The following is a 56,871-nucleotide window of genomic DNA, read 5'->3' as shown; positions in this document are numbered from 1 at the left end:
GGAGATTGCGTATCCGGAGGTAAAATCAGGAGTGACTGGAAAGAGCTTGCTCTTGCTGAAGTTGAAGGGGAAGTCACGGATGGGCTAAGGCCTACTTCATTGTGGTAGGTTTGTGGGAGAAACCGGCGCTGAGCCGACTTTGGCGACATCGATTGTCGCTGCAACGCAGCTTCGAGGAAGCGGACATTGATCGACCAGACAGCATCTGCTCTGTCACAAAAACCGCACCACTGGATCCTTCACAAAGCCTTCGATTGGATGGTTCTTGGCAAGTGCTCTCTTCGTGCCCATGTTTGTAAGGCCGCTCTACATACGAAAAAGGCCAACCGATGACCATTCAGCCCAGCAACATCTCCTCGGGTTATGCCCTTGAGGTCGTCGACTTGCCCGGTGAGGTGCGCGCGATGCGCGGTGACACCCTGCTCGCAAAAAGCCGAAACGCTAGAGTGGCGTTTGAGACGCGCCTCGCTCCGGTCGTCTATTTCCCACCCGAAGACGTCGTGGCAACGTTAGGAGAGTTAACCGACCTCAAGACTTTTTGCCCGTTCAAGGGGACAGCGCGCTACCGCGACCTCGTCCTCCCTGGCGGCCCCGTGCCCAACGCGGTATGGACCTACGCCAATGCGCTGCCCGAGAGCGCGCGCATCGAAGGCCATCTTGCTTTCATGCCAGGTGTTGCCGACCAAATTCGAATTGAAGCAGGGCCTATTGAGAGGCCGAAGTATGCGTCTGCGTCCGGACCCATGATCGATTGGCTCCTGAGAGAAGCAGGCTTCATCCCGACCCCTGAGGCACTCACCAAAGCACTCGGTGAGAAGCTGCGCGAACACGGCGTACAGGTTACACGGATCAGTATTATGATCTGGTCTCTCCACCCCCTTATCGCTGGCAAGAACTATGTCTGGGACCATGCCAAAGCGGATGTGTCCACTTTTGCCCCGTCTTATGAAATCCACGACCACCCAGCCTTTGTGAACTCGCCGCTCCGCCACGTTTCTGACGGACTTGGGGGTGTACGCCAGCGGCTCGGCTCCGACTATGCCGAAAACAGCTTTCCGATCATGGAAGACCTGCGCGACCAAGGCGCAACCGATTACGTCGCAATGCCGCTGCCGTTTTCGGACGGGCGCGTCAACGTACTGACCGTCACTGGCGATCACCCCGACGGCTTTTCTACTGCCAATCTCGGTCTCATCTTTGAATGTATCTTTGTTATCTCACGCTTTTTCGAAGTCTTCACGCAACGCGAAAACGCACAATCACTACTGGAAACATATGTTGGTAAACGCGCCGGGGCGCGCGTGTTGGGAGGTGAGATCCGGCGCGGTGACGGTGATGAGATAGATGCAGCTATTATGTTCTGCGACTTGCGTCATTCCACGCGCTTGGAGGAAGAGCTGTCCAGAGGCACTTATCTGGAGCTGCTCAACCACTTCTTTGAAACCACTTCGAGCGTGGTGCATGAACATGGCGGGGAAGTGCTTAAGTTTATCGGTGATGCGATTTTGGCAGTGTTTCCCGCCGGAGAGGACGCAAAGGCAGCCTGTGCCACGGCACTGGCTTCGGCCCGCGAAACAGTGGAGGAACTACGCAGCCATCCGAATTGCGAAGGTTCGGTCGGTGTCGCATTTGGCCGTGTTACATACGGTAACGTCGGCTCGAAAGAACGGCTCGATTTCACCGTCATCGGCCAGGCCGCCAACATCGCCGCGCGACTCTGCGACCAAGGCAGACACTCAGGCCACGCTATTGTGGTGACGGACGAAGTGCTGGGCGACGATCAAGATGCAGACGACCTTGGAGGCTTGGTTCTGCGAAATGTCGGTGCACCCGTCCGCTGCCATGGAATTGGCATAAACCACACTCAGACCTAAAAAATCATCTAATTTTCTGAATGAGTGGTTCCCGCGGAAACCTGCGATTTTTGGCTACGCCAACACTTTCGGCCCGGAGCCGCCATTGGCAACCGGTGCAGCAAAGGACCGCAAGCGGCAGTATCTGCGTAATAGCAGAAAGCTCGCGAGCCGACAGTCGCCCATTATGGGGCTATGCGGAAGCCACCATTACAGTACCAGTCAGAGCCAGAGAGCGCTTCGTAGAGCGCTGAACGCCAAGAGTTTCGACTGGCGGCAATGCGGGATCTGTGCTGCCGGGCAAGATGCGCTTGCACGGCGTCTCCCCCGCCTTCCGCAAACAGCTCTTCGAGCATCTCCGCAATGTCAACGATCTCGTCTGCAGCGGCATCACTGTAGAGGCCCGCAAGTCCAAGTCCTTCAAATTGAGTATTGATGCGCGAGAGCTGATCGGGGGTCAGTTCATCTGGTGCGTCGACATAGAATTCTGCGACGGCAGGCGTCGAATGGACCAACTCGGCCTTTAACCAGTTCGCATGATCCACATTATCAAAATACGGGTGAAGGTAGAGGTCTCCTGGACCTGTCGGCACCGCCTCGGATTTCAGCCTGTTGCACCGGTCGCAACACCCGACAAGATTTGTGGGCTTCACTGCAAATGCCGGATATTGTGTCTTGGGCAATAAATGGTCCAAAGTTTCGACCGGACCATAACAGCAGAACGGGCATCTATTGTTTGTCGGAAGGATCATTAGGGCATCGTAAACGGGGCGCGCCGGAACACCTTTCCTCACCATGCGAGTGGTGTAGTTTTTCTTGAGATCGAGCCCCGCAACGTCACCGACACCCGCTTCGTGGGCAATGATTAGATGCAGTTCTTCAACTTCAGCGAGGGCGTCGTAGTGAGCGGATCGGTCCAAGATCTCCTGTCTGATGCCGTTCATGCGGCCTCGCAAACCGGGGTTTCTAATGACGCCTATGCATTGATCAAAAGTCACGCCCGTATCGATATCGGGCCGTTCTACGCGCCACATCAGCCATCATCCTCAGGCGCACGCCGGTGTAACATCGCACGGATAAGCGCTTGCCCCTGAGCACCGATTTCGTCGTCGAAACGGTCCATAACGGCGTCGAAAGTTTCTTCCTGCCCAACGATGTCGCGGATCATGCGGTGAAAGCCTGAGCGATCCACCTCGAGCCCGAATATCTCGCGGGTTAGTATGCTAACCGTCTCGGCAAACGTTTGAATTTCCGGGCGTTCCGCATTCGACGAGAGACCATGCCTTAATATTTTCCAAACGCAGGTGGAGGGGACTTCCTGGACTACGACCGGGGAATGGGTCGCAATGATCGCTACACCGTTCCGATTTGTCAGCAGATCGGACAGTCCTCGGACAAATGCCGAAAGAAGGGGCGGGTGGAGATGAGCTTCGGGCTCGTCCATCAAAACCAGAGTGCGTTCCTCAACTAATTCGACAAGTCTGGTGATGGTGAGCAGCACAATCTTGTGCCCCGAGCTAAGCTTCCGGTATAGCGCCCGAGCCTCGTCAAGAAACTCTTCCTCGTCCGTGATGTCTGCAAGGTTGGCGACCTCAATCTCGCCAAAGAGGCTGTCGGTCTCAAGTGTCTCGAGTGCACGCTTCCACCGGGATCTCCGAATTCCACGCGAGCAAATTAGGGCGCTATTGGCAAAATCTACGCTTAGTCGCGCGATATCTTGAGTAATAATCTTCCTGTCTTGCTTGCGGCCAACCAGTTTCTTCAAACCGACATTAGTGTAACCGATGATTGCTTTCTTTTTGTCAGGCGTATCGCCGATGGTAAGAAAATCATCGAACGCACTGAAAGTTACACTGACCAAGTTAGCGAACGTTTCACTGCTGTCGCCTAAAAGGTCAAAATCTGACTCCTCGAATGAGAAACCGCCGTCACGTCGTCTTGTCGATGTAGGGTCTACAAGCGCACGTGTCATCCCATTGAGAATGCGCGTCTTACCGACGCCGTTTCGTCCGATCAACACATGGATGTTTGTTGGTGGCGAAGCGTAGGGTACGACTTCAAAGCTCAGTTCGATAGGATCTGTCAGTGATTTCGGGGTTTTGGCCGCGCGGTAGGAGAAATTGAAGGGCGTGAGCTCCACGCCCTCCTTGATGACGGCGCGGTATTGGATCTCCGTTTTGCGCGCCCCGGAAGATCGCATGAGCGATTCTGTCATCACGTCTTCTTGGATTGCACGCGCATAGAGTTCTTCGTCATAAGCGGTATCGCGAAGTGCGCGAAAGATCTCAACACGCTCACCTTCAGGTAGGCCCATCAAAGCCTTATAGTAATCAATGTCTTGGCCCAGCGAAAAGAACTCGTCAGACAACGCTTCGAACTGCTCTGGAAGGTCTGGGCGCCGTTGTTTATTACCCCAGTCGAATTGACCAATTTTGACCGACCCTATTTCGTGCTTTTGCCCAGCTCGGTCGAAATAGGTGAAATAGTACATCGTGTTGTAGGTGAACCAGTCGTCCCACTGGTCTGTCCAAAGGTAGCCAACCTCCATGCCTTCTTTGGGCGAATGGTCTGACTTGGTTGGGACAACGATGAATTTCATAGCGCTAAATTTCCTCGGAAGCGCACGCGTTTACAGGCGCTCTTGATGCAGGGTTGCAAGCATTTTGACGTTAGCGTCGGAAAAATAGACCTTTCGTTTCTTTCTCAAGCTACGCAGGATAATCACACAACACGACCTAAAGAGCATTGTCGGCGCATCGATCGAAAAAGGCCCACAAAAAACGTCCTCCGAGTTTCAATTAGCCCGGGGCACCTGAGCACGGGCTCACGGTCATCTGGGGGGCTAAGAAAGTCAATAGTTGCACAGATCTACGCCGGAGCAGCGTCAAACGTGGCGCTGGGCTTCCGACGCGAGTTCTCAATAGCTGATCTTTGCGCATATCGGTCGTTTGCGCATCTCGCAGCGAACGACCGCTCCCCGCCCTTCATGTATCTCGTTCCGGCCGCTTGATCGCGGTAGTTTCAGCTTCCCCGCTGAACTGACTGGACTTCGCTGGCCACCAGAGCGGTACTGTCCGCACGCCATGACCCATTCGCAGGCGCCGCCCGCTTAGCCCGGGCTCTGCTCAGTAGCAGCGGAATTTCTCCGCTGATCATCTGAGGAGACAGATATGACCACATCAAGAACCCAACCTGGCGCCACCACCCGCACGACCAAGAAGGCGCAGCTGATCAAGCTGCTGGGAACCAAATCCGGCGCTGACATCAAGACACTGAGTGACAAGCTGGGCTGGCAGCAGCACACGACGCGGGCAGCCATGAGCGGGCTGCGCAAAGCCGGCTACGAGGTGGCAGGGGAAAGGCCTGCCAAAGGTGGTATGTCAAAGTTCCGCATCTTGTCTGCGCCAGCTGAGCAAAACGACACAGCAGCAGCGGTGTCAGCAGATGGGGCGTGATCCCAACCCAGAACGTCCCGCCACACTGGAACACTGGGAGGTGGTCTTTGGATCGCCTCCGCCAGCATACCTGTCGGTGCCCTTCATGCAAAAGGCGATCCACTATGAACAGCAGTGCAAGGCGCAGGGCGGGCTACCCGCGACAACGCGTCGGGTGCTGCGACAGATTGCGAAGGGGGAAGCTGTCGCCAAGATAGCCCCGGCAAAGCTGAGCGCAGGTGCGCATCTCGTACGCGATTGGAATGGCCGAACGTATCAGGTGCATGTGACAGAGAGTGGGTTTGAGATGGATGGCAAAACATGGTCGTCGCTCTCGGCCATTGCCAAACACATCACAGGTGCCACATGGTCCGGCCCACGCTTCTTCGGCCTGAACAGCAAAGCAAAGCGGGCATGAAGAAGCTGCGCTGTGCCATCTACACCCGCAAGTCATCTGAGGATGGCCTGGAGCAAGAGTTCAACTCATTGGATGCGCAGCGCGAAGCCTGTACGGCCTATATCGCCAGTCAGAAGCACGAAGGCTGGGTGCTGCTGCCTGAGCACTATGACGACGGCGGGTTGTCAGGCGGATCGCTCGAACGGCCGGCGCTCCAGCAGTTGCTGCAGGACATTGCGGACGGACGTGTCGATCAGATCGTTGTTTACAAGATAGATCGTTTGACCCGCTCCCTTGCTGACTTCTCCAAGATCGTCGATACCCTGGATGCGGCCCAAGCCTCATTTGTCTCCGTTACCCAATCGTTCAACACCGCAACCAGCATGGGACGGCTGACACTGAACATGTTGCTCTCATTTGCACAGTTCGAGCGGGAAGTGACGGCTGAACGCATCCGCGACAAGATCGCAGCCTCCAAGCGCAAGGGTCTTTGGATGGGAGGCAGCGTGCCCATGGGATACGATCCAGCCGGGCGGACGCTGACCATCAATGCGCCAGAAGCAGCCATCATTGAACAACTCTACGATCTCTACGAAGAGCATGGCACGGTTCGTGAGGTGAAAGCACAGGCTGAACAGCTGCACCTGCGCACGCGTCGACGTGAAACGAGCGCTGGCAAGCAAACCGGGGGCGGCCTGTTTGATCGGGGGCATATCCATCACATCCTCACCAACCCGATCTATGCGGGCAAGATCCGGCACCGCAATGAGGTGCACGCGGGACAGCATGAGGCGATCATTGATCCAGACCGCTGGGACCGCATCCAGGAGGCCCTGCAGAATGGCGCGACGAAGGGCAGGGCGCGCAGGGCCACACAGCAGCAATCCCTGCTCTGCGGAAAACTCTTTGATGAAACGGGAGATCGGCTCACGCCATCGCATTCGAAAACCAAGGCAGGGGCGCGGTTGCGGTACTACGTGTCTCACCGGCTCATCAAAAACAGCGGTGAAGCCAATAAGGATGGCTGGCGGTTGCCAGCGCAAGAGCTGGAGACAAAGGTTGCACATCTCCTGCAACAGCACCTCAACAATCCGATGTTCATCAGCAACGTGGTTCAGGGTGCTTCGGCTGCAGCAGTTGCAACGGCCAGAACTAAGATCAAAGCGATCAGCACAATTCAGGACATCAAGCCAATCCTAGAGCTCCTGGAGCGCATTGATCTGGCCCCCGGCGAACTTTGCATCCGGATAAATGCGGAAGAGCTCAGTAAGTTGTCTGAGCAAGCGCAAGAGGAACTCACCGAAAATGACCTGACCCTCACAACGCCGTTCCAGCTGCGCAAACGTGGTGTTGAGACAAAGCTGATCTTTGCGGAAGATCCCCCGGAGCGTGATGACACCCTGATCAAGAACATCGCGACAGCACATCACTGGTTTGAGCTGATCAGAGCAGGCCAGACGTTGTCAGAGATCGCCAAGGCATACGGCACCTCATCCCGCCGGGTGCAACAGATCATCGAACTGGCCTTTCTCGCGCCCGACATCACGAACAGGGTTCTTGAAGGCACCCAGCCTCTCGGATTTACATCCGATTGGTGCAAGCGACACTCTCTGCCAAGCGACTGGCAAGAGCAGCGCGCCCTCATCGCGACTCTCTGACATCGCACGACCGGACACTGCTACCGCGCAAATGCGATCTGCAGACTCATGGGGATATTGGAGCGGTTGCGCGGCGCACTGACAGTCTGGGCAGAGATACCACCGTCATAACCCACGGATAACGCGCGGCTATCTCAAAGAACACCTGCACCGTCTGTGCTGTAAGGAGTGTGTGGCTGGGATGGTAGGAAACCTTGCCCCTCGATACCTTTCATCGACTTAGCCACAGACCGCCGCAAAGTGGGGCAGTTTTGGGGGCATTCCGTAGCGAGAGCGAAGCGAGGGGGCAGTTTAGGCGACACAGGGCAGTAGTGCGTCGTGAGCCAGGGCGTGGCGTAGGCATTCTGGTGGTGTTGTCCGTTATGGTAGCAGACAGTACAGTGACGGCTGTCAGGGGCTTGTGAGGGCCTCTCACTGGCCCCCATACGTGCAGGACACCACTATCAACCTGCAGGGGCACCCGCTCTCATCCCACGCATATCGCACATCGAGCCGACATCGGGAATCTTCTGTCAGGCGGCAAACACTAGGGGTTTATTTATTTTCCTGTGTTTCCATGAATATCTGGCGGAACTTCAAAGGGTTAGATATCCCTAAAACGGGAGTTTGCGGGCTTCCTGCTCCAGAAACAACAATTGATCCAAAATTCAAGAGACGGCCAAGTATACTTTGATCAACCTGAACGCTCTCAACTTTCTGGAGGTTAATCTCGATAGTTGATCGACGAATGAACCCAAACTTTGCGATGATACGCCTATTGGTTATGGCTAGCTCAGTTGAGAAGTATTTTATGGCTGCAGAAGCCCAAAAAAGAAGTCCTATGCCGTAAAACGGGAGCAATACCAGTCCGGCAACAAGCAAATGCGAAAGTGACCAACTACTTATATAAGCTTTGTAAACTACTTGCTCATCTTTGATCAGCGAACTTTCAACATAACTCGACATTTTAGTTTTCCTCGGAATACCAACCTTTGGTTCCTTTAGCTACCGACCACCGCAAGGGCAAGAAGGAGTCAATACTGTATGAAACGTCTTCGTGCTGACCAACGGGGGCGACTTTATCTGGCGGACCCGAAGGATCAGGTCGAAGGCAGGCTTGCCATAGCGGGTGTGTCTGATTGTGGCACATTGCCTATCTTGGAGCGCCTTCGCCCACTCTGAGCGAGAACTAAACCGAGCAATCCCAGGCATCTATACAAAGTAAACCTTCACAGGAGATGTATAGATGTTCACTACCTTCCCGCTGCTTGTCGCAGTAGGGGTCGGCTCTCGGCTGGCCCTCTCTCTGGCGCTGAGACGGCGCTACGGCCTCTCGCTGGAAGTCCCACAGGTCCTGGCTGTCGGACTGATCGTGCTGGCTGCCCTGCCTGCCTGGCTTACCCCGGTGTCCTTGCCTGTGCCTCTCGGGTTGGTTCTCGGGGCTGTCCTGCCTGACCTTCTGCTGCGGAGGGCCTGAGCATGGATGACCCCTTCAACCTGCACGAAGACGACGTCGTGGTCATCAAGGCCTTCGACGAGTGGCCCGAGCACCTGTTCCAGGTCTGGGAGGTCTATGATGACTGCATCACAGGCTACTCCCTCTCAGGCCCCCTCGAGGGGGTCTACGGCGAACCCGCCTTCGACCTGATCCTTCGGGTCCACAGCCGCGCTGACGGCTGACCTCACACCAATCCAACACAATCAAACCTACATGAAAGGAGAGGACCTATGTCTTCTGCTCCCATTCGCTATGCCTACCTCAAGGGTCAGACATGGCTCTATCGTCGGAACTACCCCAAGGAAGTGGCTGCTGTCCTCGGGCAGCAAGCCCTGAAACAGTCGCTGAAGACCAGTGACGCCAAGGTGGCCCGGAAACGGGCGGCTGAGGTCAACGTGCGGTATGATGACACCGTGCAGCAGGTCCTGTCAGGGGCCGCCTCTCTGCCACAGAGTGCCACAGGAGAGACCTCTGGATGGGCGACCCCATCGGAAGTTGCTCTTGCACGCCTCCGGGCCACTCTGGAGCACGCTGAGCCGGCCCGGTATCTGGAGGAGCTTCAGACAGTACCAACTGTCCAGGAGGCGGCCAGACAGTACCTTCTGCTGCGCCAGCGTGAACTGCGCCCCGGGGGCTTCAAGTCGGTGCGCTACTCGGTCGAGTTGTTCGCCTCGAAGTATGGGGGCCTGACCCTTCCGGAGGTGACCCGGGATCACGGGCGGGAATTCCTGTCTCTGATCGCCCAACTGAGCCCCTACCTTGGCAAGTCCAGGAAGACCCGGGGTCTCTCCCTTGATGCCTCTGTCGCATGGTCCCGCTCGGCAGACAGCCGCAGGATCACGGGGCGGACCCAGCGTCGTATCTGGTCACAGGTGAAGCACTGGCTGGACTGGTGTGTCTACGAGGGAGAGCTGGAGACCAACCCCTTCGACTCCGTCAGGTTCGAAGCCAAGGTCCGGTACCACCCCTACGCTGTCCCGACTGACGACGAGGTCAGGGCGCTCCTGGAGCAGGAGGATCCCCACATCGGTCACGTTCTGCGTCTCTGTCTGCTGTCAGGGATGCGATCAGGGGAGGCCGTCGGGCTCATGAGGGAGGACCTTGTCGACAAGGGCAACCTTGGGTGGTTCTTCCACGTCAGGCCCAATGCCCTGCGTCTGTTGAAGACTGAGGCAGCGGAGCGGCAGGTGCCGGTGCATACTGAGCTGTATACCCTGCTGGATCAGCTGCCCAAGTCAGGCCCTCTGTTCCCTGATCTCACCGTCAATGAGGTCACGAAGCAGTTCGCCCGGTTGCGCAAGCGGCTGGACATGGAGCGGCCCGGGCTGGTGTTCCACAGCACCCGGAAGTGGTTCATCACCCAGTGTGAGCGGACAGGTGTCCTTGAGCACTTCACAGCGTCTCTGGTCGGGCACAAGTCAGCCCGGTCGGAGAACGGGATCACCTACAGCATCTACTCGGCTGGCATCAGCGATGAGCAGAAGCGGGCGATCATCGACCAGATCAGGTTGCCGTCGTCATGATGGTTCCTCCTGACATTGAAGCCTTCGAGGAACGTGCTGCCATTGCAGAGTTCGATGGGGGTCTGACCCGGGCAGAGGCTGAGGACGTGGCCGCTCAGGATCAGGGCTTCATCAGTGCCCAGTACTACTGGCAGTGGCTCGCTGACTACGTCGTCAACAAGGGCTATCCCCGATGACAAGTTTCCCGGCTGGCATTGCGCTGGCCGGGAAACCTTCAATTGATCCAATGGCAGTTGAGCGGACCTTCCCGCCGTTCGCGGAAACCAGTGCGGCGGTGGCTACCTGCGCATCACCGGCATTGAGCTCAGGCGGGCAATGTCTGGTCTGCGAAGTGTCTTGACCTCTCCTATCGCCACCGAGGGTCCTTGCAATTGTTGCTATCGCAAAAGGTAGAGGGCACTCGTTCTTCTCCCCAGATACGTTTTCCGGCTCGCTTCGGGCTTTCGCGAAACTGTTGGTTTCGATCAGAAAAGTACTGATCTATGGCAGCACGTGTATCCTCCACTGACGGGTAGTCAGAATTGTGGATAATAGATCGGGCCATTCCGCTAAAGACGGACTCAATGACATTCAGAAACTGTGCGCCAGCAGGAAGCGGTGCAATCTCGACGCGAGGGAGATTGGCACCGACTGCGGTCTCGTTGTGCTCTTTGATTCTTTGCTTCAGTTTCTTCGAGACATGCCACGACGCGGCGTCCCAAGACAGGAAAAGTGTTCGTCGATCCGCGTACCTGTCAATCAGCAGCTCCAACATCCGGATCATTTCTTTCGTGTTCTTTTTCTTGCTATAGAAATGCGTAACCTGATTTGCGCTCAACTCTAGAGCGGCAGTGACAATCAGGCATCCTTTTGATTTTTGCCATTGTGGCACAACCCGCTGTGGCCCTGGAGGACCGAGCATTAAACCCTGTTTCATTTTCACAGCTAGCGGGCCAAACTCATCAATTGAAAAAAAGGCTTCATCCGATGCGAGGTTCGCCAGAATCTTCTGAACCATAGAGAGTTTTTTGCGATACTCGGGGTCAGTTGATGTAAGGACAATCCTCGCCTTGCGCCATTTCCAACCAGCGCCCCGGATGATTTGGCGGAGGACTTGATGTGAGACTGGAAACCCTTGTCGAGAAAGAACGGTCCGAAGGTCGCGCATGATCCAAGATGTTCGGTTGATGGCGTGGTCTCGTGGCGGCTGATGCAGCACGCGAAAAACCGCAGCCTTCAGTTCTTCGTTCTCTGCCATGCGGGTACCTCTCTTCATTGGGGCAAAGAGTTGTTCGACACCTCCATCGAGGTACGCCCTCAGGTAGCGGCGGCACGTGTTTCTACTGATACCTAGACACAAACTGATCCGTCTGATCGAAAAGCCTTGTTCATGCGCAAGAACCGATATGGCCCGGTTGCGCTGCCGACTACTTGGATCGTGGACCTTTCGCATCAAATGATCGATGACGTCTTTCTGCCCACCCGGAGTCCTTTCCAGACGGTCTCCGCGGAGTCGATCGATCCAATCTGCTACTTCGTTAGCGCGCTCCATCCGGCGGTCCCGATGTAGGTGCAGAGTCACATTCGCCGATCCACTCTGTACGTGCGGATCAATCCGATACATCCGGGGCGACTTCTTGATTGTCAGGCTATCAATTGTCCCCTTGCTACCAGTCGGCCTAATCACGAAACTTACTTGGGGAATTTGCACGGCTCGGCAATGTCTACGGACACAGTCGTAACTCCCACCGTATCCATGATGATCTCGAATGTTCCGATAGATCGAGGCCATACTTCTGCGTTCGCACTGCGGAAGGGTTTCATTTTCTGCGAGCATTGAGTAGATCAATTGCTCATATTCGGTAGTCGCGCTCTCCCGTGGCCTACGTGAAAACCGGACAGGCAGATCGTGTCGCAGTACCTTTCGGACAGTATTGCGGCTCAATCCCTCAGATTTGGCCACTCCTCTGATCGATTTTCCTTCGACAAGAACCCGACGCCGAATTTGCGCCCATTGGATTGGATCGGTAAGCATGAATGGACCTCCTATTCAGCCCCAACCTTCGTGTGAGGCACTACTTTTTCCTTCTTCGGGTCCCTTTGGGCGATGGACGCTCTATGTGGGCTTGGTCCGAACTGAATACGCATATTTCGGAAGAAGACCGGACATCTGAGTCATTCCGTCGGATGACCGCATTGTCGGCATTCTATCAGTTTGTGCCGAGTGCAGCATTCGGTAGTTTGGGCTCTAAGCCGACCTTAGCTGGTTTCTTAAGGCAGTTGGCAGGGCCGCACTCTAGAGGTTCGGCCAGCTTCCCTAGCAGCTTGCTGCTCTGGTCGGTTTCGCTTCCTTCTTAACCTCTCTTACGTTGGCTCGGAGGAACCACAATCGAATGCCAATGCCTCTTGGGAGAGCCCTGCTGTCCCCCGGCCCCTTTTTAACTTTGCCCAACTCAGCTGCGATTTCTAGCTCTTTAGGTAGAAAGAAATGCAGCCTTTTGATCGGCAAACAAGCAGTCCCTACCCACGCCTCAAAACTACGCGGGCAATGCAGACTGAATCAGATCATAGTTGCAATTGAGAAAACCACATTGCTAATGATCGTAACCGGAGATCAAAATGAAACGCCTTGGAACGTTAGTTCTGGCCTTGTGCCTCGCCCTTTCACTCAGCCTGAATGTCGCGACCGTAGCATTCAGCGCCGTCGCTACCTTGGTTTCGTCGGCCTACAGCGCAGTTACCGGCGCTCGATCCGTGGTCTCGTCGCTCCAGGCCAAAAATGCTGATCTTGATCGGGAGCTCAAAAGAACGAAGACTAAAGTCACCACTCTGTCCTCCGACCTTGATGTTCGAGATAAGAAGATAAATCAGCTCACCAAAAAAGTCTCACTGAAGGATAGGAGAATAACAACCCTTACCGCCAAGGCCCGCAACCCTTCCGTGAGGTATCGAGGAGCCCAAAAGCCGCTTAGCGCAGCCGTGAGCGACACGGTTGGCAGGCTGTCCAAGCGGACCACTATCGCTGCGAGCCGAAACGTGTCCTCTCTGTTCGCCAGCAGTATCCCCTTTGTGGGGGTCGGAGTCGGTGTCGCGGTCACCGGCTACGAGCTGAAGGACGGCTGCGATAACCTGAAGGACCTCCGGGAGCTCGAAGTCGCCCTGAACCCCAGTGCGAAAGAGTCCGACGAGCAGCAGAGAGTCTGCGGCACTATTCCTCCCACCCGGGAGGAGGTGATGGCCAAGGTCCGCTCGGCTCCCGGAGAAGTCTGGGAGGGAGCCAAGCAGTACGTCCCTGAGCTCCCGGAGGTGGACTTCGGGGGAGCGTGGGCGTCTGGGCTGGAGTCTGCCGGAGACGCTCTGGGGCGGGCTGGAGAGACTGCTAGCGATGCTGGCAGGTCTGTCTCTGACGCTGTGCGGGGAGGCTGGAACTGGGTGTGGGGAGAGTAGCGGTTTCGGTGAAGTGGGAGCGGGTGACCCTCGGCTGGCGGGTGCTGGCCGGGGGTGCAGCACTTCGCTTTCTTTTTGCCTGACTAGGTCTCTCCTGCAACCGAAACGAGGGGGGAGCTCTCAGCGAGCAGTATTGGCGGAGGGCTCAAGGGGGCGAGAGGGTGGTGCGGTGGCGAGGAGGCCTCTGGCAACTGGGAAGTCGCCCCGGAAGACACGCTGACGGTCTGAGAGCGGGGGGCGGCAAGGATGTTAATCAACTGGGTACAGTAGGTTGGGCCTGATCAGCGTCACCCGTAACACCCGTTCTGCCCCACTTTCCGCCCCAGTTTCGCTGGCCAGCCGGGGGAGTTGATAGAGATCAGGGGGCGACAAGGTCTCCTACCATCCCAGCCACTTCTTTCTTACATGATGGGTACGGGCCTCTGAGGGGCGTCTCGGGTCAGAAATGCCCCCAAAAATGCCCCCGCTGTTTCGGACCTGAGGTGAGCGGCCGCCAGACAGTTTACCCGCACGGTGGACAGGTCCACCTCCCGGAAGGCGACCCTCGACTGGCTGCGGCTGGTCGGGGGGGAGCCACTTCGCTTTTTTCATCGGAGCGGGGGAGGTCAAGGAGGTGCAGCAGCCGGGGCACTCTGGCGGGCTGTCACCTCTGGGTAATAGGTATAAGTAATGGAGAAGAGGAAGGGAGAGACCACTGCTCCTCCTGCTCCCCCATACCATCGAGGAAGCCAATCCCCCCAGCACATCAGGGAAGTGGAGAGACAGTTCGTCCTACCCGTTCCTCCCAAGCGGCCTTGCGAGCCAGATACCCCTCGCAGCGAACGACTCGCGCGTCCCTCCACTGCTTCAGGTCCTCCCGTTTGTCAGCATCGATTTCATCCAGACCGACACCGACCCTGTCTATAGGCAGTGGTCGCCCCACAACCGCCTCAGAGGCCTCCGCCAACACCCACCGCAGCTCCCCCACTCGCGTGTAGTCAACGATGAAGCTGTCGTGCACCGACAGCACGACCACCTCTTGCTTAGCGAAGTGCCGGTGAACCCGTTCAGCGATCTGGCTATCGACGTTCATCAGCCGAATGCCTTGGTCCGCGAAAACAAGGTCCCGCAGGAAGTGGTATCGCTCCAGGAGCTTGTCCGTCAGAGCCTTGAGGTCTTCATTGGTCAGGGTCTTGCCCATGTGTCCCGTCGGCCACTCGCTCCGGAAAGACCGGTAGGCGGAGGGTCGGTCAGCGGCATTGAGCGCGGTCAGGACAAGCTTCTTGAGCAGCGTCCTCTGGAGGCTTGGTGGCGCCCTCGGTATCGTTCCCTCAGGCAACAGATAGGGATCGTCTGGGAGGTCTGCGCCCTGTTCCGCGGCCAGGAGCTGAAGGTGCAGCCCCTTGAAGTCAACCTCAACCGTCGGGGTGTCGTCAATCAGAATGTCTTTGCGATAGTCGGAGCTGATCTGCTGCCACCAGCCCCCGTAGAAGCGCCCGTTGCAGCCCCAGTCGCCCCGGCTATAGACGCGCCGAATGAAGTGATGATGGTGACTGATCTGCTGGATCACATCCCGTCCGTGGTCCTGACCCGTCACCAGTTGTGGCTGTTCCAAGGTGCTCACGTCGATGAAGTGATTTGCCAGCACAAGGTTGTAGGCACGTAGCTCCCCACGTTGGCGGTTGGTCTCGTCGGTGTCCTCGTAGTCGACCAGCTTGTCCTGCGAGCCCCGGAGGATCACACACTCCTGGGTTCGAACCCGAGTGATGTCGTCCCGCGTCACAGCTGACCTGTCGAAGAGTGCCCGGAGCCTATCTGAGGCCCGAACCCTGGTTACGCGGTTCCCACCAGCTCCTGCTCCGCTGTAGGACCCCTTGGCGATCACAAGGTACTCCGCTTCTACAAGTCGCTTGATGACCTGAATTATGTGCTTGCTGATGCCCAGCGCATTGTACCGGGATCGGGTGTCATAGGCGTTGGCGTTCATCGAGACACCGATGCTCAGCTCCGTGTCTTCTAGCCAAGCCACGTAAATGTCGAGGATCAGGATCTTCAGTTGGGTCCTGAAGGGGGTCTTGGGCTTCGGTCCGGGTCTAGGGCCCTGCATGTCCTTGAAGACTTCATCCCAAAGCTGGTCGACCCAGGCTCCCACCTCTGGATGCTGCGACCAGCGGTGGACATCAATCGGGCGGCTATGGAAAGGGTCGAGGATAGCTGTCATTGGGTTCCCGGGCTCTGCGTCAGGACCTTAGATAGGGGTGCAGGGGGATGAGGATAAGGGGGGATTGGCTTCCTCGATGGTATGGGGGAGCAGGAGGAGCAGTGGTCTCTCCCTTCCTCTTCTCCATTACTTATACCTATTACCCAGAGGTGACAGTCCGCCAGAGTACCCCCGGCTGCTGCACCTCCTTGACCTCACCCGCTCCGATGAAAAAAGCGAAGTGGCTCACCCCCCGACCAGCCGCAGCCAGTCGAGGGGCGCTTTCCGGGAGGTGGACCTGTCCACCGTGCTGGCAAACTGTCTGGCGGCCGCTCACCTCAGGCTGGAAACAGCGGGGGCATTTTCGGGGGCATTTCTGGCCCGAGAGGCCCTAAGAGAACCCGTAACGACGATGAAAAGAAGAGTTGGCTGGGATGGTAGGATTCGAACCTACGGTACACTGTACCAAAAACAGTTGCCTTACCACTTGGCTACATCCCAACGTGAGCCGCTAATTAAGGGGCTAAGCTGCGTAGCGCAAGACCCGTTTTGGCAATTTTCCTATTCCTCGGTGGCATTGTCGGTCAGCAAGTCACGGCGGGAGAGTCCGGCGCGCTCCTGATCGACGATTTGCTCCAGTTCCTTGTCCGCTGTGGCGTCCACGTCCTGTACAGGCGCAGGTGGGGCTGGGGGTGTGGCGGGCTCTGCCTTGGTCTCTGCCGAAAGCCGCGTGATTTCTGCGCCGCCGGTGTCCAGCCTGTAGGTCGGGAACGGTGCGGCCATTCCGGCGGCTTCGAACGCGGCCTGGGTCAGGCGGATGGCCTCTGAACGGGCCAGCACGATGTTGGTTTCGGTCTGGTTGATCCAGGCGGCCATGTTCAGCGTGACCCAGAAATCATCGACCGATTCGACCCAGACCGATACTTCGGGCGTTTTCAGCACAAAGGGCAAGTCGCTGATGGTGTCCAGCGCGATCTGTTGCGCTTGGGCCAGATCAGCCTCGCCAGACACGGACAGGGCGAAAGTAAACCGCCGTTCGGCGTTGCGGGTGAAATTGACGATGCGGCTTTTGAAAACGGTCGCATTGGGAATGCGGATGTGGTTGCCATCAAAGCTCAGCAAAATGGTCGCACGCGACGTCAGGCGAATGACCTTGCCGGTATCGCCGTTGATCTCGACCGTGTCATTGGGCCGAAACGGTTGGCGGATTGACAGCATGACCGATGCGATAAAATTCTCGACCGTGTCACGCACGGCGAAACCGATGGCAAGGCCTACGATCCCCGCCGCCCCCAGAATGCCGGAAAGCAGGGCGGTCGCCCCAAGGATATCAAGGGCAACAACCAGCCCGCCAATGACAAAGACCAGCCGAATGATCTGGCGATAGATATCGGCGATAAAGGCGTTTGGCGACAACCTGTCCCACGGCTGCTGGCGCCGGGCCAGCCAAAAGCCAAAGATGATGATGACAACGAAAACCGCAAGCCCGATCAGGGCCAGCGGCAGGAAGGCGATCATCTGGGTGGCGCGGGTCATGAAACGGTCAACGGCAGGGTTCAGCCGTTCGACCACGTCCGTTGTCTCAAGCACTTCATTCTCAATCGCGACCACGCCTTGAACCCGGCCGACCAGCTCGTTCAGGCGCGTGGCCGATGACATGTCAAGCGTGGTGCCGCGCAGCGTGACGATGCCAGAGGAAACTGTCACGCTTACATCGTCATAGCCGTCAAGTTCCCCAAGGATATCGCGGATGCGATTGGCGATGGCGGCGTCGGCCTGCGCGTTGTCCTCAACGGTGATGGTGCCGGTGGGCTGATCCGCCGTTTGTGCAAGAAGCCCAAGGGGAATCAACAGGTAGACAATCAGAGCAAGCAGGCGCATTCTGGAAAATTCCTTGGTCGATCAATGCGCCAAGCCTAGGCGCGGTGGCGCTGGATGGCAATTCTCTGATCACACAAGTCCAGCGCTGATTTCCGGCCAGTTCACATGCGCCCTTTGCGCCCCCGTGCGTCAGTCCTGACAGTCGATCAGAATCGCGCCCGTCCGGCCCCCTGCCTCGACAGCTTCATGTGCGTCGGCCGTTTCGGCCAGCGGATAGATACGCTCAACCGGGCAGGTCAGCGCATTGTCCGTCAACGCTGCGTGCAACTGAGCAATCCGTGCGTCGCGTTCAGGCTTGGGCAGAAGGTAGATCAGCAAGATGTCGATCGTGACTGCTTTGAACAATAGCGGAAAGAACGGCAGCACAGGCTGCATGTTCTTGGCCGATCCATAGACAGCAAGTCTGCCGTTGGGTGCGATCACTTCGGCGTTCAGATCCACGTTCACACCAAATTCGACCTCGACAATGGTCGGGATCAGCGCACCGTCGTTCGCGTTGAGGATTTGTGCCGCGACGTCGTGCGCGCTGTAATCCAGCACGGCGTCTGCCCCGGCTTCTTTCACGCGCTCCATGTCACGCGGGCTGCAGGTGGCGATGACCTTCGCGCCACCCCACTTGGCAAGCTGCACCGCCAAAAGCCCGACGGTTCCGGCCCCGCCACTGATCAGTACCGTTTGCCCCGCAATGTCGCCGCCGCCAAAGACTGCCTCTGCTGCGGTCAGGCCGGGGATGCCAAGGATCGCTCCGGTCTCAAAGCTTACCCCATCGGGCAGTGGGACGGCCATGTCGGCGGGCAGGGTGATGAATTCAGCAGCGGTGCCATGGGGGCGTTGCCACTGGCCGTTCCAGATCCAGACGCGCTGGCCAATGCGGTCGGGGTTCACGCCGTCGCCCACGGCGTCAATCACGCCCGCGCCATCGCTGTGGGGGATGATCTCGGCAAAGGCGGGTTTGTCCAGACCCGGTCGCCCGGCGCGGGACTTTACGTCAGATGGATTCACGCCGGAAAACCTCAGCTTGACCCGGACTTCGCCCGCTTGCGGTGCGGACGCCTCAAGGTCTTTCCAATGCAGCACGTTCCGGGCTGTGCCAAAGTCTGAATAGGTGATCGCGCGCATATGGGGTTCCTCTTGAATCTGCTCGGTCGTGCCACCCTGAAGGAAAGAAGCCTGCCATTCAATTCCCGCGGACAGATGATGCCTGTATCGAGGGGCTGGCAGATTACGCGTTCGCATCTCACGAAGTTGAGGGGGTGATGTCGGGGCGGCGGGACAAGATCACGTGGGGCTGCGGGTGTCGGGGCATTTCCTGCAAGAGGATGTCAGCCGGGAACTGACACGCCGGATTGACGCGTTTATTGCTGCGGCCCGCTAGGCGGGGTTTTTCGTCTGCAACGGCACGTGGCCTCACAAAACAAGAGCGGGTTTTGCTGTCTCAGTCCCTGTAGGTGGCGGTTGCCCATGGGCAATTCAGGATTCAATACATCGATTCAAGGAATTATAATTAACTAACAAATACTTAACAGGTGTCACTCGCGCACTTCGTTCGCACCGACACCCCATATCCGCGACTTAGGCGCCCATCCCTTGTAGCCACCTGTGCGCAACTCACACCATTCCAGATCGCAGTCGCCCAGCCGTGCTACGACCCCCAGCTCCAATGCGGCGGAAACCGGCGCGTTGGGGTCGGGACGGACGTGCAGCTGCAGCATGTCCTGTTCAACCAGCACCGTGCGCGTGCCAGACAAAAGCGAATAATGCACCCAGCCGCCCATGCCATCGCGGTCCTCGACCCGGCGCCAGTGGCCATGCTCTGCGGTGATCCGTAGCGGCATGTCGCGGCGGCGAAACACCCAATCGATGCGGTGCGACAGGCTGGGACCGCGCCGCACGTTGCCTTCCGAGGCCTTCATGGACACGAACCGGGGGATCGGTAAATTCGTCACCGGACCCACCTCTCCTGCGCGGCTGCCAGAGGGAAGCGCGATCGTTATCATCAACAGTACAGCTAAGGTGCTTTTGAACATCGAACGGAACATGGGTGCTGCCTGCACTGTCACTTGATTTGCTCTTTTTGCGGCAAGGGGTTCTTGTGCCTCCGGCTCGCATGAGACACCATGGGCGCAAGCGAAGACAAGGCCAAGGTCTGGGAGGACGCAAATGTCAAAAGAACGGTTGAGTGTTGTAGTCACGCGACGGTTGCCGGACGCGGTTGAAACACGGCTCTCTGAACTGTTTGATGTAAAGCTGCGGCTGGATGACGTTCCGATGACCCGGACCGAGCTGACGCAGGCGATGAAGACTGCAGATGTGCTGGTGCCGACCGTCACGGATGAGATCGACGCGGCAATGATCGGGCAGGCGGGTGACCAGCTGAAACTGATCGCGAATTACGGCGCGGGGGTCGATCATATCGATGTCGCCACAGCGCGTCAGCGCGGCATTCTGGTCAGCAACACACCCGGCGTGCTGACCGATGATACCGCCGATATGGCCATGGCGCTGATTCTGGCCGTGACCCGACGGATGCCCGAAGGCATGGCCATGATGCAAAAAGGCGACTGGTCCGGCTGGGCGCCGACAGCGCTGCTTGGCGGACGCGTCAGCGGGCGCCGCCTTGGCATTCTGGGCATGGGCCGGATCGGTCAGGCGGTAGCGAAACGCGCGGCAGCCTTCGGCATGCAGGTGCATTATCACAACCGACGCAAGCTTCATGCGGATATCGAAAACGCGCTGGAGGCGACCTATTGGGAGAGCCTTGACCAGATGGTCGCGCGCATGGACGTGATCAGCGTCAACTGCCCACATACCCCTTCTACGTTTCATCTGATGAATGCACGCCGACTGAAACTGATGAAGCCTGACGCGGTGATCGTGAACACCTCACGCGGGGAGGTGATCGACGAGAACGCACTCACCCGGATGCTGCGCGCAGGCGAACTCAAGGGCGCGGGGCTGGATGTCTATGAACACGGCACCCAGGTAAACCCGCGTCTGCGAGAGCTGGATAACGTTGTGCTGTTGCCGCACATGGGGTCGGCGACGCTAGAAGGGCGTCTTGAGATGGGTGAGAAGGTCATCATCAACATCAAGACCTTTGATGACGGGCACCGGCCGCCCGATCAGGTTGTTCCCTCCATGCTTTGAGCGCGTTTCGGGCCGGATAAGATTGAGCGGGCAAAGCCCGCATGCGATTCATTTGTTTGGGGCTCTGCCCCAAGCCCCGCGGTATTTAAGGCCAAAGAGAGAAACAGGGAGAGACGGTATGCGTGGTATTCTGAGTATCTTGTTTGTGGTGATGGCGGGTGCAGGTGCGGCGCAGCAGGCGGCAGATGCCGTCGCCCCCGAAGCACCGGGGGCCGGGGCGTTTGTAGGCCTGCCCACCGAGATCGCGGCGGCTCTTGAGGCAAAAGAAGCCGGTGTGCCGGTGGTGGCCACTGACTGGATGTTGGCAGCAGCGAACCCACATGCGGTCAAGGCGGGCGCCGATGTTTTGGCTGCGGGCGGCACGGCGGCGGATGCGCTGGTTGCGGTGCAGGTGGTGCTGGGTTTGGTAGAGCCACAGTCTTCTGGTTTGGGGGGCGGGGCGTTTCTGGTCTGGTACGATGCGGAAAGCGGTGTTGTGACCACGCTGGACGGGCGCGAAACCGCACCTCTGGCGGCGACACCCACGCTGTTTCAGGACGAAAACGGCGAGCCACTGAAGTTCTTTGATGCGGTGGTCGGGGGACGGTCTGTTGGCACGCCGGGTACGCCCGCGCTTTTGGCAGAGGTCCACGCGCGCTGGGGTAATCAGGATTGGGCGTCGCTCTTGCAGCCGGGCATTGATCTGGCCGAGGCGGGTTTCACCGTGTCGCCACGCTTGGCGGCCTTGGTCGAGGGGGATCAGGAACGGCTGAGTTCGTCTGGTGTGACGGCCTCCTATTTCATGCCGGATGCGGAAGTGATTCAGCCGGGCAATACGCTGAAAAACCCGGCTTATGCCGCGACCTTGCGGGCCTTCGCCGAAGAGGGCGCAGGGGTATTCTATGGCGGTCAGATCGGGCGCGATATCGTTGCCACGGTGCAGGGGGCATCGGGCAATCCCGGTGTGCTCTCAGAAGTGGACATGTCGATTTATCGGGTGAAAGAGCGCCCGGCGGTCTGCGCGCCCTACCGGGGTTACGAAGTATGTGGCATGGGACCGCCGTCTTCGGGGGCCGTGGCGGTAGGGCAAATCCTGATGGGATTGGAACCCTATGATCTGAGCGCCGGGCCACAGGATGCACAGGTGCGGCGGCTGATCGGGGACGCAGGGCGTTTGGCCTTTGCCGACAGAGGGCGGTATCTGGCCGATAGCGACTATGTGCCGGTGCCTGTCGCCGGGTTGCTGGACCCGTCCTACATGTCCGAACGCGCGTCGGCGCTGGACGGAGAGATGGCGCTGGAAGAGGTGTCGGCGGGCAATCCGACGTTTGACCATGCGCTGATATGGGCGGACGATGACAGTATCGAATTTCCCTCGACCTCGCATGTGTCCATTGTGGACGCTGCGGGCAATGTCGCGTCCATGACCACAACGATCGAGAATGCGTTCGGCTCTCGCTTGATGTTGGGTGGGTTCTTGTTGAACAATGAACTGACGGACTTTTCGTTTCGCACGCACCGGGATGGCGTGCCGATCGCCAATCGGTTGGAGCCGGGCAAGAGGCCGCGTTCCTCAATGGCACCGACGATCGTGCTGAAAGACGGCAAGCCGGTGCTGGCGGTGGGCAGCCCCGGTGGCAGCCGGATCATCGGCTATGTGGCCCAGACCATTGTCGGGGTGATCGACTGGGGGCTTGATGTCCAGCAGGCGGTCAGCGTCCCGCATGCGGTGAACCGGTTTGGCGCCTATGACCTTGAGGAAGGTACTTCCGCGGCAGAGCTTCAAGACCAGCTTGTGGCGCTGGGATACGACGTAAATACGCGTGCGTTGACATCGGGACTGCATGTGATCGCCATTGGCGATGATCTGCGCGGCGGTGCCGATCCGCGCCGCGAGGGTATCGCCTTTGGGCAATGAATCGATAGAACACCGGCACGGGACGGGCCGGTGCGCGGGCAGGGCCTGCAGATGAGGAGGAGGACGTCATGGCAGATGGCGGGGTGCTGATGCGCAATGAAGAGGGCATTCAAGCTGCCCTTGGTGTGTTAAAACAGCAGTTTGGAGAGCGGTTCCAGACCGGGCATTCCATCCGCGAGCAGCATGGACACACCACCACTTGGATACCCAACCAGATGCCGGATGGCGTGGTCTTTGCCAAGTCGACGGCTGAGGTCAGCGAGATCGTCAAGGTGTGCGCCACGCATGGCGTGCCGATCATCGCCTATGGCACCGGCACCTCTCTTGAAGGTCATGTAAATGCCCCGGCGGGCGGTATCTCAATTGACGTGAGCCAGATGGACAGCGTGCTTGAGGTCAACGCGGGCGATCTGGATTGCCGGGTGCAGCCGGGTGTCACGCGCGAGGCTTTGAACACCTATCTGCGCGATCAGGGTCTGTTCTTTCCGATTGATCCGGGGGCGAACGCATCGCTGGGCGGGATGGCGGCGACCCGTGCCAGCGGCACGAACGCGGTGCGCTACGGCACGATGAAAGACAACGTGCTGAGCGTCGAGGCGGTGATGGCTGACGGGTCGATCATCCGCACGGCGTCGCGGGCGCGCAAATCCTCGGCGGGCTATGACCTGACGCGGCTGATGGTCGGCTCCGAAGGTACGCTTGGTATCATCACAGAGATCACCCTGCGCCTGCAGGGCATTCCCGAAGCGATTTCGGCGGCGCGCTGTTCTTTCCCAAGCGTCGAGGCGGCATCCAAGACCGTAATGGCAGTGATCCAATACGGTCTGCCCGTGGCGCGGATCGAGCTGCTGGACACGCTGGTGGTGAAAGCGCTCAACAATTATTCGAAACTGGACCTGCCGGAAGGGCCTCTTTTGCTGCTTGAATTCCATGGGTCAGAGGCAAGTGTGGCCGAGCAGGCGGAAACCTTTGGTATGCTGGCCGAAGAGGAAGGCGGCACCGGCTATCAGGCGACCGCCACGCTGGAGGAGCGCAACAAGCTGTGGCAGGCGCGGCACGATGCCTATTGGGCGATGCTGGCGCTGCGGCCAGGGTGCAAGGCCGTCGCGACAGATGTCTGCGTGCCGATCTCGCGGCTGGCCGAAGCGGTGACCGCGTCGGAGGCCAAGGCGAATGAGCTGGGCTTGATTGCCCCCGTGGTGGGGCATGCGGGTGATGGGAATTTCCATGCGTCGTTGTTGCTCGACATGGAGGATGCCGATGAGGTGGCAAAGGCGGAACACTTTGTCAGCTGGCTGAACGATATGGCGATCTCCATGGACGGCACCTGTACCGGCGAGCATGGGATAGGGCAGGGCAAGCGGCCCTATCTGATCAAGGAATTGGGCGCAGACACGATTGCCGTCATGGGCGCGATCAAGAAAGCGCTTGATCCGCAAAACATCATGAACCCCGGTAAGATACTGGCTGACTGACATGCTGGGCGCACGCACGGATCTTGCAACCCATGAGGTGACCAACCAGCCGCCTGCGCGGGGGGATCTAGACCTGTGGTCAACGGATGTTGCGCTGCGTGAGAATGCGGAGCGTGGCGGCGCGGATGCGGCGGCGCTGGCAGATTACGGCAAGGCGATGGGCGCACAAGCCACGCGCGATGCCGGGCGGCAGGCCAACCGGCACACCCCGGAACTCAAGCTGTTTGACAGCGGCGGGCGGCGGCTTGACGAGGTGTCTTTCCATCCGTCCTACCATGACCTGATGCGCCTTGGCATCGGTGCCGGCTATTCCGCCATCGCCTGGGAAGGCGGGCAGGGCGGACATGTGGCGCACGCAGCAATGGTCTATCTCGCCTCTCAGGTTGAGCCGGGGCATTGCTGCCCGATGACGATGACGTATGCGGCAGTCCCGGCCCTTGCAGCCTCGGACGGGGTGCCTGCGGTCTGGCAAGAGAAGCTTGTGTCGCGGGAATATGACCCAAGCATAAAGCCCATCGCGCAGAAGGCAGGCGCGACGCTGGGCATGGCGATGACCGAAAAACAGGGCGGGTCGGACGTGCGCGCGAATAGCACGGTGGCGACGCGGGACGCGGAAGGCTGGCGGCTGACCGGACACAAGTGGTTTTGCTCGGCGCCGATGTCGGACGGATTCCTGACTTTGGCGCAGACCGGCAACGGGATCAGTTGCTTTCTGGTGCCGCGCTGGCTGGAGGATGGGCGCAATCCGATCCACATCATGCGGCTGAAGGATAAGCTGGGCAACCGGGCCAATGCCTCGTCCGAGATTGAGTATCACGGCACATTTGCCTACCTGCTGGGCGAGGAAGGGCGCGGGGTACAGACGATTATCGAGATGGTTCATCACACCCGGCTGGATACGGCGATGGCGCCCGCGGGCCTCATGCGCGTGGCGCTGGGCGAGGCGCACCACTGGTGCGCACACCGCACGGCATTTCAGAAACGCCTGATTGATCAACCGCTGATGGCCCGCGTGCTGGCCGATCTGGCGCTGGATTGGGAGGGTGCGCTTGCGCTGGGCCTGCGTGTTTCGCGGGCTTTTGACGGGACCGCACCGGAAGACCGTGCTTTTGCCCGGATCGCGGTCGCGCTGGCAAAGTTCCTGTCGAACAAGCGCTGCGGCTGGGTCATCGCAGAGGCGATGGAAGCGCTGGGCGGCATGGGCTATGTCGAGGACACGCCGCTGCCGATGCTCTACCGAGAGGCACCGCTGAACGGGATTTGGGAAGGGTCAGGCAATGTGATTTGCCTTGATATCCTGCGCACGCTTGGGCGCGAACTTGCGGCAGCAGAGGCGTTGCAGGCGGAACTGTCGACCGCCACCGGGACGAATGCGCGATTTGATGCGGCACTTAAACAACACCGCGACCGCTGGCCTGCCCTGCCGGAGGAGGCAGAGGCGCGCTGGTTCGCGGAGCGTACCGCGACCTTGCTGACGGCCGCGATCCTGATCCAGTCTGCGCCTGCTGCTGTTTCGGATGCCTATGTGGCCACCCGTGTCGCCGGGGAACGCGGTCAGATTGCAGGCGCGATCGGCGCTGTCGATACCGATGCCATCCTTGGACGGCTCGCAACAGCGCCCTGAGCGGCACAAGGTCGGTTTTCTGACATGACCTGTCGGACCTTGCGAGCGGATTTTCGCGCCGGGGACTAAAACGATCCCAAACGCGCAAAGGATTCTGTGACATGAAAACGCAAGTCAAAGCATTGGTCGTGGGCGGCGGTGCCGTGGGCACCTCGATTGCCTATCATCTGGCGAAAGCGGGCTGGGATGACGTCATGCTGCTTGAGCGGGACGAGCTGACCTCGGGCTCCACCTGGCATGCGGCGGGATTGCTGCCCTATTTCAACATGTCCTATGCGACGACCCACATCCACGACTATTCCATCAAGTTCTACAAGTCGCTTGAGGAAGAGACAGGGCTGAACGCCGGTTTCGCCGTGGTGGGCAACCTGCGCATGGCCCAGACGGATGAGCGCATGGATGAATACATGCTCTATGCCTCAACGGCTGAGACATGCGGCGTGCCCTACACCTTCATGACGCCGGATGAGATCAAGGCGAAATGGCCGCTGATCCGCACCGAAGACTTGAAGGGCGCGCTGTATCACCAGACCGACGGCTACATAAACCCCGCCGATGTGACGATGGCGATGGCCAAGGGCGCACGCCAGCGCGGCGTGATGATCGAGCGCAAGTGGCAGGCGGATGCGTTCCACTGGAACGGCGAGGCCTGGGAGGTGACCTGCACCAAGATGGCGGAGAAGGGCGGCAACCTCGTGCCGACCGAAGAGCAGATGGTGATCACCGCCGAACACGTCGTCACCGCAAGCGGTAACCACGCGCAGCGCACCGCGCAGATGCTGGGCATCAAGATGCCCGCGATCCCGGTGGAGCACCAGTTTATCGTGATGGATCAGGACCCCGAACTGGTGAAATGGCGCAAGGAGGATGGCAATCCTGAGCATCCCGTCATCCGCGACGCCGATGCGCAAAGCTATGTGCGCGAGGAACGCGGCGGCTGGATTTTGGGCGTTTATGAGAAAAATGCGCCCGCACGCTTCGAATACGGCGTGCCTGACAGCTTCCGTGCGGACCTGTTCCAGCTCGATCTGGAGCGGATCGAGGACCAGTATGCCGCGATGATCCATCGCGTGCCGTCCTGTGAGGAATGCGGCCTGAAGGATGATTTCAACGGCCCGATTTGCTATACGCCCGATGGCAACCCGCTGGTTGGGCCGGCACCGGGCCTGCGTAACATGTGGTTGGCCGAAGGGTTCTCCTTCGGGATCACGGCGGCGGGCGGCACCGGCTATTACCTTGCTCAATTGTTGGTCGAGGGCGAGGCCGAGATCGACATGGCATCGCTTGACCCCAAGCGCTATGGCGACTGGATGACGACCGAGTTTGCCGCGCGCAAGAACGAGGAAGCCTACGAACACGTCTACATCCTGCACCATCCGGATGAGGAACGGCCTGCCTGCCGTCCCTTGCGGACCTCGCCCGCCTACGACCGTCAGGCGGCCCGTGGTGCGCAGTTCGGCTGGGTGAATGGCTGGGAACGGCCCAACTATTTCGCGCCTAAAGGGTTCTCGGACCATGACAGCCGGTCTTTCCGCCGTGGTGGATGGTGGCAGTATGCCGTGGAAGAGGCCAAGGCGATCCGCGAGGGCGTTGGCCTGGTCGACGCGACAGCCTTTACCAAGCATCTGGTCAAAGGGCCGGGAGCGACCGCTTTCCTTGACTGGTTCACCTGCAACAAGCTGCCGTCGGTGGGCCGGATCAACCTGACCTATGCGCTGACCGGCGCAGGCACCACGCGCACGGAGTACACCATCGTGCGGTTGGCGCAGGACGAATACTACCTCGTCAGCGCGGGCGCATGGACCGCCTATGACAGCGACTACCTGCGCAAGGCGATTGAGGACAAGGCACCCGAGTTCGGCTATATCGAATGCCACGACGTGACCACGCAATGGGGTGTTTTCGCCATTGCAGGGCCCAAGTCGCGCGATGTGCTGAACGAGATCGTCAAGGATGCCGATCCGTCCACCGTTCTGAGCAACAAGCGTTTCCCGTGGCTGACCATGCGCAACATCGAACTGGGCATGTGCCCCGTCCGTGCGATCCGCGTGGCCTATACCGGAGAGCTGGGTTGGGAGCTTCACCACCCGATTGAGATGCAGAATTACCTGTTCGATCAGCTTGAGAAAGCAGGTGAGCCGCACGGTATGAAGCTGGTCGGCGCACGCGCACAGAACTGGCTGCGTCAGGAGAAATCCTATCGCGCCTTTGGCACTGAACTGGGCCGCGATGCCACGCCGCTTGAGGCCGACCTGCCGCGCTTTGTCGATCTGAACAAGGACTTTCACGGCAAACAGGCGATGGCCGATCACGGGATCAACGCGAAATGTGTGACTGTCCTGATCGACGGGCCAGATGACGCTGACCCTTGGGGGCGCGAAGTGTTGTACGTGGGCGATGAGCGCACAGGCCGCCTGACCTCGGGTGGCTATTCCGTTGCGTTCGGCAAATCCATCGGCATGGGCTATGTGAAGCCGGACCATGCCGTGGTAGGCCAAAAGCTGAAGGTCAAGATGTTTGACCAGCTTTGGGACGCCGAGATTGTGGAGGACAGCCCCTATGATCCGAAAAACGAACGCATCCGGATCGACGGGTAACATGTTCCGCGCCGTCCCTCTGATCGGGGCGGCGCTTTGTCTTGCGCTGGCGTTGTGGGTGGCGCGGTCAGCGGATGATCCGCTGACACATACTGCGCAGAGTTACGCTGCCGATATTGCGACCAAGGCGGCGGCCACCTATGTGACCCTGCGTGCGCTGAACGCCGTTCTGTCAACTGCGCAAGAATTCGAGGTCGGCGTCACCATCATCGCATCGGGCACCGCCCAGCCGCTCAAGATACTGGAGCCGGTGGATGACACGATCGAACGGATTGCCGGGCTGGTCTTTGGGATCATGGTGGCAACCGGGGTTCTGGCCGTGGCGCTGGGGCCGGTAAGTGCTGTCGGTCTGACGCTATTGGGGCTTGGTCTGGTAATCGCCGCATTCAGCGCGCGGCGCATGATGTCACGACGTCTTGCGTGGTACGGCGGATTTCTGGGCCTTGCCTTGCCGTTGGGGCTGACGCTGGCCGCGCCTTTGGCCGGGTTCCTGACGGAAACCACCTACCAGCGCAATCTGGCTGTTGTGACGGAGATCACGCAATCGGTGGGCGGGACGAATATCGTCGAAGGTGAGCAGGTCGCCGACCTTGGTCTGAATGACTATCGCAAAATCGGCACCAATGTCTGGCAGCGTGCGGATGAGCTGATCAGCGGGCTGGTCGCGATGTTCGGTGTCTATGTCTTTCGCATCTTTATTCTGCCGTTGCTTTTGATCGGTGGCATGTTCTTTGCAGTCCGGTCGCTCGCACGGGGCGCACCCGGTCAGGCCTGAGCCGCGCAAACCTGCAACGCCGCACCAGTTTGTGCGCAGAGAAGGCTAGGATCGCCTGACGCCGACGCATACGGTGGCGCCAGAAGGAGACACCATGGCAAACCAGCCGCTTATAGGGATCGCCCGGCTTGCTGCCGCATGGCGCAATTCCCGTGCCGGATTTCGCGACATCTGGCAGGGTGAGGAAGCGTTTCGTATGGAAATGATCCTCTGGATCGTTTCCATCCCGGTTGCCTTCGTCCTTGCGGACAGCGTGTTTCAGGCCGCAATTCTGATCGCCGCGGGGCTGCTGCTATTGATTGTCGAGGTACTGAATTCCGCCATCGAAGCGGTGGTGGACCGCATCGGTGCTGAACGCCATGACCTGAGCCGGATGGCCAAGGACCTTGGATCACTTGCCGTGCTGCTGGCGTCAATGCTGCTGGGTTTGCTCTGGCTGGCCGCGCTCTGGCAGTGGGTCTTTGCCTAACGCGCCCGGCGGATCACCCAATCGTTCCAGTCGGCGCGGCTGCCGTTAAACGCATTCAGATCAACCTCGCCCGTGATGCCGGGAATGATGCCGGTGGCCGAGTATTGCCAAAAGCGCCAGGACTGGCCCGGATAAGCCTCGCGCGGGGTCTTGGCCGTGGTGCGCAGCCAGAACTCATAACCTCGGAACCGGTGCAGACCGTTGTCCTCGTAGAATTTCGGCGTGGTATAGATGATCGGCCGCTGGCCATAATGCGCCTCGACCAGACGGAGCCAGACACGCATCTGACGACGTACTTCTGCCGCTGGGGGCCTGACCGTGGCGCAGGTGGGGGAAAACGGGTTCCACTCCATGTCCAGCACCGGGGGCAGGCTGCCCGGCACGCGCGGTACGTTGCGGATGAACCAGCGTGCCTGCACGTCCGCCGCAGTGCAGAAGTAATAAAAGTGATAGGCCCCGCGCCAGACGCCTGCGCGGCCCGCACCGCGCCAGTGGTCCTTGAACTTGGGGTCCAGCAGATCGCCGCCCTCGGTCGCCTTGATGAAGGCAAAGTTCACGCCGTTGGCGCGGGCGATGTTCCAGTTGACGGTGTTCTGGAATCGTGCGGCGTCGATCCCGTGAACCGCAAATCGCGTGGGTTTCGGATTGACGAAATCCACTGGATCCGCGTCGCGGAAGTTGGGCGCGAAAAGTACGCCGGGTTCAGCGGGTGGTCGATCTCCGCCGCCGCCACAGGCAGCGAGGGCAAGCAGGCAAAGACCGATGAGCGCGCGTTTCAATGTCATGGTGCGGGCTTGCGTGCGACGAAGGCGAGGTTGTTGGCGGGCATCTCATGTGGGGCATCGACGCGCAGTCCGGCGTTCTCCAGCCAGCCTGTCATGTCGAAGGTATCCTTGTAGGCGATCGCCGGATCAGCACGGCGCAGCTGCGCGTCAAACCATTTGTCGCCGTCGCTGGTCAGCACCCCTTCGCGCGAAAACGGACCGTATAAGACCAGCACGCCGCCAGATGCCAGCGCCTGCGCGGCCTCTGCGATCAGCGTCAGCGCCTCGTTCTTACCGATCAGGTGCAGCAGGTTGATCAGCAGGATCATGTCCTTGGGGCCGTGGTTCGTGGACCATCCAGCCTGTGTCGCATCCAGATGCAGGGCGGGGGCCACATTGTCGAGCCGGGCGTCGGCCACATAGGCGTCAATGCTGCGCCGTCTGTCCGGATCGATATCGGTGGGATGCCAGCGTAGCCTCGGCATTGCTGCGGCAAACGCGCTGACATGCTGGCCGGTCCCGCTTGCGATCTCAAGTGCGGTGCCCTGCGCGGGGGCTACTTGCGCAAGAAACGCAGTGATAGCGGCAGCATTGCGTGCGGCTGCGGGGGCATGAAGCTTTGCGCCTTCCACGGCCTCAGGAACGCTTGCGGTCGAGGGCAGCGTGCGGGTCATTCCCGCAGCCTGTCGGGGGTCAGCTGGGCCACGATATGATCGGGCAATTCAGGGTTGCGTCCCATCGTCAAGTCCGCCACCAGTTGCGATGCGGCAGGTGAGGTTTGAAACCCATAGCCACCCTGACCGGCAGACCAGATGAAATCAGGATCTTGCGGATCGGGGCCCAGCACCAGCGCCCGGTCGGGTGAAAAGCTCCGCAGCCCTGCCCAGGAGGCCAGCATGCGCGTGACCGGAACCGTTACCATCGCCTCGTAGCGTGCGATGCCTTCGGCCAGCGTCATGTCATCGGCCCAGGCATCGTGCGGCTCAACCGGGTCTTCGTCTGCGGGGGAGACGATCAGCGCACCCGCATCGGGCTTGGCATACCATGTCTCGCCCACGCCAAAGAACATCGACCAGTTGCGCACGTCATGGCCGTCTGGTGCCTGAATGCGTGCCATGGACCGCCGATGCGGGATGATGCCAAGGGGGGCGATGCCAGCCATCTTGGCGACATTATCCGCCCATGCGCCCGCGGCATTGACCACCTTGGGCGCGTTATAGGTGCTGTCGCCCGCAACTACCTGCCAACCGGTCCCAGTCCGACTGATGGCCGTGACGGGGGATTTTGTAACGACCTCTCCGCCGTTTGCCCGGATCAGCCGGATGAAATCCTGCATCAGCCGGTCTGTATCAATGTCGAACGCATCCGCGTGATATCCCGCAAAGGCCAGCCGGTCGCGGTTCAGGATCGGCACAAGTTCCAACGCCCGATCAAGGCTGACTTCATCCGCGCCCAGCGTCTCGGCATCGGTTTCAAACGCCGGCCGCTCATCCGCCTGCGCAAGTATGAGAAAGCCGCGCTGGGTCAGGTATCCACCGTTGGCTTCAAAGAGATAGGACTTGCTGGCGGTATTCAGAGCCACGGTGCTGGGCAGTCCATAGTTTTCCTCGTACAGCGCAGCAGAACGGCCGGAGGCGTGATACCCGGTGCTGGATTCCTGTTCCAGCACGGTGACCTTTGCGTCGGCAGACAACTGTGCCGCCGCTGACAACCCGGCGATGCCGCCTCCTATGACGATGATATCGGTCAACTTTGTTCTTCCAGCCGGTCCGTCGCTGGCGGCGGCGTGGTCGACAGGGCCGTGATGCGTTCATAGAGCGCTGGCGACATCTCAAAGGTCAGTGCATCCAGCGATGGTTGTAACTGTTCGAGTGACCGGCCCGAGATGATCGGGCTAGGCCCGGTGGGGTGCCCGGCGGCCCATGCCACGGCTAATGTCGCGGGATACACGCCGATTTCGGCCCCCAGCGCGGTCAGGTCTGCGGCTGTCTTATGCATCGCTTCGACCCCGTATCGCGCCGCATAGCGGTCATCCTCGGACAAGCGCCCCGCGCCGCCCAGAGCGTATTTGCCTGTCAGCAATCCACCGCCGAGCGGTGAATAGGGCGCAACCAGAATGCCCAGATCATCAGCCATATCCAGGATTTCGACCTCGGCCTGCCGTTTCACCAGATTGTACATCGGCTGGATCACCGCAACGCTCAGATCAAATTTGGCTGCGATATGCGCCGCCTTGACAGTCTGCCACGCGGAAAAGTTGGACAGGCCGATGTACCGGATGTGGCCCTTGTTCTTGAGATCCGCGAAGGCCTCGAAGCTTTCGTGCATATCCGTTTCGGGATCAAAGCGGTGCAGATACAGCACGTCGAGCGTATCCAGCTTCATCCGCTGCCGTGAGGTTTCAGCGGTCGTCAGGATGTTTTCGCGCGTCGCCCCGCCAGAGTAGGCGGCCTTGGTTGCGATGATCAGGTCGTCGCGCCGACCGCCCAGAAACGATCCCAGCAGAGTTTCCGACGCGCCCTCGGTATAGATGTGGGCGGTATCAAAATGGGTGATGCCCGCCTCGACACAGGCCTCGAACATCGCGCGCGACTGTACCTCGTCGGCGCGGCCCCCGAATTGCATGGTGCCAAAGGCAAGGCGGCTGGCGGGTACGCCGCTGGGGCTGGTGAGAGTCTGTTTCATACATCGATTGGTGCCATGCTGCGCAAACCGGCGCAATCGGGCAGGGGCAAAAATTCGCCAATTCGCGGGATTGTAGCGAACGCTACAATAGACTATAAAAGTTTGTAGCATTTGCTACATAAAAGGGAAAAGCTCATGACACATCCTAATATCAGGCTGAGCCAGCCACAGATCGTCGTATTTCTTCTTTATGGGGTTGCTGGATGGTTTGCTGCCGCCATGTTGCTCCGATTTCTGGGCCCAACCGGAATTTATGAAGGCGGTCTGCGCTTGCTGACCTACCTGCTGATCATCCCCGGCACGGTGCCGGTGGTTTGGTTGGCAGGAAAACTTGCAAAGGCGCAGCCCGGGCAGCTTTTCATCGGCTTTTCCCTCAGTTCTGCCATGGCAACGCTCTGCGACGGTATTGCGCTGGCGTGGTCTCCTGCGCTTTACGGTGCGACGATTGAATTGCACGCTGGCGCCGGTGCGATGATACTTTGGGGTATCGGGGTCGGCATCTTTCTGGGTTACGTGATGGACCGGGCCTAGATCAGCTCGCGCACCAGATCCTGCATGCCGACGCTTTTCAGAACGATCACGCCTTCCAGCCCGATCATGATCTCGGTCGCTTCCTTGCGGCGCAGGTCGGGATCAGAGGTGGCAAGCTGACTGTCGATCCACTGGTGAAAGCCGCGCCCAAGCGCCTGACCAACCTGTACAAAGGCCGGTTCCTGTCGCGCTGCCCGCGCTGCCAGATCAAGCCACAGCCGCAGAAACGGCCAGATCTCATCCGATAATACCACTGCATCCAACTGGGCATGCAGTGCATCCTTGCGCAGCTTCTTTTCAGTCCGCTGTGCCTCAAGTGCGGCGGTCAGTTGCCTGGCCAAGAGGCCTAGCGTTTCGGAAATGATCTGATCCTTGTCCTTGAAATAATACAGCAGCATCCGGTCGCTTTGATCCGCCGCCTTGGCCATCGCGCGAAGCGATGCCGCTTCAAGACCTTCCGACAGAATAAAGCCTGCGATACGCTCAAGGATGGCGTCGCGCTTGCTCACCTCAGCAGTTACCTTGCTCCACTGCGCGTTGGTAGGCCGGCCGCGCCTGCATTTCCTTGACAAAAGACGCGAGCGCCGCGAAGTCATCCGCACGTCCCATGCGTATGGCAATTTCGGCCGGGAAGCTCAGCATGATGTCCGCCGCTGAAAGCTGATCCATCACGAAGTGTCCTGATGGCCGCAAAAGCCCGTTCATATAGCTGAAATGACTGTCGAGTTCCCCTTGAATGCGCGGGTGCAGGGGGGCACCGGCCTCGCCCAGACGACCCACGTAGAGGTTCAGCAGAATTGGCGTCATGGCCGAGCCTTCGGCGAAATGCGTCAGTTCCAGATGACTGATATAGGCGTCGGTGCCCAGATCCGGGATCATCTGGGGCGCAAAGCGCTGGCACAATACCTCGACGATCGCGCCGCTTTCCGTAATCAGCCGCCCGTCAAGTTCGATCATCGGCGACTTGCCCAAAGGATGGATGTGCAAGAGCTCTGGCGGGGCGAGGTTGGTCACGGAGTCGCGCTCGTAATGGACGACATCGTAGGGCTCTCCGATTTCCTCCAACAGCCAGAAAATACGGTGCGAGCGGGAGCGGTTCAGGTGATGGAGTTTGATCATGGCAATGGCTTTCCTTGCTAGGTTCGTGCCAGTCTATCTTGTGCGGCGACAAAGGAAAGGCAGCGACGATGATCATTCAGGACAAGGCTGACCTCAAGGGCACAAAGCGCGATGCGTCCGGGCCGGGGTGGACGTCGCTGCTGCTTCTCGTGCGCTCTGACGGAATGGGGTTTTCCATGACCGAAACGCAGGTTCTGCCGGGGGCGGTTCTGCAACTGCACTACAAGCACCATGTTGAGGCGTGCTATTGCATCGCGGGCGAGGGGACGGTTGTCGAGGTGGAAACCGGTGCGCGCCACGATATACGCCCCGGTGTCCTTTATGCGCCGAATGCCCATGACCAGCACGAAGTTCATGTGCCATCAGACGGGCAGGCCCTCCGGCTTGTCTGCGTCTTCTCTCCCGCGCTTGAAGGGACCGAGGTCCATGGACCCGATGGCAGCTATCCGCACCCAGACGCCTGACACACCGACAGGCCCTCTGAAATCAGGTTTCATGCACAGCCATGACAAAGATCAAAACGCGGTTGTGATCGCAGGGTAAAATTCCTGCATGTTTCACCACGCTCTGCCGCTGCGGAGCCTTCAGATTTTTGATCCGCGATGAATGCCGCGGTGCGCCGGATGCAGATATGTGTACCAGAAAATGCAGCCGATCCGCGCGCGACCTGTACTTTGCGGTCCCAAAGGAGAACGCCAATGATGCGCCTAATCACCACCATCGTTTTCGCTGCTGTGCTGGCAGGATGCACGGTGCAGACCAATGCAACACGCACTGGCCCCTCCGGCATTGAGATCCGGCTCGTCGATGGACAGAACTGTTATCTGAACCGGTGCTTTTACTATAACCGCGCCCGCAACAGGGTGCAGATCCAGGGCCGTATCTGGGTGCGCGCAGGAAGCGTCGGACCCTACGTCAGCCCCGCGACTTTCCAGACCATGTATCTAAAAGCCCTCAGGGCGCCGGAGCGTGGCAGCGGACGCAGCAGTCGCCGCTAAAAAGAAAGGCCCCCGCCTGAACGGCGGGGATCCTCATCACTCGAAGCCGTGACCGCTTATTGCGGGATGTCGCCCTCAATCCCTTCGACATAGAAGTTCATGCCGGCCAGCGTGCCATCATCGGCGGTCTCGCCTTCGGCAAGGAAGGGTGTGCCGTCCTGCTTGTTCAGCGGTCCGGTAAAGGCGTGGTATGATCGGTCGGCAAGCGATGCCTTCAGCGCCAGCGCTTCTGCCTTCACGTCCGCAGGTACCGCATCGGAAATCTCACCGATGCCGACCATGCCAGCACCGATACCGTCCCAGGTGTCCGTGCTTGTCCATGTGCCATCCATCACCGCCTTGGTGCGTGCGATGTAGTAAGGTGCCCAATCGTCAATGATCGAGGAAACCCGTGGGAACGGCGCGTACTGGCTCATGTCAGAGGCCTGACCAAAGGTCACGACGTTGCCCGCTTCCTGAGCGGCCGCCTGTGGGGCCGTGGAATCGGTGTGCTGCAACACGACGTCAGCACCCTGTTCGATCAGAACCTTGGCCGCATCCGCTTCTTTTGCCGGATCAAACCATGTGTAGGCCCAGACGATTTTGAACTGAACGTCGGGGTTCGCCTTGCGCGCGTGAATAAAGGCAGAGTTGATGCCACGGATCACTTCGGGGATCGGGTAGGAGCCGATGTAGCCGATGATGTTCGACTTGGTCATCTTGCCCGCGATGTGGCCCTGAATAGCGCGGCCTTCGTAGAAACGTGCCGAATAGGTGCTCACGTTGTCCGCGCGCTTGTATCCCGTCGCGTGCTCGAACTTCACATCCGGGAATTTCTTGGCGACATTGATTGTCGGGTCCATGTAGCCGAAGGACGTGGTAAAGATCAGGTCGGCACCGTCCAGCGCCATCTGCGTCATCACACGCTCACTGTCGGGGCCTTCGGCCACGGATTCAACAAATACTGTTTCGACCTTGTCGCCGAATTCTTCCTCGACCGCCAGGCGGCCCTTGTTGTGCTCATACGTCCAGCCGCCATCGCCGATAGGACCGACAAAGACAAAGCCAACCTTGGTTTTTTCGTGGCCGTCGGCCATTGCCGTTGTGGCCAGACCCAGTGCGAGCGCCGCACTTGTCAGCAGTTTGGTGAGTTTCATTTCATTCCCCATGATGTCGCCCTTGACCGGGCGTTTGCAGATTTGGCCCCTAGCTTGAGGCGTGGAAAGTCCGGCCAAGACATGCCGGTGCGGCAGACTTGTCCCGGCTCAGGATCACCAGAACGATGATCGTGATCAGATAGGGCGACATTGCCAGATACTCCACCGGAATAGCAACGCCTGCGCCCTGCAGATTGAGCTGTAGCTGCGTGATGCCGCCAAAAAGATAGGCACCCAGCAAGAGCCGCCAGGGCTTCCAACTGGCAAAGACCACCAGCGCCAGCGCGATCCAGCCGACACCGGCGGTCATCCCTTCGGTCCACTGTGGCACGCGAATGAGACTGATGTAGGCACCGCCCAGCCCTGCACAGGCCCCGCCGAACATGATGGCCAGCGTGCGGATGCGCACGACCTTGTAGCCGAGCGCATGCGCCGCGTCGTGGCTTTCCCCAACCGCGCGCAGGATCAGACCCGCACGGGTGAATTTCAGGACGGCCCAAGTGGCGGCGACCAGCGCGATGCCGAGGTAGAGGATGATGTCGTGGGTAAACAGGATAGGCCCGACGACGGGGATATCCGCCAGCGGGCCGAAGTTGATATCGGGCAGACGCGGCGGCTTGATCCCGACATAGGATTGGCCCAGAAGCGCCGACAGGCCCAGCCCGAAAAGCGTGAGCGCAAGACCGGAAGCGACCTGATTGGCGAGCGCGACTTGAGTCAGGAAGACAAAAAGCAAGCTCAGCACCGCCCCCCCGACAGCAGCGGCAGCAAATCCCAACATGGGGGATCCTGTCTCTACCGCCGTCGCAAAGCCACAGATCGCCCCGGTGATCATCATCCCCTCGACGCCCAGGTTCAGTGTGCCCGATTTTTCGACCACCAGCTCTCCGATGGCGGCAAAGATCAACGGCGTCGCGGCGACAAGGAAGCCTGCAACAAAGAGGATCGGGTTGATGGCGGAAAGGTCCATGTTTCAGCCTTCCATTCAGTAATAAAGGGAGATCGGTGTGGCTATCGCGCAGCTCAACGCGAAAGCGGCGACCTTGGCGTGAGCATAGGGCGTAATCGGTTCCTGTTTCGGATTATCCTTGTCAGGTTTTCTGAGTGTGTCTTTCGCTGTTTCAAAAAACCATTCCAGAATGATCTCTGCAAAGAAATATGCTGCTCCGACAATTAATGCACCGAGACCTACCAAGAGCGGCAGGCTCGCAATCCCAACAATAAATGGGAATAAGAATCCGACGACAGCGAAAAGCAGAATATAGAGCAATTGCCTGCCCGGGATAGACGTAAGCCACTCCATCACGCCACCTCCGACCGGCCAAACCGCAGCCGGTAGTTCGTCAGCACATCCAGCGCCAGCAGGAAGAACAACAGCATTCCCTGAAACACCTGTATTGCTGCCGCAGGCAGGCCAAGGTTGGACTGCGCGATGTCCCCGCCGATGTAGGTCAGCGCCATCAGCAATCCGGCCAGCAGGATGCCCACCGGATGCAACCGGCCCAGAAACGCCACGATGATCGCGGTAAACCCGTAGCCGACGTTGAAATCAATCGTCACCTGACCCGCTGGGCCAGAGACTTCGAACATGCCTGCCAAACCTGCCAACAACCCAGACATGCCAAGACAGAACAACACCAGCCGCGTCGGGTTCACACCGGAAAACCGGGCCGCGCGCGGTGCCTCGCCGGTCACACGGATGGCGAATCCAAGGCGATGCTTGGTCAGCAACACATAAGCAAGGATCACCGCAACCATCGCGGCCACCACGCCCCAATGCATGCCCGATCCCTCAATCAGGTCCGCGTTGAAAGCGCTTGGATACTGCTGCAAATTCCGCGATCCCGGAAAGCCGAAACCTTCGGGGTTTTTCATTAATCCCAATGCCATAGACGGCAGAAACTGTTCCGCCACGTATACCATCATCAGCGAAACCAGAATTTCGTTGGTCCCGAATTTGACCTTCAGAAATGCCGGGATCATCGCCCAAATCCAGCCGCCCAGCGCCCCCGCCAGGACCATCAACGGAAAGACGTAGAAGGCCTCAAGCGGGTAAAAAGCCAACCCGACGCCCGCGCCGAAAAGTGCGCCCATGATGTACTGGCCTTCCGCCCCGATGTTCCAGATGCCCGCCTTGAACCCAAGGCTTAGACCGATGGCGATCAGCACCAGCGGCGCCCCTTTGATCAGCAGTTGCGGGCGGTAGAAGAACGCGTATTGACCAAAAAGCGGATCCCAGAAGATCGTCTTGATCGCCACAAGCGGGTCCTTGCCAAGTGCTGCAAACAGCAACCCGCCAAAAACCATGGTGGCGATCACCGCTAACACAGGCGTGGCAAGCGAAAACGCGCGGCTCGGCTGCGGGCGTTTCTCAAGCGCAATCACGTGGCCACCCCCGCTTCATCTTTCCAATACAATTCACGACGCGACCGCTGCCACGGACGGGCCTCCAGCGCAGGCCATCCCGCCCGCTGCCAGCCCTCTGCAGGAACGTGCCCGGGCATCCCGCAAGACTTCTGTCCCCCACGCGCCGCTGCCGACCTCCGCTCAGACATGAGCCACCTCCATTCCGTGTGCACCGCCCATCATCAGCCCGATTTCTTCGACCGTCAGGCCCTGCGCCGGGCGCGGGGCGGACAGCCGCCCCTCGTTCAGTGCGGCGAAGCGGTCCGAGATCTCCATCAACTCATCAAGGTCTTGGGAAATCACCACAAGTGCTGTCCCGTTTTCCGCCAGATCAAGCAGCGCCTGCCGGATCGCCGCAGCGGCAGAAGCGTCGACGCCCCAGGTTGGCTGGTTCACCACCAGGAGATCGGGACGCTGCAGCACCTCGCGCCCGATGACGAATTTCTGCAGGTTTCCGCCCGACAGGGATCGCGCGGCGTTGCCGGGGCCGGGGGTGCGTACGTCGAAGGTTTCGATGATCTTCTCGGCAAAGCGCTGTGCCGCCCCCCAGTCCAGCAACCCGCCTTTTTCCAGCCGTTCCCGTGCGGCTGCCGTCAGCATCGCGTTCTCGGTGAGCGACATATCAGGTGCCGCCGCATGGCCCAGACGTTCTTCGGGCGCACTGAGAATACCCATTGCACGGCGCGGCGTTGGCCCCAAAAGGCTTACATCGCGCTCCTTGAAAACGATCATGCCGGGGCTTGTCAGCATCTCACCCGACAGCGCGGCCAGCAATTCGTCCTGTCCGTTGCCCGCTACACCGCCAATGCCGATAATTTCGCCTGCCCGGACTTCGACATTGATGTCGCGCAGGGGCATCCCGAAGGCGCTGGGCGATTGGGCGGAAAGACCCTTGAGTTCAAGTACCACGTCACCGGGTGTTTTGCCCGCTCGTGTCGGCGTTTGCAGCAGTTTGCCCACCATCATCTCGGCCATGTCGCGGGCCGAGGTCTCGGCTGGCGTGCATTCGCCCACCACCTTGCCCAACCGCAGGATCGTGGCACTGTCGCAAAGCGCGCGAATTTCTTCGAGCTTATGCGAGATATAAAGGATCGCGGTGCCTTCGGCGCTCAACTTACGAAGGGTTTTAAAAAGGATTTCAACCTCTTGCGGGGTCAGCACCGATGTCGGTTCATCCATGATCAAGAGCTTGGGTTCCTGCAGCAGACAGCGGATGATCTCGACCCGCTGGCGTTCACCGGCAGACAGATCACCCACTACGCGATCGGGGGACAGCGGCAGACCGTAGGTGTCCGAGACGTGCCTGATCTGCTGGCTGAGGTCGCGCAGCTTGGGGGCGTTCTCCATTCCCAGCGCGATATTCTCGGCCACGGTCAGCGCATCAAAGAGCGAGAAGTGCTGGAACACCATGCCCACGCCAGCCGCCCGTGCCGCACGGGGTTCGGCGGGGGCGAAAGGGACGCCGAACATCTGCATGCTGCCTGCATCCGGCTTCACCAGCCCGTAGATCATCTTGACCAGCGTGGATTTGCCCGCGCCGTTCTCTCCCAGCAGCGCATGCACCTCGCCGGGCTGAATGCTTAGCGAAACGTCATCGTTGGCGATGACGCCGGGATAGGCTTTGGTCAGGCCCTTGAGGTCGAGGAGGGGTGTTTCAGTCATCCGAGGGCCACTTGTTTCTGCAGCGCACTATCGGCCACGTTCCTTGTCATGCGCAAGAGTGCTGTCGCGGTGGAATGGGCGATTTCATCGGGATGTTTGCCCTCTGCCGGGTCTCCGATGGGGCAGGTGACGCGTTGAGGATCAAGACGCATGCCGCGCAGGCGTTTTTGAAAACGGGCCCACTTGGTGGCTGAGCCGATGAGGCCACATGAGGCGAAGCCACGTTTGAGCAGGGCGGCGCAGAGGGCAAGGTCAATATCATGGGAGTAGGTAAAGATCAGATGGTGCGCCGCGCGTGGCGCATGGGCTGCAAGGCGCGGCATATCGGCGGTGGGAATAGTCGCGACCGCGTGTGGTACGTCTTGCGGAAAGCGGTCCGCTGCGCTGTCAATCCATGTGATGTCGAAGGCCTGCGTAGGCGCGAGGCTGCGGACTACGGCGCGGCCCACATGGCCTGCGCCCCAGAGCCAGAGGTCCCCGCCATGGCCCCGCACCAGCGCCGGGTCGATCCTCTTTGCCCCGACGGCATCGGCAGGTTTGCGCCCCCGGCTATAGCGCAGGCTGACCGCGCCGCCGCAACACTGGCCCAGACCCGGACCCAGCGGCAGCGTCTCCTCGAAACATGTCTGAGCTTCAACCAGCATCCGGCGTGCCGTGGCGATGGCCCGATGCTCAAGCGCGCCGCCGCCGATGGTGCCTTCGCTGCCATGCGCCGTGACACACATCACGGTGCCCGCATCGCGCGGGGCAGAGCCTTGGGTGGCAGTGATCTCAATGCTGATTACACTCATGCGCGTGTCCGTCCGATGGCGGCCAGCACCGCCTCTGCCGTGGCGGGCGCCTGCAAATCGCCATAGCCCGGTCCGCAGGCCGCAACAGCGTCCGAGAGGGCGGAAAAGGCCGAGATGCCCAGCATGAACGGCGGCTCGCCCACCGCCTTGGACCGATAGATGGTCTGCGCCGGGTTGGGCTGGTCCCAGAGGGCGACGTTGAAAACATCCGGCCGGTCCGAACAGGCGGGGATCTTGTAGGTCGATGGTGCATGGGTGCGCAGCACGCCCTTGTCGTCCCAGACCAGTTCCTCGGTCGTGAGCCAGCCTGCGCCCTGCACGAAGCCGCCCTCGATCTGGCCGATGTCGATGGCGGGGTTCAGGGAGGTGCCCGCGTCATGCAGAATGTCGGTGCGCAGGATTCGGTTCTCACCGGTCAGCGTGTCCAAGACGACCTCGGTGCAGGCGGCGCCATAGGCGAAGTAGAAGAACGGGCGGCCCTTGCCGGCGATCCGGTCCCATTCGATGTCCGGTGTCTTGTAAAATCCCGTGGCCGAGAGCGATACGCGGTTTTCATAGGCCGAGGTGGCGGCCTGGGCAAAGGTGATCTCTTGGCTGCCAATCCGGACCATGCCGTCGGCAAAGGTGATGTCGCGGGTCTGATAGAATTCGGCAAGGAGCTCTTCCATCCGCTTTCGGATTTCATCGCAGGCGTTCTTCACCGCCATGCCGTTGAGATCAGAACCAGAGGAGGCGGCGGTGGCTGAGGTATTGGGGACCTTGGCGGTATCGGTGGCAGTGATCTTGATGGCCTCGACAGGTACGCCAAAGCGGGCGGCGGCCACCTGCGCCACCTTCTGGAACAGTCCCTGTCCCATCTCGGTGCCGCCGTGGTTCAGGTGGATCGACCCGTCCTGATAGACATGCACCAGCGCCCCCGCCTGATTAAGGTGGGTCAGTGTGAAGGAGATGCCGAATTTCACGGGGGTCAGCGCGATGCCCCGTTTCAGAATGGGTTGCGCCGCGTTCCATTTGGCGATGGCGGCGCGCCGGGCCGCATAGTCCGCCATTTGGCTCAATCGATCGGTGAGCGCGTTTATGATGCAGTCGGTGACAGGCTGATGGTAGGGGGTTGTTTGTACGTCTTCGGGCGGGGTCGGGATCTGATCTGGCCGGGCAGCCTCTGCGCCGCGCGAGGCGCTGTCGCCCTTGGCGTTCCGGACGGGCCGAGGTTCCGGCGTTGCGGGAGCAGTGTCCTCTGGCATGCGATCGGCGTAGTAGTTGCGGCGGCGCACCTCAAGCGGATCGAGCTTCAAGGTTTGCGCCACGTGATCCATGATCTTTTCGATGCCCACCATGCCTTGCGGGCCACCAAATCCCCGAAACGCCGTGGCGGACTGCATATTGGTGCGCAGCCGGTGCGAGGTGATGCGGATGTTATCGAGGTTGTAGGCGTTATCCGCATGCAGCATCGCGCGGTCCGCCACCGGGAGCGAGAGATCCTGCGCCCAGCCGCAGCGGGTGTAATGGGTGACCTCCAGCGCGGTGATCCGGCCATCGGGCTCGAAGCCGACTTTGTAATCAATGCGAAAATCATGGCGCTTGCCGGTGATGATCATGTCATCGTCGCGGTCATAGCGTATCTTGCAGGGTTTTCCGGTCAGCTGCGCTGCCACTGCACAGGCCACGGCCAAGGCGTTGCCCTGGCTTTCCTTACCGCCAAACCCGCCGCCCATGCGCCGTGTCTCGACCCGGACAGCGTGCATCGGCCTGCCGATGGCATGGGCGACCTTGTGCTGGATTTCCGTCGGATGCTGGGTCGAGGAGTGGACCGTCATGTCGCCCCCCTCTTGCGGGAGGGCGAGGGCGGCCTGACCTTCGAGATAGAAGTGTTCCTGCCCGCCCATGAAGAGTGAGCCGGTGAGCGTCTGGCGGGCGCTTTGCAGCCCCTTGGATGCATCGCCTTTTTGATAGATGCGCGGGCTATCCTCGAACCGGGCGTCGGCAGCAAAGGCGTCCTCGATAGTGAGGACGGGGGAGGTTTCGGCGATCTCTACACGGGCCTGCCGCGCGGCGAAACGGGCCGCAAGGTGCGATGTTGCGATGACAAGAAAGAGAGGCTGCCCCGCGTAATGCACGGTTCCCGTAGCGAGCAGGGGTTCGTCATGGGCCGAGGGGGAGACATCGCAGTCGTTGGGCAAGTCGGTGGCTGTGAGAACGTGAACCACACCGGGCGCATTCTTGACCGCGTCTAAGTTCATCGTGGTGATGTTGCCAGCAGCGACAGGGCTGGTGCCGAAGGCGATGTGCAGAGTGCCCGGTGGCGTCGGAATGTCATCGGTATACCGTGCGGCGCCTGTGACATGGAGTGTGGCCCCATCATGCGGGAGGGGCTTGGCGATGCTCATGGGGTCACCTCGAGCACGTTAGTCGCCGTGCCGGACAGGTCATGGAAATAGCGCAGCAGCATGTTCTGGGCGCTCTGCATCCGGTAGGCGGCGGAGGCACGCATGTCGGACAGGGGCTCGAAGTCCCGTTGCAAGGCGGTCATGGCGGCGCGGAAACTGTCTTCGGTGAAGGGCTGGCCTGTCAGCGCGGCCTCGGCGGCGGCGGCGCGTTTGGGCGTGCCTGCCATGCCGCCGAAAGCGATGCGGGCGCCGGTGATGCTACCTCCCTCGCGGGTGAGGGAAATGCAGCCGCAGACGGCGGAAATGTCCTGATCAAACCGCTTGGAGAGCTTGTAGCAGCGCAGGCTGTCCGGTTGCCGCGGCACGGTGATGGCTTCGACGAATTCGCCGGGGGCGCGGTCCTGCTTGCCGTAGGCGATGAAGAAATCCTCAAGCGGGATGCTCCGGCGGCTGTCGCCGTGACGCAGGTGCAGACGTGCATTCAACGCGATCAATGCGGGGGGGCTGTCACCAATGGGGGAGCCATTGGCGATGTTGCCGCCGATGGTGGCCGCGTTGCGCACCTGCACGGACCCGTAGCGCCGGATCATGGCGGCAAAGGAGGGATGATAGGGGGCGATCGCTGTCTCAACCTCGGTCAGCGTGGTCATGGCACCGATGCGAAGTGCGTCCTGCGTGACGGTGACCCCGTTGAGATCGGCGCAGCGGTTCAGGAAGGCCACGGGGCCGAGCGGGCGAAACTGTTTGGTGACCCAGAGGCCCACGTCGGTGGCCCCGGCGATGAGGGTCGCATCGGGATTTTGCGCGTACCAGGCTGCCAGTGCGTCGGCACTGCCCGGTTGAACGGGAGAATGGGGACCAGCCCCCGTCGCCGGAGGCGACTCCCCCGGAATTGTAGAGGAAAGATGAAGCAGGTGGGACGGCACGGGCTGGCTGGCGGTTGCCTCGGCGGCACGGATGATCGGAGCATAGCCCGTGCAACGGCATAGATTGCCGGACAATTGTGTGTCGTGGTCGGTGGCACCATTGAGATGGGCCGTGGCCATGGAGACGACGAAGCCCGGCGTGCAGAAGCCGCATTGGCTGCCATGGTGGTCGATCATCGCCTGCTGTGCGGGATGCAGTTTGCCGTCCGGTGCTGCCAAGCCTTCGACCGTGGTGACATGTGTGCCGTTCACCTGTGGCAGGAACAGGATGCAGCCGTTCAGCGCCCGAGACCCGCTGTCGTCCGTCACCATCACCGTGCAGGCGCCGCAGTCGCCCTCGTTGCAGCCTTCCTTGGTGCCGGTCAGATGACGATCTTCGCGGAGCCAGTCGAGCAGGGTTGTGGTAGGGGAGACGCCCTTCAGCGCCACGGTCTCTCCGTTGAGAAGAAACGTGATGTCCATGTCAGTCCCGCCGCGGTACCAGGTCTGCCGGTTATGCGGCGCGTTCGATGCGGCGTAGAACGCGGCGCAGGCATGAGTGCAGGCAGGCTAGTCAGTGGCAGGGGGGGCTGGCAAGTACAAATCGGCGTGACAGGGCGTGCGGGTAACCCGCGGGTTACCTGCGAGGGAGATTTTAACTATTGTTACCCAGTGGATAATAGTGACGTGATCGCTTTTCGGGCAATGGGCTTCGTAGCGCTCTGGCGGCGTGTGGGGACGCAGGATAAGGTCTGGGTATGAAGCATGATCCCCGATTCATCCACCTGCGCACCCATTCCGAATACTCTCTGCTGGAAGGGGCGTTGCGCCTGAAAAAACTACCGCAGATGTGTCTCGATGCGGGCATGCCCGCGCTTGCGCTGACGGATACCAACAACATGTTTGCCGCGCTGGAGTTCTCTGTTGCGATGGCAGGTGCCGGGGTGCAGCCGATCATGGGCTGTCAGGTTGATCTGGCCTATCTTGCCGTCCAGCCGGGGGAACGGCCCAAGGACCCGGCACCGGTGGTGTTGCTGGCGCAATCGGAAACCGGGTACGAAAACCTGATGAAGCTCAACACCTGCCTGTATGTCGACAAGGGCGGGCAGCTGCCGCAGGTGACGTTGGACGAGCTGGAGGCGCATGCGGCAGAGGTGATTTGCCTGACCGGCGGGCCGGATGGCCCCGTTGGACGGCTGTTGCGAAACGGGCAGAGGCCTGCGGCGGAGGCGTTGATGACGCAGCTGAGCGCCTGCTTTGGGGATCGGCTGTACGTCGAACTGCAGCGCCATCCGGGTGAGGACGGACAGCCAGAAGCAGAACGGCTGACAGAGCGTGGTTTTGTTGAAATGGCCTATGCCATGGACCTTCCGCTGGTGGCCACCAATAATGTCTATTTCCCCAAGTCTGACATGTACGAGGCGCATGATGCGCTGATCTGCATCGCGGAAGGTGCCTATGTCGATCAGCAGGATGCGCGCCGCAGGCTGACGGCGCAGCATTATTTCAAGTCCGAAGCGGAGATGGTGGCGCTGTTTGCGGATTTGCCCGAAGCCATTGAGAACACGGTGGAGATCGCGCGGCGGTGTGCCTTCATGGCGTACCGGCGCGATCCGATCCTGCCCAGGTTCGCCGATGACGAGGTGGCGGAACTGCGACGGCAGGCGCAGAATGGGCTGAAGGCCCGGCTTGCAATCATTCCGCATGCCGCATCCGTTGAAGAATACGAAAAGCGGCTCGAATTCGAGCTGGGGATCATCGAGGGGATGGGCTTTCCCGGCTATTTCCTGATCGTTGCTGATTTTATCAAGTGGGCCAAGGATCAGGGCATACCGGTGGGGCCGGGACGCGGATCGGGTGCGGGCAGCCTTGTGGCCTATGCGCTGCTGATCACCGACCTTGATCCGCTGCGTTATTCGCTGCTGTTCGAGCGGTTTTTGAACCCCGAACGGGTGTCGATGCCTGACTTTGACATCGACTTTTGCATGGACCGGCGCGAGGAAGTGATCCGTTACGTGCAGGAGAAATATGGCCGCGACAAGGTGGGGCAGATCATCACCTTTGGTGCGCTTTTGTCCAAGGCGGCGGTGCGCGACATCGGGCGGGTCTTGCAGATGCCGTATGGGCAGGTGGACCGGTTGTCCAAGATGATCCCGGTGGAGGGGGTCAAACCGGTGTCGATTGAAAAGGCGCTGGCGGATGAGCCGCGGCTGCGGGAAGAGGCCAAGAACGAGGAGGTTGTGGCGCGGTTGTTGGAATACGGCCAGCAGGTCGAAGGCTTGCTGCGGAACGCATCGACCCACGCCGCCGGTGTGGTGATCGGGGACAGGCCGCTGGATCAGCTTGTGCCGCTCTACCAGGATCCGCGCTCTGACATGCCTGCGACCCAGTTCAACATGAAGTGGGTCGAGCAGGCCGGATTGGTGAAGTTCGACTTTCTCGGACTGAAAACGCTGACGGTGATCCAGAACGCGGTTGATCAGATCAAGGCGTCGGGGCGGCACCTGCACATCGCGGCGGACGGTACGGAACTCTTCAGTCCGCCCGAAGGTCTGCTGGACGATATCGCGACGATCCCGCTGGATGACGAGGCGAGTTACAAGCTTTATGCCTCGGCCAAGACGGTGGCGGTGTTCCAGGTGGAAAGCTCGGGCATGATGGATGCCCTCAAGCGCATGAAACCGACCTGTATCGAGGATATCGTGGCCCTTGTGGCGCTCTACCGTCCCGGCCCGATGGAAAACATTCCGACCTATTGCGAGGTCAAGAACGGCCAGCGCGAGCGTGAATCCGTGCATCCGTCGATCGACCATATCCTTGAAGAGACCCAAGGCATCATCGTCTATCAGGAACAGGTGATGCAGATCGCGCAGGTCATGGCGGGATACAGCCTTGGCGGTGCGGACCTGCTGCGCCGGGCGATGGGTAAAAAGATTGCCGAGGAAATGGCCAAGGAACGTCCCAAGTTCGAAAAGGGCGCCATGGAAAACGGGGTGGACAAGAAAAAGGCCACCGAGGTTTTCGACCTTTTGGAGAAATTCGCCAACTACGGTTTCAACAAGTCCCACGCTGCGGCCTATGCGGTGGTCAGCTATCAGACAGCTTGGCTCAAGGCGAACCATCCGGTCGAGTTCATGGCCGGGGTTATGAACTGCGATATTCATCTGACCGACAAGCTGGCGGTTTATTTCGAGGAAGTACGCAAGCGTCTCGAACTGCCGTGGGTGCCGCCCTGCGTGAACCGGTCGGATTCCACGTTCAAGGTGGTGGACGGGGCGCTGGTCTATGCCCTCGGTGCGCTCAAGAACGTGGGCGTCGAGGCGATGAAGCTGATCACCGAGGGGCGTAAGGTCGAGGGCGTGGAAAAGCCCTTTGCCACGCTCTTTGATCTTGCACGGCGGGTGGACCTGAAACGGGTTGGCAAGCGGCCGCTGGAGATGCTGGCGCGGTCGGGGGCGTTCGATCAGCTTGATCCGAACCGGCGGCGCGTGTTTCAGGCGCTGGACAGTCTGGTCAGCTATTCCGCGGCGATTCATGAACAGAAGGCGTCCAATCAGGTGTCGCTGTTCGGGGAAGCCGGGGACGATTTGCCGGAACCGCGGATGATGCCCTGCGATGACTGGCTGCCAGCGGAACGGTTGACCGAAGAATTCAAGGCGGTCGGGTTCTATCTGTCAGGCCATCCGCTGGATGATTATATGACTCCGCTCAAGCGAAAGTGGGGGCGCGATACCGGCGTGCCGTTCCTGACGCTGGATGAGTTGACCGGCAAGGTATCTGAACGCGGCGCGATGAATGCGCGGCTGGTGGGCGTGGTGGCCGGGCGGCAAGAGCGCAAGTCGGCGCGTGGCAACCGGTTTGCTTTTGCACAGCTGTCTGACCCGACCGGGGGATACGAGGTTACGCTGTTCTCTGACACGCTTGAGGCGGCGCGGGATCACCTTGAGACCGGATCAAAGGTTGTTGTCACCGTTGAGGCGACGATGGAGGCCGATCAGCTGAAGTTGCTGGGCCGCTCGGTAGCTCCTGTTGATATGGCGGTGGCGGATGTGGGCGGCGTGGGGCTGCGGGTCTTTATTGATGCACCGCAGGCGATTGCGGCGGTGGCGGATGTGCTGGAAGGGGCGCGCAGTGCGGCCAAATCCGCCGGACGCGGGCCGGTGCAGCTGTGCCTGATGGATCCGGCGCTGCCTGGAGAGGTCGAGGTTGATCTGGGAATGGAATTCCCGGTCACGCCACAAATCAAGGGCGCGATCCGGTCCTTGGGTGGTGTGCTGGAAGTCGAAGAGATCTGAGCGTATTCCGGCGTGTCCCGATGGCTTGCCAGAACAAACATGGACGCCTTTGGTCTGATAAGGTAAACGGGCGGCTAACCTGAAGGGGATGCCATGCTCAGAACCGGCGTGATGATCTTTTTTTGCGCGGCGTTGGCCGCCTGTGGCGATCCGCTTGGCGGCATCCCACGTATTTCGGATGTTGAGCTGGCGCCAAACGATCCGGTCGCTCAGGCCCTGCCCACGGATGAAGAGATTGCCCGCGAGGGCTTCTTTGGCACACCTGCCGCGCAGGGACAGGCCGTAGTTGCGCTGGATGGCGATGCCGCCCCGGTGGCGTCTGAACCACCGCGCAAGGGTGGCTTCCTGGGCCTGTTGCGCCGGGCAGTACCGCGTGCACAGCCCGGCGTGATTGAAGCCCAAGGTGCGTCGACGCAGTTGGATGGCGCGCAATCGGGGTCAGAGGATTTGTCGGCGGCAAACGGTGACGCATCCCAGCTTGAAGACGTGGGGCAGGGGACCGAACTGGCTGCGCTCTCGCCAACGGATACGGCGCAGGAGGCTCAAGAGCCTAAGCGGCGGGGGTTGTTTGCCCGGCTGACCAGCGGCGACGCGGGACGCGCACCTGCCGAGAGCGATATACTTGAGGTCGAATACGGAACGCAGCTTCCTTATGGTGTGATTGCCCGCAGTTGCGCGGCCAAGCGCAAGCCGATGGGGCGCAAGGTCGAGAGTTCGGCGGGGGGCTACAAGCTTTACGATACCAATCCGGGGGCGACCGGGCTGCGGACATTCTACATTACCGGATTCGCTGATGGATGCCCGCGTCAGATCACGGCAGCGCAGGCGTTGCTGGGTGCACCTTCGCTGTATGAGCAATTACATTACGGCCCTGCCGGTCAACATCTGCCAGTCGGGGACACGGACAAGGCCTATGAAAAGGTCAAAGGCCGGATCTGTGGCGCGCGCAAGGGCAAACCCTGCGGAGCCAAGATGCGGCAGCTGGAACGGGACACATTTTTTGTGAATACCTACGCACGGCCAAAGGATAACACGCAGTGGTCTGAACTGCTGATCCACAAGGGCGAGGTTGTTGCGACCTCGCGGAAATCCAGCGGCTGACGCGATCCGGCTTAGGCCGAACGCTTAATAATGCGGCGGCTTTTCATCGCCCAGAACAACAGCGCCACCGCTTGACGCCTCGCGTTCACCTTCGCGCTGCATCAGCATGTGGACACGGCGGTTCAGTGTCACGATTTCACCTTCCTGCCGGGCAACGATGTCGCTGAGGTCATCCACCGCGCGGGTCAGATGGGCGATTTGTTCTTCTAGCTTTTCCATGACTGCGCTTTAGCACCGGACGTCTGTCTTGTTAAGAGCCTGCGCGCCTTGCCCCACGGCCCCCCATCGGCTAGATGCGCAGCAATATCCCAAGTGCCCCAGAGGACCGTCATGGCCAAGCCAAAGAAAACACCGCGCCCCAAGGCCGAAACCCCGAAAGGGTTTCGCGATTATTTCGGGGCCGAGGTCACACATCGGTCCGAGATGCTGGGCAAGATTGCGGCTGTATATCATCGCTATGGCTTTGATGCTTTGGAGTCCTCTGCCGTTGAGACGGTCGAGGCGCTGGGCAAGTTCCTGCCAGACGTGGATCGCCCCAACGAGGGGGTGTTTGCGTGGCAGGAGGATTCCGACAGTGACAAGCCGGGCGACTGGCTGGCCCTGCGGTACGATCTGACGGCGCCCTTGGCGCGGGTCTATGCGCAGCATCAGAACGATCTGCCGAAACCCTATCGTCGCTATGCGATGGGGCCGGTCTGGCGTAACGAGAAGCCGGGGCCGGGGCGGTTTCGCCAGTTTTATCAGTGTGATGCGGATACCGTGGGGGCGCCATCGGTTGCGGCGGATGCCGAAATCTGCGCGATGCTGGCCGATTGTCTGGAAGAGGTCGGGATCGAGCGCGGCGATTACATCGTGCGGGTGAACAACCGCAAGGTGCTGAACGGTGTGTTGGAGGTTGCTGGCCTGTCGGGGGACGACAAGGATAACGAGCGTGGCATCGTGCTGCGCGCCATCGACAAGCTGGACCGTCTGGGCTCGGAGGGCGTGCGCGCGCTCTTGGGTGAAGGCCGCAAGGATGAGAGCGGGGACTTTACCAAAGGCGCGGGGCTTGCGGACGCACCGGCCGATGTCGTCATGGGCTTCATGGATGCAAAGCGCGGCTCTGGCGCTGAAACGGTGGCGCGGTTGCGCGAACTTGTCACCGGGTCGGATATCGGTGCGCAAGGCGTCGATGAACTGGAGCTAATCGCGGACCTTCTGGGCGCGGGGGGTTATGGCCCGGACCGGATCGAGATTGATCCTTCGGTGGTGCGCGGTCTTGGCTATTACACCGGACCCGTTTTCGAGGCTGAACTCACCTTCGAGATCAAGGACGACAAGGGCCGCACGCGCAACTTCGGCTCCGTCGCAGGTGGCGGGCGCTACGACGATCTGGTCAAACGTTTCACCGGGCAGGAAGTGCCGGCGACGGGCGTGTCGATCGGCGTGGACCGCTTGCTGGCCGCGCTCGACGCCAAGGGGCGGCTTGATACCACAGCCAACGGTCCTGTCGTCGTCACCGTGATGGATAAGGCGCGGATGGTTGATTATCAGGCGATGGTCGCGGAACTGCGGGAGGCGGGCATCAGGGCGGAGGTCTACCTTGGCAATCCCAAGAACTTTGGCAATCAGCTGAAATACGCGGACAAGCGCAACTCTCCGGTCGCCATCATCGAAGGGGGCGATGAGCGCGAAAAGGGTGTCATCCAGATCAAGGACCTGATCCTGGGTGCGAAGATTGCCGAAAGTGCGACGCACGAGGAATGGAAGGACCGTCCCAGCCAGTACGAGGTGCCGCGCGGCGATCTGGTGGCGAAAGTACGCGAGATCCTGGACGCGCACAGCTGATGCCCACACGTTCCGAGACGAATGAAAAAGCGGCGACGCTCCGCGCGTTGTTCGAGGCGCAGGGCGCGGCCGTGGTGGAGCCGCCGATCCTGCAACCTGCGGGCACCTTGCTGGATCTGTATGGCGAGGACATTCGCGCGCGGGCTTACGTCACGTCCGACGCGCTGCGCGGAGAGCAGATGCTGCGGCCTGATTTCACCGTGCCCGTGGTTCAGATGCACATGGCCCATGGCGCGGAACCTGCGCGATACACCTACGCGGGTGAGGTGTTCCGGCGGCAGGAACAGGATCCTGAGCGTGCAAACGAATACATGCAGGTCGGTTACGAGGTCTTTGACCGGACGGATCCGGCGGCGGCGGACGCAGAGGTTTTTGCGCTGATCGGCGAGGCGCTGGCAGGCGTGCGGGTCGAGGCTGTGACGGGTGACATCGGCATTCTGATGGCCGCTGTGCAGGGCCTTGAAACAACGGCGGCGCGCAAGGCTGCGTTGATGCGGCATATCTGGCGGCCGCGCCGGTTTCGCGCGTTGCTGGAGCGGTACGCGGGCCGGTCCGAGGTGCCACCGACACGCGCAGCACTTTTGGCCGGGCAGGCGAAAAGCGACGCACCGCTGATCGGGATGCGCTCGGAAGCCGAGATCGCGGCACGGATCGAGGCGCTGCGCGCCGATGCGGAAGCCGAGCCGATTTCAGCGCAACGGGTCGATCTGATCGAGGCGCTGCTGGAGGTTCGGGAGACTATGCCCAATGCGCTGAGCCGCCTGCACGATCTGGCCGTCGACATGCCCGAGATCGGCACCGCCGTGGCCCGCGTCGCCGAGCGGGAGGCCGCATTGGCCGCGCGGGGCGTTGCGACGGAGAGCCTGCTGTTCGAGACAAGTTATGGCCGGACGTCGATGGAGTATTACGACGGGTTCGTTTTCGGCTTTCGGGTCGAGGGACGCCCGGACCTGCCAGAAGTGGCCACGGGCGGGCGGTATGATGCGTTGACCCTGCGGTTGGGCGACGGGGCCGAAATTCCGGCGGTGGGCGGCGTGATGCGCCCCGGTCTGATGCTGGAATTGGAGGCGGCGCAATGATGCTGAAGCTGGGCGTGCCGTCCAAGGGACGGCTGATGGAAAAGACTTTTGACTGGTTCGGGCAGCGCGGCGTGCAGTTGCAGCGCACCGGATCAGAGCGCGAATATGCAGGCCGTGTCGACGGGATCGACAATGTCAACCTGATCCTGCTGTCGGCGGGTGAAATTCCACGCGAACTGGCGGCGGGGCGCATCCATCTGGGCGTGACGGGCACCGATCTGGTGCAGGAAAAGCTGGCGCTGTGGGATCAGTTGGTGGAGCCGTTGGCCGAGCTGAATTTCGGCCATGCCGATCTGATCCTCGCCGTGCCGCAGGCGTGGATTGACGTCGATACCTTGGATGATCTGGATGCGGCTGCGGCGGCGTTCCGGGCACGCCACGGGTTCCGGATGCGGATTGCCACGAAATATCACCGGCTGGTGCGGGAATTCCTGCGTCAACATGGGGTTGCTGATTATGCCTTGGTGGACAGTCAGGGTGCTACCGAAGGCACGGTGGCAAATGAAACCGCCGAGGCAATCGCGGACATCACGTCAAGCGGTGAAACCCTGCGCGCGAACCATCTCAAGGTGTTGAGCGACGGTCTGATCCTGCAATCGCAAGCGACGCTTTGGCGCAGCAGAACAGCCGAGATCGACAAGGAAGCGCGTGCGACCCTGAATGCGCTGAACGAGAAACTGTTTTCATAGGCTGAGGACGCGCTGGTAGCGGAGCGTCAGAGCACGCCGATTTCCGCCAAGGCTCTGTTCAAATCTGCGGGCAACGCCGCCTCATTCTTGCGGCCCATCGGCAGGTCCATTGGCGCATCCGCTGGATCAAGATATCGCCAGCCCTGAAAGGGGCGTTTGAGTGACGGGGTCACGCGGACGATTTCGGGATCCAGCATGATTGCGCAACGCCGGATGCCGTCCTGTCCAATCCGTTCACGGAACTCCAGCACGCGCTGGCGAGCCTGCACTTCGCCCTTGATCACCCAGTAGATCGACCCGCCATTCAGCACTTCGGCCTCACGTTTGGGCCACATGCGGGTGACATGATAGTAATGTCCGTCCTCGATCTGCTTGGAACGATACTGCTGCCATTCCTGCAACTGCTCGACGCTTTCGGTGCCGACGCTCAGCTTGATCAGGTTAACGCACTTGCCCATCACTTACCCACTGACATATCCACAGACTCACCCCTGATCCACGACATAAGGTAGCTTGTCCGCAGGCATAATCAAAGTGTGGTGGTATGGCGCAGGTTTTCTCATAGCCAGCGCGCGGAATTCTTGCTATCTTTGCAACCTTCCTGCATCTACCGAAAGAATCGACATGTCCCGCTTTGCCGCCCCAATCGCTGAACAGATCTGGGATATGAAGTACCGCTTCAAGCAGCCCGACGGCACGCCCAACGACGTCACGGTCGAGGACACGTGGCGGCGTATCGCGCGTGATCTGGCGCAGGTTGAGAAGGACCCCAAACACTGGGAAGAGCGGTTTTACGAGGCGCTGGAAGACTTCAAATACCTGCCTGCGGGGCGGATCACTGCCGGTGCCGGAACCGCACGGTCCGTGACGCTGTTCAACTGTTTCGTGATGGGTACGGTCCCCGACAGCATGGGCGGCATTTTCGACATGCTGAGAGAGGCGGCGCTGACCATGCAGCAGGGCGGCGGGATCGGGTATGATTTCAGCACGATCCGCCCGAAGGGTGCCGATGTGAAGGGCGTCAGCGCGGACGCATCCGGCCCCCTCAGCTTTATGGACGTCTGGGACGCCATGTGCCGCACGATCATGTCAGCGGGATCCCGTCGCGGCGCGATGATGGCGACGATGCGCTGCGATCACCCGGATATCTTCGACTTCATCACGGCCAAATCAGACCCTGCGCGGCTGCGCATGTTCAACATGTCGGTGCTGATCACCGACGCTTTCATGGAAGCGGTCAAGGCCGATGGCCCATGGGAGCTGGTGTTCGATGACAAGGTATATCACACGGTCGAAGCGCGTGATCTGTGGAACAAGATCATGCAGGCGACCTATGATTACGCCGAACCGGGGGTGATTTTCATCGACCGGATCAACAAGGCGAACAACCTGAGCTATTGCGAGACCATCGCGGCGACGAACCCCTGTGGAGAACAACCGCTGCCGCCTTACGGGGCGTGCTTGCTGGGGTCGATCAATCTGGCGCGGCTGGTCGCAAATCCGTTTGAAGAGAACGCTGAACTGGATGAGACCGCGCTGCAAGATCTTGTGGCGACAGCGGTGCGGATGATGGACAACGTTGTTGACGTGTCGAAATTTCCGCTTGAGGCGCAGGCGCAAGAGGCGAAGGCCAAGCGCCGCATCGGTCTGGGTGTGACCGGTTTGGCGGATGCGCTGCTGATGCTGGGTCTGCGGTATGGGTCGGATGAGGCGGCGGCGCAAACAGAAGCATGGCTTAAAGCGATTGCGCGGGCGTCCTATCTGGCGTCGGTGGAACTGGCCAAGGAAAAGGGCGCGTTCCCGCTTTTCGATGCCGAGGCGTATCTGGCCTCTGGCAACATGCAGCAGATGGATGACGACGTGCGCGAGGCGATCCGCGCACAGGGTATCCGCAACGCCCTTCTGACGTCGATCGCACCGACTGGGACGATCAGCCTTTATGCCGGGAACGTGTCTTCCGGGATCGAGCCAGTGTTCGCGTATGCCTACACCCGCAAGGTGCTGCAAAAGGACGGCTCGCGGACCGAGGAAGAGGTGGTTGATTACGCCGTTCAGATGTGGCGCGACAAGTTCGGCGACCGGGAACTGCCCGACTATTTCGTTAACGCCCAGACGCTTGCCCCGCTGGCGCATGTCAAGATGCAGGCGGCAGCGCAGAAGTGGGTGGATTCTTCTATTTCAAAAACCATCAACTGCCCCGAAGACATCAGCTTTGACGCGTTCAAGGATGTCTACATGGAGGCCTGGGATACAGGCTGCAAGGGATGCACGACGTATCGGCCGAACGATGTCACCGGGTCGGTTCTGTCCGTTTCTGAGGACACCAAGGCTGACAAGCCGGTGCCGGTCGCTGAAGGCGGCGAGGTTGTTTATATGTCCGAACCGCTGGACCGTCCGCAGGAGCTGGAGGGCAATACCTACAAGGTTAAATGGCCGGACAGCGAACATGCGCTTTACATCACGATCAACGACATCGTGTTGAACGGTCACCGCCGTCCCTTCGAGGTCTTCATCAACTCCAAAAACATGGAACATTTCGCATGGACGGTGGCGCTGACGCGGATGATTTCGGCGGTGTTCCGGCGGGGTGGGGACGTGTCCTTTGTGGTTGAAGAACTCAAGGCCGTCTTTGACCCGCGCGGCGGGGCGTGGATGCAGGGGAAATATATCCCCTCGATCCTTGC

The 56,871-nt window shown here is 60.1% G+C and carries 50 protein-coding genes and 1 tRNA gene (1 of these 51 only partly in view); 26 read left to right on the top strand and 25 right to left on the bottom strand.

Going from position 1 to position 56,871, the window contains the following annotated elements; genetic code table 11:
* Positions 1 to 404: 404 nt before the first annotated feature.
* On the top strand, positions 405 to 1,874 hold the full coding sequence (locus GV827_RS16885) for a DUF427 domain-containing protein (protein ID WP_235930406.1): 1,470 nt from the start codon (positions 405 to 407) through the stop codon (positions 1,872 to 1,874).
* A gap of 164 nt (positions 1,875 to 2,038) precedes the next feature.
* Here the strand turns inward: GV827_RS16885 and GV827_RS16880 are convergent, their stop codons facing one another.
* Positions 2,039 to 2,887 carry an HNH endonuclease gene (locus GV827_RS16880; RefSeq protein WP_164354984.1) on the bottom strand — a complete coding sequence of 283 codons (849 nt, stop codon included), beginning with the start codon at positions 2,885 to 2,887 and terminating at the stop codon, positions 2,039 to 2,041.
* The gene (locus GV827_RS16875; RefSeq protein ID WP_204325940.1) at positions 2,887 to 4,452 is read right to left on the bottom strand and encodes an AAA family ATPase; all 1,566 of its coding nucleotides are present in this window, start codon (positions 4,450 to 4,452) and stop codon (positions 2,887 to 2,889) included. Before GV827_RS16875 ends, GV827_RS16880 begins: the two co-directional genes overlap by 1 nt.
* Before the next feature lie 571 nt (positions 4,453 to 5,023).
* On the opposite strand from GV827_RS16875, the gene GV827_RS16870 reads away from it, so the two are divergent.
* Genes GV827_RS16870 through GV827_RS16860 form a run of 3 tightly spaced genes read left to right on the top strand, consistent with a single transcriptional unit; the run spans position 5,024 to position 7,342 of the window.
* A complete protein-coding gene (locus GV827_RS16870) occupies positions 5,024 to 5,308 on the top strand; it encodes a DUF3489 domain-containing protein (protein ID WP_164354983.1) in 285 nt (94 codons plus the stop codon).
* The gene (locus tag GV827_RS16865; protein ID WP_164354982.1) at positions 5,298 to 5,705 is read left to right on the top strand and encodes a DUF2924 domain-containing protein; all 408 of its coding nucleotides are present in this window, start codon (positions 5,298 to 5,300) and stop codon (positions 5,703 to 5,705) included. Before GV827_RS16870 ends, GV827_RS16865 begins: the two co-directional genes overlap by 11 nt.
* Positions 5,702 to 7,342 (top strand): recombinase family protein, encoded by a 1,641-nt coding sequence (locus GV827_RS16860; RefSeq protein ID WP_164354981.1) that lies wholly within the window; start codon positions 5,702 to 5,704, stop codon positions 7,340 to 7,342. Before GV827_RS16865 ends, GV827_RS16860 begins: the two co-directional genes overlap by 4 nt.
* A gap of 534 nt (positions 7,343 to 7,876) precedes the next feature.
* Here the strand turns inward: GV827_RS16860 and GV827_RS16855 are convergent.
* On the bottom strand, positions 7,877 to 8,287 hold the full coding sequence (locus GV827_RS16855) for a PH domain-containing protein (protein WP_164354980.1): 411 nt from the start codon (positions 8,285 to 8,287) through the stop codon (positions 7,877 to 7,879).
* Between the two features lie 78 nt (positions 8,288 to 8,365).
* On the opposite strand from GV827_RS16855, the gene GV827_RS16850 reads away from it, so the two are divergent.
* From GV827_RS16850 to GV827_RS16830, 5 genes are all read left to right on the top strand, one after another.
* Positions 8,366 to 8,503: a hypothetical protein gene (locus tag GV827_RS16850; RefSeq protein WP_164354979.1), complete on the top strand. Its 138-nt coding sequence runs from the start codon at positions 8,366 to 8,368 to the stop codon at positions 8,501 to 8,503.
* Between the two features lie 64 nt (positions 8,504 to 8,567).
* Entirely contained in the window at positions 8,568 to 8,798 is a 231-nt protein-coding gene (locus GV827_RS16845) for a hypothetical protein (RefSeq protein ID WP_164354978.1), read from the top strand.
* Positions 8,799 to 8,800: 2 nt separating this feature from the next.
* Entirely contained in the window at positions 8,801 to 9,001 is a 201-nt protein-coding gene (locus GV827_RS16840; protein WP_164354977.1) for a hypothetical protein, read from the top strand.
* Between the two features lie 48 nt (positions 9,002 to 9,049).
* Positions 9,050 to 10,342: a DUF6538 domain-containing protein gene (locus GV827_RS16835; protein ID WP_164354976.1), complete on the top strand. Its 1,293-nt coding sequence runs from the start codon at positions 9,050 to 9,052 to the stop codon at positions 10,340 to 10,342.
* Complete coding sequence (locus GV827_RS16830; RefSeq protein ID WP_164354975.1) at positions 10,339 to 10,518, top strand: hypothetical protein; 180 nt, start codon at positions 10,339 to 10,341, stop codon at positions 10,516 to 10,518. The genes GV827_RS16835 and GV827_RS16830 overlap by 4 nt, the downstream gene beginning before the upstream one ends.
* Positions 10,519 to 10,688: 170 nt before the next feature.
* On the opposite strand, the gene GV827_RS16825 is transcribed toward GV827_RS16830, so the two are convergent.
* Positions 10,689 to 11,774: an IS630 family transposase gene (locus GV827_RS16825; protein ID WP_164354993.1), complete on the bottom strand. Its 1,086-nt coding sequence runs from the start codon at positions 11,772 to 11,774 to the stop codon at positions 10,689 to 10,691.
* 1,166 nt (positions 11,775 to 12,940) lie between these two features.
* Between GV827_RS16825 and GV827_RS16820 the strand changes: the two genes are divergently transcribed.
* Complete coding sequence (locus GV827_RS16820; RefSeq protein ID WP_164354974.1) at positions 12,941 to 13,768, top strand: hypothetical protein; 828 nt, start codon at positions 12,941 to 12,943, stop codon at positions 13,766 to 13,768.
* Between the two features lie 745 nt (positions 13,769 to 14,513).
* Here GV827_RS16820 and GV827_RS16815 read toward each other — a convergent pair.
* The 5 genes from GV827_RS16815 to GV827_RS16795 form a co-directional block, all read right to left on the bottom strand.
* Positions 14,514 to 15,968 (bottom strand): hypothetical protein, encoded by a 1,455-nt coding sequence (locus tag GV827_RS16815; RefSeq protein WP_164354973.1) that lies wholly within the window; start codon positions 15,966 to 15,968, stop codon positions 14,514 to 14,516.
* 405 nt (positions 15,969 to 16,373) lie between these two features.
* Positions 16,374 to 16,448: transfer RNA gene (locus GV827_RS16810), tRNA-Gln, on the bottom strand.
* 60 nt (positions 16,449 to 16,508) lie between these two features.
* Complete coding sequence (locus GV827_RS16805; RefSeq protein ID WP_164354972.1) at positions 16,509 to 17,828, bottom strand: mechanosensitive ion channel domain-containing protein; 1,320 nt, start codon at positions 17,826 to 17,828, stop codon at positions 16,509 to 16,511.
* A gap of 129 nt (positions 17,829 to 17,957) precedes the next feature.
* Positions 17,958 to 18,947 carry an NADPH:quinone reductase gene (locus GV827_RS16800; protein ID WP_164354971.1) on the bottom strand — a complete coding sequence of 330 codons (990 nt, stop codon included), beginning with the start codon at positions 18,945 to 18,947 and terminating at the stop codon, positions 17,958 to 17,960.
* Between the two features lie 410 nt (positions 18,948 to 19,357).
* Positions 19,358 to 19,825 (bottom strand): SH3 domain-containing protein, encoded by a 468-nt coding sequence (locus GV827_RS16795; RefSeq protein ID WP_235930410.1) that lies wholly within the window; start codon positions 19,823 to 19,825, stop codon positions 19,358 to 19,360.
* A 163-nt stretch (positions 19,826 to 19,988) separates the two neighbouring features.
* Between GV827_RS16795 and GV827_RS16790 the strand changes: the two genes are divergently transcribed.
* The 7 genes from GV827_RS16790 (at position 19,989) to GV827_RS16760 (ending at position 29,812) form a co-directional block, all read left to right on the top strand.
* Positions 19,989 to 20,975 carry a 2-hydroxyacid dehydrogenase gene (locus GV827_RS16790; RefSeq protein ID WP_164354970.1) on the top strand — a complete coding sequence of 329 codons (987 nt, stop codon included), beginning with the start codon at positions 19,989 to 19,991 and terminating at the stop codon, positions 20,973 to 20,975.
* Positions 20,976 to 21,093: 118 nt separating this feature from the next.
* On the top strand, positions 21,094 to 22,872 hold the full coding sequence (ggt, locus tag GV827_RS16785) for a gamma-glutamyltransferase (protein WP_164354969.1): 1,779 nt from the start codon (positions 21,094 to 21,096) through the stop codon (positions 22,870 to 22,872).
* A 68-nt stretch (positions 22,873 to 22,940) separates the two neighbouring features.
* Positions 22,941 to 24,347 carry an FAD-binding oxidoreductase gene (locus tag GV827_RS16780; RefSeq protein WP_164354968.1) on the top strand — a complete coding sequence of 469 codons (1,407 nt, stop codon included), beginning with the start codon at positions 22,941 to 22,943 and terminating at the stop codon, positions 24,345 to 24,347.
* Between the two features lies 1 nt (position 24,348).
* Positions 24,349 to 25,971, top strand: coding sequence for an acyl-CoA dehydrogenase family protein (locus GV827_RS16775; protein WP_164354967.1), 1,623 nt, complete (start codon positions 24,349 to 24,351; stop codon positions 25,969 to 25,971).
* Positions 25,972 to 26,072: 101 nt separating this feature from the next.
* Positions 26,073 to 28,568, top strand: coding sequence for a GcvT family protein (locus GV827_RS16770; RefSeq protein WP_164354966.1), 2,496 nt, complete (start codon positions 26,073 to 26,075; stop codon positions 28,566 to 28,568).
* Positions 28,531 to 29,343 (top strand): hypothetical protein, encoded by an 813-nt coding sequence (locus GV827_RS16765; RefSeq protein ID WP_164354965.1) that lies wholly within the window; start codon positions 28,531 to 28,533, stop codon positions 29,341 to 29,343. The genes GV827_RS16770 and GV827_RS16765 overlap by 38 nt, the downstream gene beginning before the upstream one ends.
* Before the next feature lie 94 nt (positions 29,344 to 29,437).
* Positions 29,438 to 29,812, top strand: coding sequence for a diacylglycerol kinase (locus GV827_RS16760; protein ID WP_164354964.1), 375 nt, complete (start codon positions 29,438 to 29,440; stop codon positions 29,810 to 29,812).
* Here GV827_RS16760 and GV827_RS16755 read toward each other — a convergent pair.
* Genes GV827_RS16755 through GV827_RS16740 form a run of 4 tightly spaced genes read right to left on the bottom strand, consistent with a single transcriptional unit; the run spans position 29,809 to position 33,261 of the window.
* Positions 29,809 to 30,597, bottom strand: coding sequence for a glycoside hydrolase family 25 protein (locus GV827_RS16755; protein ID WP_204325938.1), 789 nt, complete (start codon positions 30,595 to 30,597; stop codon positions 29,809 to 29,811). The two genes, GV827_RS16760 and GV827_RS16755, sit on opposite strands and share 4 nt — an antisense overlap.
* Positions 30,594 to 31,250, bottom strand: a complete 657-nt coding sequence (locus GV827_RS16750; protein WP_164354963.1) for a DUF938 domain-containing protein — start codon at positions 31,248 to 31,250, stop codon at positions 30,594 to 30,596. Before GV827_RS16750 ends, GV827_RS16755 begins: the two co-directional genes overlap by 4 nt.
* The gene (locus GV827_RS16745; protein WP_164354962.1) at positions 31,247 to 32,326 is read right to left on the bottom strand and encodes an NAD(P)/FAD-dependent oxidoreductase; all 1,080 of its coding nucleotides are present in this window, start codon (positions 32,324 to 32,326) and stop codon (positions 31,247 to 31,249) included. Before GV827_RS16745 ends, GV827_RS16750 begins: the two co-directional genes overlap by 4 nt.
* Positions 32,323 to 33,261 (bottom strand): aldo/keto reductase, encoded by a 939-nt coding sequence (locus GV827_RS16740; RefSeq protein ID WP_164354961.1) that lies wholly within the window; start codon positions 33,259 to 33,261, stop codon positions 32,323 to 32,325. Before GV827_RS16740 ends, GV827_RS16745 begins: the two co-directional genes overlap by 4 nt.
* A gap of 135 nt (positions 33,262 to 33,396) precedes the next feature.
* Here GV827_RS16740 and GV827_RS16735 point away from each other — a divergent pair, with 135 nt between their 5' ends.
* Positions 33,397 to 33,792 (top strand): hypothetical protein, encoded by a 396-nt coding sequence (locus GV827_RS16735; RefSeq protein ID WP_164354960.1) that lies wholly within the window; start codon positions 33,397 to 33,399, stop codon positions 33,790 to 33,792.
* Here the strand turns inward: GV827_RS16735 and GV827_RS16730 are convergent.
* Both GV827_RS16730 and GV827_RS16725 read right to left on the bottom strand, forming a co-directional pair.
* Complete coding sequence (locus GV827_RS16730; RefSeq protein ID WP_164354959.1) at positions 33,789 to 34,301, bottom strand: TetR family transcriptional regulator; 513 nt, start codon at positions 34,299 to 34,301, stop codon at positions 33,789 to 33,791. The genes GV827_RS16735 and GV827_RS16730 overlap by 4 nt on opposite strands.
* A 1-nt stretch (position 34,302) precedes the next feature.
* Complete coding sequence (locus tag GV827_RS16725; protein WP_164354958.1) at positions 34,303 to 34,911, bottom strand: glutathione S-transferase family protein; 609 nt, start codon at positions 34,909 to 34,911, stop codon at positions 34,303 to 34,305.
* Between the two features lie 68 nt (positions 34,912 to 34,979).
* Between GV827_RS16725 and GV827_RS16720 the strand changes: the two genes are divergently transcribed.
* Together GV827_RS16720 and GV827_RS16715 are read left to right on the top strand one after the other, a co-directional pair.
* Entirely contained in the window at positions 34,980 to 35,375 is a 396-nt protein-coding gene (locus GV827_RS16720) for an ectoine synthase (RefSeq protein ID WP_164354957.1), read from the top strand.
* 234 nt (positions 35,376 to 35,609) lie between these two features.
* Positions 35,610 to 35,909, top strand: a complete 300-nt coding sequence (locus tag GV827_RS16715; RefSeq protein WP_164354956.1) for a hypothetical protein — start codon at positions 35,610 to 35,612, stop codon at positions 35,907 to 35,909.
* Between the two features lie 56 nt (positions 35,910 to 35,965).
* On the opposite strand, the gene GV827_RS16710 is transcribed toward GV827_RS16715, so the two are convergent.
* The 8 genes from GV827_RS16710 to xdhA form a co-directional block, all read right to left on the bottom strand.
* Positions 35,966 to 37,045, bottom strand: a complete 1,080-nt coding sequence (locus tag GV827_RS16710) for a BMP family ABC transporter substrate-binding protein (RefSeq protein WP_164354955.1) — start codon at positions 37,043 to 37,045, stop codon at positions 35,966 to 35,968.
* Between the two features lie 49 nt (positions 37,046 to 37,094).
* Positions 37,095 to 38,015, bottom strand: a complete 921-nt coding sequence (locus GV827_RS16705; protein WP_164354954.1) for an ABC transporter permease — start codon at positions 38,013 to 38,015, stop codon at positions 37,095 to 37,097.
* A gap of 15 nt (positions 38,016 to 38,030) precedes the next feature.
* The gene (locus GV827_RS16700) at positions 38,031 to 38,348 is read right to left on the bottom strand and encodes a hypothetical protein (RefSeq protein ID WP_164354953.1); all 318 of its coding nucleotides are present in this window, start codon (positions 38,346 to 38,348) and stop codon (positions 38,031 to 38,033) included.
* Positions 38,348 to 39,430: an ABC transporter permease gene (locus GV827_RS16695; RefSeq protein ID WP_164354952.1), complete on the bottom strand. Its 1,083-nt coding sequence runs from the start codon at positions 39,428 to 39,430 to the stop codon at positions 38,348 to 38,350. The genes GV827_RS16700 and GV827_RS16695 overlap by 1 nt, the downstream gene beginning before the upstream one ends.
* Before the next feature lie 162 nt (positions 39,431 to 39,592).
* The gene (locus tag GV827_RS16690; RefSeq protein WP_164354951.1) at positions 39,593 to 41,113 is read right to left on the bottom strand and encodes an ABC transporter ATP-binding protein; all 1,521 of its coding nucleotides are present in this window, start codon (positions 41,111 to 41,113) and stop codon (positions 39,593 to 39,595) included.
* Entirely contained in the window at positions 41,110 to 41,904 is a 795-nt protein-coding gene (xdhC, locus tag GV827_RS16685; protein ID WP_164354950.1) for a xanthine dehydrogenase accessory protein XdhC, read from the bottom strand. Before xdhC ends, GV827_RS16690 begins: the two co-directional genes overlap by 4 nt.
* Positions 41,901 to 44,291 (bottom strand): xanthine dehydrogenase molybdopterin binding subunit, encoded by a 2,391-nt coding sequence (gene xdhB / locus GV827_RS16680; RefSeq protein ID WP_164354949.1) that lies wholly within the window; start codon positions 44,289 to 44,291, stop codon positions 41,901 to 41,903. The genes xdhC and xdhB overlap by 4 nt, the downstream gene beginning before the upstream one ends.
* A complete protein-coding gene (xdhA, locus tag GV827_RS16675) occupies positions 44,288 to 45,679 on the bottom strand; it encodes a xanthine dehydrogenase small subunit (protein ID WP_164354948.1) in 1,392 nt (463 codons plus the stop codon). The genes xdhB and xdhA overlap by 4 nt, the downstream gene beginning before the upstream one ends.
* Positions 45,680 to 45,954: 275 nt before the next feature.
* On the opposite strand from xdhA, the gene dnaE reads away from it, so the two are divergent.
* Positions 45,955 to 49,491 carry a DNA polymerase III subunit alpha gene (dnaE, locus tag GV827_RS16670; RefSeq protein ID WP_164354947.1) on the top strand — a complete coding sequence of 1,179 codons (3,537 nt, stop codon included), beginning with the start codon at positions 45,955 to 45,957 and terminating at the stop codon, positions 49,489 to 49,491.
* 93 nt (positions 49,492 to 49,584) lie between these two features.
* On the top strand, positions 49,585 to 50,592 hold the full coding sequence (locus GV827_RS16665; RefSeq protein ID WP_164354946.1) for a hypothetical protein: 1,008 nt from the start codon (positions 49,585 to 49,587) through the stop codon (positions 50,590 to 50,592).
* 24 nt (positions 50,593 to 50,616) lie between these two features.
* On the opposite strand, the gene GV827_RS16660 is transcribed toward GV827_RS16665, so the two are convergent.
* A complete protein-coding gene (locus tag GV827_RS16660; protein WP_164354945.1) occupies positions 50,617 to 50,811 on the bottom strand; it encodes a SlyX family protein in 195 nt (64 codons plus the stop codon).
* A 111-nt stretch (positions 50,812 to 50,922) separates the two neighbouring features.
* Between GV827_RS16660 and hisS the strand changes: the two genes are divergently transcribed.
* From hisS to hisG, 3 genes are read left to right on the top strand one after another with little or no spacing between them, the layout of a single operon-like run.
* Positions 50,923 to 52,419, top strand: a complete 1,497-nt coding sequence (gene hisS, locus GV827_RS16655) for a histidine--tRNA ligase (RefSeq protein ID WP_164354944.1) — start codon at positions 50,923 to 50,925, stop codon at positions 52,417 to 52,419.
* Positions 52,419 to 53,498 carry an ATP phosphoribosyltransferase regulatory subunit gene (locus GV827_RS16650; RefSeq protein WP_164354943.1) on the top strand — a complete coding sequence of 360 codons (1,080 nt, stop codon included), beginning with the start codon at positions 52,419 to 52,421 and terminating at the stop codon, positions 53,496 to 53,498. The genes hisS and GV827_RS16650 overlap by 1 nt, the downstream gene beginning before the upstream one ends.
* Positions 53,495 to 54,187, top strand: a complete 693-nt coding sequence (gene hisG / locus GV827_RS16645) for an ATP phosphoribosyltransferase (protein WP_164354942.1) — start codon at positions 53,495 to 53,497, stop codon at positions 54,185 to 54,187. The genes GV827_RS16650 and hisG overlap by 4 nt, the downstream gene beginning before the upstream one ends.
* A gap of 26 nt (positions 54,188 to 54,213) precedes the next feature.
* Here the strand turns inward: hisG and GV827_RS16640 are convergent, their stop codons facing one another.
* The gene (locus tag GV827_RS16640; RefSeq protein WP_164354941.1) at positions 54,214 to 54,645 is read right to left on the bottom strand and encodes a DUF1489 family protein; all 432 of its coding nucleotides are present in this window, start codon (positions 54,643 to 54,645) and stop codon (positions 54,214 to 54,216) included.
* A gap of 166 nt (positions 54,646 to 54,811) precedes the next feature.
* Between GV827_RS16640 and GV827_RS16635 the strand changes: the two genes are divergently transcribed.
* Positions 54,812 to 56,871 carry the 5' portion of an adenosylcobalamin-dependent ribonucleoside-diphosphate reductase gene (locus tag GV827_RS16635; RefSeq protein WP_164354940.1) on the top strand. It continues 208 nt past the right edge of the window, so only the first 2,060 of its 2,268 coding nucleotides appear in the window; the start codon lies at positions 54,812 to 54,814; its stop codon lies beyond the right edge, outside the window.

The sequence above is a fragment of the Sulfitobacter sediminilitoris genome, assembly GCF_010667575.1.
GTDB lineage: Bacteria > Pseudomonadota > Alphaproteobacteria > Rhodobacterales > Rhodobacteraceae > Sulfitobacter > Sulfitobacter sediminilitoris.
The sequence above is the reverse complement of the archived record's forward strand: the minus strand, read 5'-3'. Positions and strand labels throughout refer to the sequence as shown.

Bases quoted from the DNA above. Each gene is read 5' to 3' on its own strand.
- GV827_RS16760 (WP_164354964.1), top strand. From the start codon at position 29,438: ATGGCAAACCAGCCGCTTATAGGGATCGCCCGGCTTGCTGCCGCATGG.
- xdhB (WP_164354949.1), bottom strand. From the start codon at position 44,291: ATGAGCATCGCCAAGCCCCTCCCGCATGATGGGGCCACACTCCATGTC.
- GV827_RS16740 (WP_164354961.1), bottom strand. From the start codon at position 33,261: ATGAAACAGACTCTCACCAGCCCCAGCGGCGTACCCGCCAGCCGCCTT.
- GV827_RS16855 (WP_164354980.1), bottom strand. From the start codon at position 8,287: ATGTCGAGTTATGTTGAAAGTTCGCTGATCAAAGATGAGCAAGTAGTT.
- GV827_RS16825 (WP_164354993.1), bottom strand. From the start codon at position 11,774: ATGCGAAAGGTCCACGATCCAAGTAGTCGGCAGCGCAACCGGGCCATA.
- GV827_RS16805 (WP_164354972.1), bottom strand. From the start codon at position 17,828: ATGCGCCTGCTTGCTCTGATTGTCTACCTGTTGATTCCCCTTGGGCTT.
- dnaE (WP_164354947.1), top strand. From the start codon at position 45,955: ATGAAGCATGATCCCCGATTCATCCACCTGCGCACCCATTCCGAATAC.
- GV827_RS16650 (WP_164354943.1), top strand. From the start codon at position 52,419: ATGCCCACACGTTCCGAGACGAATGAAAAAGCGGCGACGCTCCGCGCG.
- GV827_RS16795 (WP_235930410.1), bottom strand. From the start codon at position 19,825: ATGATAACGATCGCGCTTCCCTCTGGCAGCCGCGCAGGAGAGGTGGGT.
- GV827_RS16725 (WP_164354958.1), bottom strand. From the start codon at position 34,911: ATGATCAAACTCCATCACCTGAACCGCTCCCGCTCGCACCGTATTTTC.
- GV827_RS16780 (WP_164354968.1), top strand. From the start codon at position 22,941: ATGGCAGATGGCGGGGTGCTGATGCGCAATGAAGAGGGCATTCAAGCT.
- GV827_RS16835 (WP_164354976.1), top strand. From the start codon at position 9,050: ATGTCTTCTGCTCCCATTCGCTATGCCTACCTCAAGGGTCAGACATGG.
- GV827_RS16875 (WP_204325940.1), bottom strand. From the start codon at position 4,452: ATGAAATTCATCGTTGTCCCAACCAAGTCAGACCATTCGCCCAAAGAA.
- GV827_RS16885 (WP_235930406.1), top strand. From the start codon at position 405: ATGCGCGGTGACACCCTGCTCGCAAAAAGCCGAAACGCTAGAGTGGCG.
- GV827_RS16720 (WP_164354957.1), top strand. From the start codon at position 34,980: ATGATCATTCAGGACAAGGCTGACCTCAAGGGCACAAAGCGCGATGCG.
- GV827_RS16710 (WP_164354955.1), bottom strand. From the start codon at position 37,045: ATGAAACTCACCAAACTGCTGACAAGTGCGGCGCTCGCACTGGGTCTG.
- GV827_RS16640 (WP_164354941.1), bottom strand. From the start codon at position 54,645: ATGGGCAAGTGCGTTAACCTGATCAAGCTGAGCGTCGGCACCGAAAGC.
- GV827_RS16860 (WP_164354981.1), top strand. From the start codon at position 5,702: ATGAAGAAGCTGCGCTGTGCCATCTACACCCGCAAGTCATCTGAGGAT.
- GV827_RS16660 (WP_164354945.1), bottom strand. From the start codon at position 50,811: ATGGAAAAGCTAGAAGAACAAATCGCCCATCTGACCCGCGCGGTGGAT.
- GV827_RS16820 (WP_164354974.1), top strand. From the start codon at position 12,941: ATGAAACGCCTTGGAACGTTAGTTCTGGCCTTGTGCCTCGCCCTTTCA.
- GV827_RS16665 (WP_164354946.1), top strand. From the start codon at position 49,585: ATGCTCAGAACCGGCGTGATGATCTTTTTTTGCGCGGCGTTGGCCGCC.
- GV827_RS16755 (WP_204325938.1), bottom strand. From the start codon at position 30,597: ATGACATTGAAACGCGCGCTCATCGGTCTTTGCCTGCTTGCCCTCGCT.
- GV827_RS16845 (WP_164354978.1), top strand. From the start codon at position 8,568: ATGTTCACTACCTTCCCGCTGCTTGTCGCAGTAGGGGTCGGCTCTCGG.
- GV827_RS16735 (WP_164354960.1), top strand. From the start codon at position 33,397: ATGACACATCCTAATATCAGGCTGAGCCAGCCACAGATCGTCGTATTT.
- GV827_RS16800 (WP_164354971.1), bottom strand. From the start codon at position 18,947: ATGCGCGCGATCACCTATTCAGACTTTGGCACAGCCCGGAACGTGCTG.
- GV827_RS16830 (WP_164354975.1), top strand. From the start codon at position 10,339: ATGATGGTTCCTCCTGACATTGAAGCCTTCGAGGAACGTGCTGCCATT.
- GV827_RS16865 (WP_164354982.1), top strand. From the start codon at position 5,298: ATGGGGCGTGATCCCAACCCAGAACGTCCCGCCACACTGGAACACTGG.
- hisG (WP_164354942.1), top strand. From the start codon at position 53,495: ATGATGCTGAAGCTGGGCGTGCCGTCCAAGGGACGGCTGATGGAAAAG.
- xdhA (WP_164354948.1), bottom strand. From the start codon at position 45,679: ATGGACATCACGTTTCTTCTCAACGGAGAGACCGTGGCGCTGAAGGGC.
- xdhC (WP_164354950.1), bottom strand. From the start codon at position 41,904: ATGAGTGTAATCAGCATTGAGATCACTGCCACCCAAGGCTCTGCCCCG.
- hisS (WP_164354944.1), top strand. From the start codon at position 50,923: ATGGCCAAGCCAAAGAAAACACCGCGCCCCAAGGCCGAAACCCCGAAA.
- GV827_RS16770 (WP_164354966.1), top strand. From the start codon at position 26,073: ATGAAAACGCAAGTCAAAGCATTGGTCGTGGGCGGCGGTGCCGTGGGC.
- ggt (WP_164354969.1), top strand. From the start codon at position 21,094: ATGCGTGGTATTCTGAGTATCTTGTTTGTGGTGATGGCGGGTGCAGGT.
- GV827_RS16715 (WP_164354956.1), top strand. From the start codon at position 35,610: ATGATGCGCCTAATCACCACCATCGTTTTCGCTGCTGTGCTGGCAGGA.
- GV827_RS16690 (WP_164354951.1), bottom strand. From the start codon at position 41,113: ATGACTGAAACACCCCTCCTCGACCTCAAGGGCCTGACCAAAGCCTAT.
- GV827_RS16750 (WP_164354963.1), bottom strand. From the start codon at position 31,250: ATGACCCGCACGCTGCCCTCGACCGCAAGCGTTCCTGAGGCCGTGGAA.
- GV827_RS16840 (WP_164354977.1), top strand. From the start codon at position 8,801: ATGGATGACCCCTTCAACCTGCACGAAGACGACGTCGTGGTCATCAAG.
- GV827_RS16765 (WP_164354965.1), top strand. From the start codon at position 28,531: ATGATCCGAAAAACGAACGCATCCGGATCGACGGGTAACATGTTCCGC.
- GV827_RS16815 (WP_164354973.1), bottom strand. From the start codon at position 15,968: ATGACAGCTATCCTCGACCCTTTCCATAGCCGCCCGATTGATGTCCAC.
- GV827_RS16870 (WP_164354983.1), top strand. From the start codon at position 5,024: ATGACCACATCAAGAACCCAACCTGGCGCCACCACCCGCACGACCAAG.
- GV827_RS16705 (WP_164354954.1), bottom strand. From the start codon at position 38,015: ATGGACCTTTCCGCCATCAACCCGATCCTCTTTGTTGCAGGCTTCCTT.
- GV827_RS16850 (WP_164354979.1), top strand. From the start codon at position 8,366: ATGAAACGTCTTCGTGCTGACCAACGGGGGCGACTTTATCTGGCGGAC.
- GV827_RS16880 (WP_164354984.1), bottom strand. From the start codon at position 2,887: ATGTGGCGCGTAGAACGGCCCGATATCGATACGGGCGTGACTTTTGAT.
- GV827_RS16700 (WP_164354953.1), bottom strand. From the start codon at position 38,348: ATGGAGTGGCTTACGTCTATCCCGGGCAGGCAATTGCTCTATATTCTG.
- GV827_RS16790 (WP_164354970.1), top strand. From the start codon at position 19,989: ATGTCAAAAGAACGGTTGAGTGTTGTAGTCACGCGACGGTTGCCGGAC.
- GV827_RS16775 (WP_164354967.1), top strand. From the start codon at position 24,349: ATGCTGGGCGCACGCACGGATCTTGCAACCCATGAGGTGACCAACCAG.